A 57,671-nucleotide genomic window follows, 5' to 3' on the forward strand; every position below is an offset into this window, starting at 1 on the left:
CTCCTCGAGCCTGGACCTCGGCCTGACGCTCGGCGTCGTCCTCGACCAGGTACTCGCGGAACTGCACTGCGACGGCGCGGCGGTCTTGCTGAACAACCCGGCCGACCAGACCTTGAGCTATGCGGCCCGCAAGGGGTTCCGGAACCAGGTGAACACCCCGATCTATCTCCGCGCCGGCGAGGGTTTCGCCGGGCGAGCCGCAATCGAGCAATCCTTCGTGGGGATTGCGGACCTGGAAGAGTCGGACGAACGCGAATCCGCCCCCGAGTTCCTCGCGTCGGAGGGCTTCGTGGCCTACCACGCGTTCCCCCTGCTCGCACGCGGCCACGTCCGAGGCGTGCTGGAGGTCTACCACCGCAAGCCCTTCCTGCCCGATCGCGACTGGGTCGATTTCTTCGAGATCCTTGCCGGCCAGACGGCCATCGCCATCGACAACGCATCGCTATTCCGGGCCCTCCAGCGCTCCAACTCGAGCCTGGTCGCCGCCTACGACGCGACCATCGAAGGCTGGGCCCACGCGCTCGACCTCCGCGACAAGGAGACCGAGGGGCACTCGCGGCGCGTCACGGAAATGACGATCCAGCTGGCAAGGGCCATGGGGCTCGACGACGACGAGATCGTCCAGATCCGTCGCGGGGCCTTGCTGCACGACATCGGCAAGCTCGGCATCCCCGACGCCATCCTGCTGAAGCCAGGCCCTCTAGACGACAACGAGCGGGAGATCATGCAGCGTCACCCGGTCTACGCCCACGAGTGGCTCTCGCCCGTCACCTTCTTGCGACCAGCCCTCGATATCCCCTACTGCCACCACGAGAAGTGGGACGGGACGGGCTACCCTCGCGGCATCAAGGGGCACGAGATTCCTCTCTCGGCCCGGATCTTCGCAGCCGTAGACATCTGGGACGCCCTGCGGTCGGATCGACCCTATCGCCCGGCCTGGCCGGAAAGCCGCGTAGTCGAACACATCAAGTCGCTCTCGGGCTCGCACCTCGACCCGCAAGTGGTCAAGGCGTTCCTCCACACCTTCGGGCTCGATAAGCCGAAGGAGCCCGTCATCCTCGTTGAAGGCCTGATCGTGGAAAGCAACGGAGAATCGATCAACCTGGTAAATTGAACGATCGACCGCCATCCTGGATTGTTTCTTTTCCGTCTCATTCCTCTCGAGATCTCACCAGCACTCTTCAACGTCACGTGCGCCACGTTTTCGCAACGAGTACCGCTCGGCACATCAATCGCTGAGAAGTGTCTTGCCTCGTGCGAACATCGGCACCGAAACGAGGAGTGCAGGCATGGACCTCAAGTCATTGGCCCCCACAAAGCAGGCCCTCTCTCTGATCGAAGGCTTCAAGGCCTTCGCATTCAAGGGGAACGTTATCGACCTGGCGGTCGGCGTCATCATCGGCGGGGCGTTCGGCAAGCTTGTCTCGTCGATGGTGGACAACATCCTGATGCCCGTCGTCGGCGTGATCATGCCGGGCCAGAAAGGCTATGAGGGCTGGGTTGCCGTCGTCGGCGACAAGAAGATTCCTTATGGGAAATTCCTGGGAGACACGGTCAACTTCCTCATCGTGGCGATGGCCCTCTACCTCTTCGTGGTCAAGCTCATCGGCTGGATCACGGCCTATCACAAAGAGGAGACGGCCAAGCCGCCGACGAAGGAAGAAGCACTGCTCACCGAGATTCGCGACCTCTTGAAGAGCCAGAAGTCGACGCCCAGTCCCTGATGTTCGTCGACTCTCAGCAAGGCTCGGTTCGAAAGGTGGAGGTCCCGCCTCGACGGGACCTCAAACCATAGATCCGCACGGGCATGGCCTCGCGCGGATCGTCGCGCCTTCATCAGTTGGTGACGCGTTCGGCCTTCTTCCCGAAAGGCCGCTTCATCGAGATAGGAGTGGCGGTGTCCGAGGTGAGGTTCGTCTGGTGGAACTCGGTCAGGCGAGACGGGGGCGGCGGGGCCATGATGGAGACGCGGACGAGGCGGGTGAGGGTGCGGAAGTCGATCGAATCGGAGTCGGACGGCTGCGTGTTCGCATCGCGGACATTCTTCGAGGCGGCGAGCGCAGCTTCTTGTGGAGAGAGCCGGCCGTCGCGGTCGGTGTCGGCGACCTCCATGATCCGGCGCACGATCTGGACGTCGAAGCTCGAATGCGGCGTCCGACGGGCGTGCTGCTGGTACGACGCAGGGGCGATGTTCTTGAACGTGGCGAGATCGCGTGCATACCGCTCCAGCCCGACCCCGATGACGGTGGCGAAGGCCATTGCGAAGATCATGACCCCCGTCAAGACGACCTGCGGATCCGAGACCTTCTTGCTGACGAAGAAGTAGATTTGCGAGAGGACCAAAGCACCTGCCAGGGCGGCAAAAAGGGCCATCACCAAGTGCTGCGGCGACTTGTCAACCAATGACTCATACAGCGAATTCAGAAAAACCGTCATCTCGGGTCTCCGGGTGTTTCCCTGCAGTCGAACGGGCTCGACCCAAATCCTTCGCCACTCCCAAAGAAGCGACGATCGGAACCTCCTCGGGAGGATACTCAAACATGCCCGTTACTTACGCCTCGCGGTCTCTCGCCTGGCGGCGGTTGCGACGATGAGCACGAACTCCCCTAATCTCATCGTATATGGCAGGGCAACCGCGTCGCGCGAGATTGTCGATCATTCTGGACCGGCAAACCTGGTGGGTGTGACCTCCTGCTCGGCCCCTCCATGATTCCCTTCGGAATTCAGCGGCGAGAGTTACCATGCATGCCCTGTCATTTCAAAATCCGCCAGGAATCCTCCCACTACGTTGCCGAAACACGCCTCGATGATGCCTTGACGTGCCGCAAATCCCCCACGACAATTGTCCAAGACGATCGGTGGCCCGCTTCCGTTCGGGCCATTTCAAGTTGCCGGAATCACATCTCTGTCCGGCCATTGATCGCAGATCCGGAGGATTGCCATGACAGATTCGCGTATCCAAGCGGCCGAACCCCGACGGACGTCCTGGCTCGGCGGGGTGAAGCTCTGGCACCTGGGCCTCCTGGTCGCCTACGTCGCGGTCGCCATCCAGCAGGTGCAGGCACAGAGGGTCAGCGACCCTCTCCTGATCGGCCTCGCCGCCGTCGGTTTCCTTGGTTACGCCGTGATCGGCGTCGTCGCCTGGAAGATTGCCTCAGCTTACGCGGATCGAATCGGCGCGGTGCGGGCAACCTCGCTCTACTTCACCTTCATGGCCGGGCTGTTCCTCCTCGCCACGGTGATCTATGTGTGCCTGGAATATGCACACACGCTCAACTATTTCTGAAAGCCTGAGAACGACCGCGGGTGGTGGGGTTTGGATTGAGAACGCGTGCGTCCGAAGTTCCCGGATACAAACGCCGCGGCGGGGCGAGTATAGTGGCTCTCGTTTCCCCGGATCGAACCACCCGAGAGCCCTTGCAAGCGTCATGATTCACGTCATCGCCACCATCGAGTTGCATCCAGGACAACGCGAAAACTTCCTGGCCGAATTCCGCAAGCTCATCCCGCACGTGCATGCGGAAGAGGGATGCCTCGAGTACGGCCCGACCGTCGACGAGGCCACCGACATCGGTGCGCAGGAAGGCCCCCGCGCCGATGTCGTGACGGTGGTGGAGAAGTGGGAGAGCGTCGAACACCTCAAGGCCCACCTCGTCGCCCCGCACATGGAAGCCTATCGCCCGGCCGTGAAGGACATGGTCATCAAGACGGTCCTACAAATTCTCAAGCCTGCATGACATGATAGCCCGGGCGGGTCGCATGGCGTCACCGCGACGCGATACTATGCGATCCGCCCTGGCGTTTCCCGGCACCTTGCCCCGCCCTCCGAACGACTTAAACAACCCCATCAGGCCTCAGCCAAGGACACAACCGGATGCAGACGGTGCGAGTCGGTCTCGTGGGATCGGGTTTCATCACGTCGATCCATTACGAGTCACTCCGGCGAGTGCTCGGCGCGGAGGTCTTTGCGGTGGCCTCGCCGAGCCCCGGCAACGCCCAGCGTTTCGCGAGCGAACGTGGGATCCCACACGCCTTCACCGACGTCCGCGCGATGCTGGAACGCAAGGAAATCGACCTCGTCGTCCTCGGCCTGCCCAACGATCTGCACTGCCACACGGTTATCCAAGCGGCCGAGGCAGGCAAGCACGTCGTGGTCGAGAAGCCGATGGCCCTGAATGTCGCCGAGTGCGACCGCATGATCGCCGCCTGCGATAAGGCCGGGGTCTTCCTCGGCTACGCCGAGGAACTCTGCTTCGCACCCAAATATGTACGCCTCAAACAACTCGTTGATGAAGGGGCCCTCGGCAAGATCCACCTGGTGAAGCAGTCGGAGAAGCACGACGGCCCGCACGCAGGCTGGTTCTACGACACGGGGCGGAGCGGCGGCGGCGTCACGTTCGACATGGGCTGCCATGCGGTCGAGTTTTTCCGCTGGATCCTCGGCAAGGACAAGCGTATCAACAGCGTTTACGCCCAGATGAACACGTACGTCCACGGCGACGAAACGAATGGTGACGACGAGGCACTCCTGATTATGAACTTCGAGGGGGGAGCGGTCGGGCTCGCCGAGGAGAGCTGGACCAAACCCGGGGGCATGGACGATCGGGCCGAGGTCTTCGGGAGCGCCGGGCAGGCCTACGCCGATATCCTCTACGGGAATGCCCTCAGGACGTACTCCCATAACGGCTACGGCTACGCTGTGGAGAAGTCCGGGAGTACGCAAGGGTGGTCGTTCCCGATCTACGAGGAGATGTGGAACTACGGCTTCCCCCAGGAGATGGAGCACTTCGTCGACTGCGTCCGCAACGGGGCTACGCCGACTGAGAATGGGCACGACGGCCGCGCGGTGGTCGAGGTGATCCACGCCCTGTACAAGTCGGCCGGCCTCGGACGAAAGGTCGATCTGCCGTTCAGGAGCGACGCATTACGCCCCATCGACCACTGGCGGCCGTCGTAAAGGCTTGCCGCTCCTCGAAGTCGAGCCTTGCGGAGAGGGTTCCGACGGGTCATCTTGCTTGCCTGGGGACGCGGTCCAGCACTGCGTCCCGCCAGGTCAAGCCCCTGCCCACCTCCTCGGGAACGACTCGCCATGCCGCATCCCCGCGCGTCGCTTTGCCTCGTGCTCCTGACCCTGAGCTTCGCCCCACCGGGTGCCCGGGCCCAGTCCCTCCCGGGCACCCAACCCTGGGAAGACCGGGGCGACCCCGCCAAGGCGATGGTCGACGGGATCCATCGCTTCGCGGATCGCATGATCGCCACGAGCGGCGAACGCCGCAAAACAACGTCGAAGCCGGACTATTCCTCGACGGACGCCTACGAAAAGTCGGTGGCCCCCCGCCGCGAGCAACTCGCTAAAATCCTCGGAGCGGTCGGCCAGCGCGTGACCCCGGCAACTCTCTCCTATGTCTCGAGCCCCGACTCACCGGCGAAGGTTGCCGAGACCGACGACTTCAGCGTCTTCGCCGTGACGTGGTCGGTGTATCCGGGGGTGGAAGCCGAGGGGCTCTGGCTCGAACCCAAAAAGGATGTTCGCGCCAACGTCGTGGCCCTGCCCGACTGCGACACGACCCCCGAGGAGTTCGCCGGCGTCGGTCAGGCCCACCTGCACGAATCCCAGGCCGCCCGCCTGCTCGTCAAGGCCGGTTGCCGCGTGCTGGTCCCGACCTTGCTCGACCGCTCGGATACGTTTTCGGGGAACCCGTCCGTCCGGATGACGAACCTGACGCACCGGGAATGGATCTATCGCCAGTCGTATGAGACCGGCCGGCATATCATCGGATATGAAGTCGACAAGGTCCGCTCCGCCATCGACTGGTTCTCAAGGCCGGGCCGGCCGGACCTGCCCATCGGCCTCGTCGGGTATGGAGAAGGAGGTCTCGTCGCGTTCTACGCCGGGGCCCTCGACACCAGGGCCGACGCCGTGTGGGTCGGCGGTTACTTCGGGCCGAGGGAGTCGGCCTGGTCGGAGCCGATCTACCGCAACGTCTGGAGCCTCTTAACCGAGTTCGGCGACGCCGAGGCCGCACGGCTAATCCTCCCCCGCAAGCTCGTAGTCGAGCCCGCCGCCGTCCCCGACATCAAAGGGCCTCCCCGTGCTCGCGATGGGCGGGCCGACGCCGCCTCGGGACGCCTGACGACCCCGGAGCCCGCCGCAATCGCCGCCGAGTTCGCTCGGCTTCAGGATGGCCTCCCGGCCGAGTTCCGCTCGAAGGCGTCCCTCCTCGAGCCGAAGAGTCCGGCCCCTGGCTTCAATCACGCCGACGAAGGGCGAAAACAATTCCTCCTCGCCTTGCTCCCGACCGGGGATGCGAAAGCCGAAGGCCAGGACACCGCATTGAACACCGAGAAGCCCCTTTTCGATGCCCGGCCTCACTTCGACACCAAGGCGCGGATGAAGCGTCAGGTCCAGCAACTGAGCGACTACACCCAGGCTATTCTCAGGACGTCGGAGCTACGCCGCTACGCATACTGGGCGCCGGCCGATATGAAGTCGCCCGAAGCCTGGGCAAAAAGCACCGAGGCCTATCGCGAGGCCTTTCACGCCGAGTTGATCGGCAAGCTCCCGCCGGCGAGCGAGCCTCTCTCGGCCAAGACCGTCAAGCTCTTCGACACGGAGATGTGGGTTGGCTACGGCGTCCAGCTCCCCGTCTGGCCCGATGTGCCGGCTTCGGGGATCTTGCTGCTCCCCAAGGATTTGCAGCCAGGCGAGAAGCGCCCGGTGGTCGTCTGCCAGCATGGGTTGGAAGGGAGGCCCGAGGACGTGGTCGATCCCAAGATCAAGTCGGTCTACCATTCCTACGCGGCGCAGTTGGCCGACAAAGGGTATGTCGTCTACGCCCCGCAGAATCCGTACATCGGCCACGACCACTTCCGGCTGATCCAACGTAAGCTCAACCCGCTGAAAGCCTCGCTCTTCTCCGTAATCGTCCGTCAGCATGAGCGGACGCTCGAGTGGTTGGCGACGCTCCCCAACGTCGACCCCTCCCGGATCGCCTTCTACGGGCTCTCCTATGGCGGCAAGACCGCGATGCGGGTCCCGGCCATCCTCAAAGGCTACTGCTTGTCGATCTGCTCGGCCGACTTTAACGAGTGGGTCGTGAAGAATACGAACCTCGAGCGGCCGACGAGTTACATGTTCACGATCGAATATGACATGTACGAATTCGGCCTCGCCGAGCGCTTCAATTACGCCGAGATGGCCAACCTGATCGCGCCGAGGCCGTTCCAGGTGGAGCGCGGGCACTCCGACGCCGTCGGCTATGACGAGTGGATCGGCTACGAATATATGAAGGTGAAGCGTACCTTCGACACACTCGGCCTCGCCGATCGCGTCGACATCGCGCTCTTTAACGGGGGGCATCAGATTGAGGGAACCGGCACCTTCCCGTTCCTGGCCAGGCATTTGAACTGGCCCAGGGGTCGCTGACGAACGCGTTTCGAGCCGGGTCGAGAGGCCCGGCTCGCAAGCTAAGGGCGCCGGAAGATGGACACTCCTTGCCCAAACGATCGGGTCGACGTCCAGCATCTGGACGTCGACCGCCGTTTGCTGTTTCCGTTTCGGTTCAAACCTGGGGCTGGGAATCCCAGCGTTTCAGGATCCTGTCGAGGGACTTGACGGCCTCTTCGAGGCGGTGCTTGTCCTCTTCGTAGAGGTCGCCGGTTTCTCCGGGGAGGCGGCGGACGCAGTCGGCCACCTGATCGCGGGCGCCGAGCATCTGCGAGTAGAGGCGGTTGAAGGCATCGCGGTTGGGGCCGGCGGCCAGGACAACGATCTTCTGCTTCACCACCGCGATCCGCTGGTCGCAGCTCTTGAGTACGCCTTCCCAGTGGGGCCGTTCGTGGATATGCACCCGTTGGGGGTACGACGGATTCTTGAGGGGGTTGGCGGGCTGCGTCTTCACTTGGAGGTCGGTGCCCCCAGGGGCTGCGGACTGCGAGTTCGACACGTCGAAACTCCCAACGTTGATGAGGACAAGTCGGTTCCGCTACAATTCTGCCGAAAATGCCCCCCGGACTCCAGAGCATCCTCCGTATTGATCCGCCCATCTCGGGAGAAAGCCTGGCACGATCGGGAAAAGGCCCGTCATCAATGACGGTCCCTGCCTCCTTCCCGCAGGCGTCCAAGGCCGGTCGAGGATTCCGCACTCATGAGATGTTCCCTCGCGCTTGCGACACTCGCAGTCTTCGGCCTACCCGTGCTCACAAAGGCGGCGGATGAAGCCCCCTTGCCGGTTGTCCCCGACGGCTGGAAGATTCGCCTGGCCGCCCAGGCCCCCGAGATTCTCTTCCCCACCGCGATCGTCTCCGGTCCTGATGGAACCTTGTACATCGGCCAGGACCCGATGGACATGCCCGGCCCGCCGACCCAGCCGATCGACTCGATCCTCGCCTGGAAGGACGGCAAGTCGACCGTCTTCGCCGACAAACTCTGGGCCGTCATGGGGCTCGAGTGGGCCGACGGTGTCCTCTACGTCGTCCACGCTCCGTACCTCTCGGCCTTCCGCGACACCAACGGCGACGGCAAGGCCGACGAACGCACCGACCTCATGACGGGCCTCGGCCCCAAGCTGCCGGGCTTCAGCGGGATCAACGACCACGTTCCCTCGGGCCTGCGCCTGGGTATGGACGGATTCCTCTACATCGCCGTCGGCGACAAGGGGATCCCCAAGGGGATTGGCAAGGACGGAAAGACCATCCAACTGTTCGGGGGCGGCGTAATCCGGATCCGACCCGACGGCACGGACCTGGAAGTGGTCTCAACCGGGGAGAGAAACCCGCTCTCCGTCGCCCTGACTGCCCGCGATGATGTTTTCACCTACGGCAACGACGACGACAGCAAGAAATGGCCGAACAGCCTGACGCACCACATCGTCGGAGCCCACTACGGCTATCCCTACGAGTTCCTCACCGCCCCCTGGCGTACCTTGCCCATCACGGCCGGGCAACTCGGCGGCTCGGGGACGCAGAGCGTCTGCTACAACGAGGCGGGCCTCCCCGCGTCTTACGTGGGGAACCTCTTCACGTGCGACTGGGGACTCTCCACGGTCTTCCGCTATGAGATCGCCAAGGAAGGGGCGACCTTCCGCGTCGTCAAGAAATCCGAGTTCATCACCAAGGGGGAACTCAAGGACTTCCGCCCCTTCTCCATCGCCGTCTCCAACGACGGAGCAGGCTTCTGGCTCGTCGACTGGGCCTTCAACGGCTGGCTCGCCAATGGCCCCAAGACCGGCCGACTGTATCAACTGACGTATGAAGGGTCGGACAAGCCAAGCCTTGCGAATCAGCCTGCGAAAGATGCCCCCTCTCGCCTGAAGGCCCTCGACCACCCTGCCCTGTCGGTGCGATCCGAAGCCCAGCGAGCCCTATCCCGTGAGGGCAAGGCTCAACTCGGCGCACTCGAGAGCCGGCTCAAGCAGTCGGAACCGGGCAACGGTCGGATCCACGCCCTCTGGGCCCTGGACGCCACGGAGCTGCCCGAGGCCCGAAAGGCGATCCGCAATGCCCTGACCGACGCCTATCCTGACGTCCGGCTCCAGGCGGCACGAAGCGTCGGGATCCGCAGGGACCGCGAGGCCGCGGCGACTCTGTCGAACCTCCTGAAAGACGAGGACGCCGCCGTGAGGCGCGAGGCCGCCATCGCCGTCGGGCGTCTTGGACTGCCGGGCGCCAGGCCTCAGCTCATCGCCTCGCTCGGCGATCCCGACCCCTTTGTTGCCTGGTCGATACGCAAGGCGATCCGGACGCTCCAGGCCTGGGATGAGTCGGCACTCGCGGCGGCCCTCGACGACCCCAGCCGTCGCGAGTCTGCCCTCTCGCTGATGGATGAGGCCTGGTCGATGCCCGTGGTGAAAGCCCTCGGCCGGTCTCTCGGCCAACTCGATTCGGCGGAGACCCGTACTCGCGTCGCAACCGTCCTCTCCGGCCTCTATCGCCAGTATCCCGAGTGGACCGGAGCCTGGTTCGGCACGAACCCGTTGGCCGGTGAGTTCCCCCAGAAAACGCGTGATTGGAACCCGGAAGCCATGGCCGCCGTGCTGGCGGGGCTCGAGCAAGCCGCGTCTGATCGCGATGCCGGCGTCCGCCTTGCCGCGGTCAAGGGCTTGAAGGGTGTCGGCAAGGCCGCGGCCCCTGCCTTGCGGAATCGGCTGACGCGCGAGGCTGATGAGGGCGTTCTGACGGCGGTCGTCCAGGCTATCGGTTCGCTCAATGACATCGATTCGATCCCGGCCCTCGCCAGTCTCGCCCAAGATTCCAAAAAAGCAGAGCCGGTCCGAGTGGCCGCGGTGGATGGGCTGTCGGCCCTGGGGACGCCACCCGCTCTGCGAGCCAGACTCTCCCTCGTCTACGCGCAGCAGACCCCGGCTTCGCTGGTGGCCAGGGCCTTGCCCTCGCTCGGTCGCTCCGGGATCCTCCCAGCGAACGACCTGGCCGACTTCCTCAACAAGCCAGAACCCGCTGTTCGGGCGGCGGCACTCCTTGCGCTCGATCCGAAGCAGCGGATCCCCGAGGAGGTGAAGACGGCCGTGGCCGATCGGCTCAACGACGCATCCCCCGCCGTCCGCAGCGCCGCCATCGAGATGACGGCGCAGCTCAAAATCCAGGAGGCCGTGCCGAAGCTCCTGGCGGTTGCCAACGAAGAGGCCTTCCGCACCGAGGCGACGCTCGCGCTCTGCACGTTCGCCGATCCCCAGGCGTTGCCCGTCTACCTCGCCGCGATCCAGGATCGGAACCCGGCCCTCCGCCAGCAGGGGGAAAAAGCCTTGTTGACGATCCGCGACTTCGTGAGGCCCGACCTCGAGAAAGAGGCCACATCCCAGCGCCTCAGCGGCCCGGCCGCGGTCGCCCTGGAGCGCGTCCTCACTCGGTTCCGCCCACTCACCGACTGGAGAGTCGTCGGGCCATTCGCGAGAACGACTCCGCGCGTCTTCGTCGGGGAGCGTACCATCGACTTCGATCGGACCTACAACGGCGTCGAAGGCCGCGCGATCCGCTGGACGCCCCGCGCGGGTGATCCCAAGACGGGGCGCGTCGTCCTCGACGACTTCAAGGAAGGCTCAGGCGACAAGGGGGGCTTCGGCTACGACAAGAACGGGACGCCCGACCTCTGCTCGTTCGGCTACATCGAGATCGACTCGGCCGAGGATCGCCCCGCCTTGCTGCTCGTCGGATCGAGCGGGACGATCACGCTGACCCTGAACGAGGCGAGCATCCACACCTATCGCAATTTCGCGGGCCGGCCCTACTCGCCCGAGTCGGACCTCGTCCGGGTGATGCTCAAGAAGGGGAAGAACCGCTTGCTGGCCACCTCGCGTCAGGGGATCGGCCTCTGGTCGTTCAGCGTGCAGGTCTCGGATCCCCTAGCCCCGACGCTCATGGCCAAGGGGGCCGACTCGGTCACGGAGAAGCTCCGAAACTACGCGCTCGGCCATGAAGGGGACCCGCGCAACGGCGAGTCCCTCTTCTTCGACCCCAAGGGGATCTCCTGCGGCAAATGCCACGCGGCGGGGGGCCGTGGGACCGCCAACGTCGGCCCCGACCTCACCGGTCTCGCGCTCAAATATGATAAGGCCGAGTTGATCCGCTCGGTCCTCGAACCCTCGTCCCGTATCGCGACCGGGTATCAACCCGTGCTCGTGGCCCTGACGGATGGGAAGGTCGTGACGGGCCTGATCCGCTCCGAAACGGAGTCGCACCTGGAACTCGTCGACGCCGAGGCCAGGCTGACGAAGGTCCCCAAGGAAGACATCGAAGACCGGCGCGTGACCGACGTCTCCCTGATGCCCGGCGGCCTCGTGGATACCCTGTCGGTCGTCGAGTTCGCCGACCTCGTCGCCTACCTGCAGTCGTTGAAGGCGGCGACGGTCCCGAAATAGGCTGGCATGTTCGGGCGATCATGCCAGCGATTCGCATGATCGCCCGGCGGGCCGAGGCTCAGGAAGTCCGCGCCTTCATTCTCTCGACGAAGGCGCGGTAGTCCTCGGGTGTGTCGATGCCGATGCTAGGCTCGTCGACGATCCCGACGGCGATGCGATGCCCCGCCTCGAGGACGCGGAGTTGCTCGAGCTTCTCTCTCTGCTCGAGCGGCGACTGCGGCATCGACGCGTATTGCAGCAAGAAGTCCCTGCGATACGCATAGAGCCCCAGATGTAAATACGCGACGATCTCATCGGAGCCGACCGCGGGCAGGCCATCGCGATGGCAGGGGATCGGGCTCCTCGAGAAGTAGAGGGCGTGCCCCGCCGTTGCGCGCACGACCTTGACGCAGGCCGGGTCGCGATAGACGGACTCGGTGCGGATCGGCGTGGCGAGGGTCGACATCGAGGCCGAAGGGTCGTCCTCGAGCATGGAGACGACGAGGTCGAGGGCTTCGCCCTGGATCTCGGGCTCGTCCCCCTGCAGGTTCACGATGATCCTGGCATCGGGATACGCCGCGGCGACCTCGGCCACGCGGTCGGTGCCGCTGGGGTGGTCGGCACGCGTCATCGCATATTCACCGCCGAATGCTTCGATGGCTTTACCGATGCGGATATCATCGGTCGCGACGATGATGCGGCTGATGCGTTTTGAGGTGCGGGCGGCCTCGACCACGTGCTGGATCAGGGGTCGGCCGGTTTCGGCTAGGAGGGGTTTGCCGGGCAGTCGGGTTGATCCGAATCGCGCCGGGATCACAGCGAGGATTTCCATGTTTCGTCGAAAACTCCCCCTCGAGTTCGTCCGATACAAGGGGCACTGAGCGAAGGTCGCCTCCCACCGAACCCCTACAAGGAAGTCCACTATAGCCGAGTCCGTTGCGGACGCAACGCCAAGGCTGAGCGGCGATGGAGTCCGGGAAAAGGCGTCAAAACAACAATATCCGTAGATGTGTCGTCGTGGCCTGGTACACGCGACCCGGCGGCCTCCCGGAGGGAGGGCGTCGAGCCTTCGTCGGACCATGTCGTCTGGCCCCCGCAGGATGCGGTCTCGGACGGATCTGCTCGGCCCATGGATGGCGGCGAGTCCCCTCGTCGCGTACGCGGGCCGAATTGTGGGCAGGGCGGCAGGAATCGACCTTATCGGTTGCTCCCCCCGTCAGCGGGCACGGGAACCACGCGGCATGAACGCCGCCACGCGTTCCCCGAATTCGCCATTATCAACTATTGCTTGCGCTCTGTCCGTATCGAAGTCGTTGATTTTGACTTCGACGGCCGCGTTCCGCGCCGGGTGTCCCGAGGACCCCGCACGGTCTGCGCCAAGGAAGGGGGGCGTTCACAACCGAATCGCTGGGGCGACCATATCCAATGGCATGGCGGTCGTCCGGGGAGGTTGAATTCATGGGGTGGAACCGACAGACCCGCCACGCGGCCAAGGCTCAGCGTCGGCCGAACATCGAGAGCCTCGAGACCCGTACGCTGTTATCGGCGAGTCCTCAGTTCCTCCAGAATCAACAGGCGCAGCACGCTCACCTCCAGGAAATACGCCAGGCCCACTTCGCCCAGTTGCACAACCGGGTCGTCGCCCATCACGAACTCGGCCTCGCCCACGGGCACGGCCAGGCCACCGGCGCGTCGAGCACCCCCGTCCCCCGGCTCAACGTCGCCCACCCCGCCGACACCTCCTCCTCGCCCTCCTCGAGCAGCGACCCGACGAGCCTCGATGGGGCCTCGGCCGTGCGATCCACATATGGCGTCGACGGTAAGGGGATGACGGTCGCCGTCATCGACACCGGCGTCAACTACAATAACTCCGCGCTCGGCGGCGGCTTCGGGGCCGGCCACAAGGTCAGCGTCGGCTATGACTTCGCCGACGGCAATGGCGACCCGATGGCCACGACCTCGCAGCACGGCACGGCCGTCGCCGGGATCATCGCCTCGAGCGACCCGACGCACCCGGGCATCGCCCCCGGCGCAGACATCGCGGCCCTTCGCGTGATCGACAACAACAACGAAGGGGACTTCGACAAGATCGCCGATGCCCTCCAGTGGGTCATCGATAATCACACGAAGTATAATATTACCGCGGTCAACATCTCCTTGTCCGACGGCAATAACTACGCCCAGAACTGGTTCGCCCAGGACAACGGCGTGGGCGAGCAGATCACGAACCTGATCAACCAACTCGACACGTTGAAGATCCCCGTCGTCGCGGCCGCGGGCAACAGCTTCAACGGGCAGCAGGGCGAAGGCTTCGTCGCGATCGTCCCCAGCACGATCAGCGTGACAGCCACGAACTCGGCGGGCACGGCCCTCGCCTCCGACGCCCAGCGACTCGGGGCGAGCATCGGCGGGGTCTCGGCCACGGACATCGCGGCCCCCGGCCAGGGTATCGTCGGCCCCTCCAGCGGTAACAGTTTCTCGTCGGGCGACGGGACGAGCTTCGCCGCGCCGCAGGTCACTGGTGCAATCGTCCTGCTCCAGCAGATCTATGAGCAGCGGTTCGGCACCCTGCCGACGGTCGACCAGCTCGAATCGTGGCTCCAGGACGGCTCGACCCCCGTCAGCGACTCCACTACTTCAGAGATTTTCGGCCGCCTCGACATCGCCAAGTCGGCCAGCCTCATCCCGGGTGCGTCCACGCCGACCCCGACGCCCACACCCACGCCGACCCAAACGCCGACTCCGACTCCGACGCCTACACCCACTCCAACGCCGACTCCGACGCCTACACCCACTCCAACGCCGACTCCGACGCCTACACCCACGCCGACTCAAACGCCCACGCCTACGCCGACGCCGACTCAAACGCCCACGCCTACACCCACTCCGACGCCTACACCCACTCCGACGCCTACACCCACTCCGACGCCTACACCTACACCCACTCCGACGCCTACACCTACACCCACTCCGACGCCTACACCAACGCCGACTCCGACGCCTACACCTACACCCACGACGGGCACCGACAATGCCGGCAAGGGCAGCACGGTCGGGACGAACCGGACGACGTTGTTCATCAACGGGGCCAAGGTCAATCAAACTGCCGCGAGCAAGCTCGCCGAGATCTGGGATAAGGCTTTCGATCAGGTCACGAGCACCTCGACGGGCTCGGGTGATTCCTCCACCCAGCCGGCGACCAACGCGTGGGCCCAGGCGGGCGGGACGCTCCGACTCTGGGGCGGTGGCACAGCGACGAACTCGCTGGGCACCACCCAGACGGCGGGAACCCTCAAGCCTCTCGCCCAGATCAAGGAAGCGATCCGCCAGGGGAACGCCTTCGCCGGCCCGCATCGCTTCGGAGCGTTTGTGTCCAAGCACCACCCTCGTTAAAATCGCTGGTAAGTGAGGTCCTCGCGCCGCGAGGACTTCGAATCCAATTCGACCCCACCGCCTCGCATCAGGTCGAGGCGGTGGGGTCTTCTCGCGTTGGTGGAGGTTTGGCGTGGCGACGACCGTAAAGACCGCGCTCGTGACGGGTGCCGGCAGCGGGATTGGGCGAGGGATCGCGGTGGCCCTGGATCAGCTCGGCATCCGGCTCGCCCTGGCGGGACGAGACCCCGAGAAGCTCGAGGGGACCAAAGCCCTCCTCACGCAGGCGAACGGCCCCGCCCGGTTGACCCCCTGCGACGTGGCCGACCGCACCCAGGTGAACGCCGCCGTCGAGGGCATCCTCAAGGAGTTCGGCCAGCTCGACATCCTCATCTGCAACGCCGGGACGAACGTCCGGAACCGGAAACTCGAGGTCCTCACGCCCGAAGACTGGGACCTCATGATCGCCACCAACCTCACCGGGGCGTTCAACCTCGTCCACGCCGTGCTGCCCTCGATGCGGGTGCGCGAGGACGGCCTGATCATCCAGATCGCCTCGCTCTCCGGCAAGCGGGCAAGCGTCCTCGGTGGTACGGGCTACTCCGCCTCCAAGTTCGGCCAGGCCGCCCTCGGCATCTGCCTGGCCCGCGAGGAAGGTGCTCACGGCATCCGCTCCACCGTAATCTACCCCGGCGAGGTCAACACGCCGATCCTTGACGCCAGGCCGGTCCCCGTCGGCACCGAGCGCCGCGAGGTCATCCTCCAGCCGGCGGACGTCGCCGCCGCCGTGAAGTTCCTCGTCGAGTTGCACCCCCGCGCCAACGTGCCCGAGCTGATCATCAAGCCGACCGTCGACGACTTCGCCTGAGCCTGTCTCTTTGCTCACATGCTTCAATGACCGAGGCCGGATGGGGGGCGAATTTCCCCCCATCCGGCCTCGGATGTTTTCCGCTCACTCCCCGTCGATCAGGCCTCAGCCATTCATCTGGCCGGCTTCGATGTCGCCGGTGGCGAACTGGTTGAACTCGACATACTGGATATGTCGATACAGCTTGCTCTCGTTCTGGAGTTGGCGAGGCTGGCCGATCGACTCGATGCGTCCGTTGTGCAGCACGATGATCTGGTTGCACGAGCGGATCGTCGAGAGCCGGTGCGGCAGGATGATCAGCGTCCGATCCTGGGAGAGCCGGGTGACCGAGTCATCGATGAGGTGCTTGGTGTCATCATCGAGCGGGGTGTTCGGCTCCTCGATCACGACGATCGAGGGGTCGTGAAGGTGCGCCCGCGCCAAGGCGATCCGGTACATCTCGTCCGGCTCCAGGTAATGCCCGAGCGGCCCGATAATCGTGTCGTAGCCGTGGGGCAGGTCCTGAATGAAGTTGTGAGCATGCGCCAGTTTGGCCGCGGCGATGATCTTCGGCAGCGGATAACTCGCGTCGCCGAGGCCGATGTTCATCGCGACCGAGTCGGTGAAGACCAAGTCCGACTGGAGCACGATCGCCACCTGGGCCCGGATCGACTCGAGCGTCACGTCGCGGAGGTCGAGGCCGTCGATCCGCACGCGACCGACCTTCGGGTCGATCAGGCGAGGGATCAGGCAGAGCAAGGCGTGCTTCGCGTCCTCGTCCAGGCTCATGACCGCCGTCCTGGATCCGACGGGGAATTCGGCGGTGACGTTCTCGAGCAGGACTCGACCCGAGCGGCTCTCGAGCGTCACGTTCTCGAGCGTGATCCGATCCTTGAGCGGCGGCAGGAAGTGGGCCCCGCCATGCTGATGCAGTTCGGGCTTGCGCTCGAGGAACTCAAAGATGCCGTCCGCCGAGCGATTCGCCTGTCGCAAGGCTCGTCGCATCCTGACCCATTCGAGGGCCGGGTAGGCCAGTCCGGCGAGAGACGCGACCAGGATCAGGGCCGAGGCCGGGGCCACACGATGCGAGACCGCCACCGCATAGCCCAGGAGGCTCAATGCCAGGATCGCCGAGACGCCGTAGAGCAGGCCGATCGACGGGTTGAACCACCCCTCGGCCTTGATGCGGCGGGCGTCGGCCTCGCGGTAGCGTTCGAGATGCTCGTCGAAGCGCTGCTTGTCGATGTTCTCCATGCCGAAGACCCGCACCAGGCGGAGCAGGTTGAGGTCTTCGTGGAGCAGGCAGAGCTGCACCGCGGAGTCGCGGACGGCGGCGTCGGTCACGAGCCGGGCATCCTTGTTCATCACCCGGCCAGCCAGCCAGATCAGGGCGCCGAGCGATGCGACGAAGATGGTCAGGATCGGCGAGATGAACAGGGCGATCGCGATCAGACCAAGGCCGAGAACCGGGCCCCTCATCTTATCGCCGAGCTCCACGAAGATGGCGTCGCGGACGTCGTTGACCTCCCGGGTCATGAGGTTGACGACCGGCCCCGTCCCTTCGGTCGGCAAGGCGGAGTGGCCGAGGCGATACATCTGCCGGTGGATCTGACGACGCAAGGTCGTCGCCACGTCGCACGACGCTTCCGCGAGGATCGAGCGGCGGTACTGTGCGACGAAGCAGATGGCGAGCAGCAGGGCCGAGGCCAGGGCCAGCAGGCTCGTCAGGGCACCGACGTTATTCGTGAGAGTGGGTACCGCCTTGAGGACCGGCAAGAGCAGCCGGGCACCCATGCGGTGGGGAGGATAGGAACTCCAACGATTGCCGGCGACGAGCGAGAAGAGCCCGCTGTCGTCAAACACCGCCACATCCTGGACGACGCCGGTCTCGCGACCCTTCACCCAGCTCGGGTAGGTCGCGAGATCTCGGGTCGGAACGCGGGCCACACCCTGCGAGGCGAGCAGGGATAGCAACAGCCCTATCACGGCGAGGAGTGCCAGAATCAAGAGCGAATGCACCACGCCGAGTGCATTCGCCCTGAATACCCACCGCCGTTCCGCACTCAGAAGCTTACGAGCGCGAAGATACGCGTCCGCTTGCATGTTAGCCATCCCAACGAAGCGGTTGATCGGGCGCGAACCTTGTACCGAGCCGGAGACCCGCGCATCACCCACCGCGAAGCGGGAAGGCACGGATCAGGCCAGGTCGCGGTCCTCGAACAAGAGGAACGCGAACAGAAGCGCTGCTCCACTGTACAACACGCAATAGCCCAATGCCGGAATTACATAACCGGTCCAAGGGATCATGGCACCCGTGGAAATCGCCGGCCCGGCATTGAAGAATTCTAGCGAGGGCAAGACCCAGGCGAAGAGCTTCGCCATGAAGCTCACCAATTCGTTGACGTCCCCTTTAGCCGTCGCCTCGACCAGGACCGGGCTCAGGTGGCCCAGGAAGAAGATGGCGATGCAGACGACCAGGTTGACGAGCATCGGCAGCCGGGTCGAGATCGCCACGCTGATGCTGGCGAGGACCGTGACCTCGAGGAACCCGAGCACCAGGCCGGGCAAGACCTGCTTCACCTGCTCGATCTGCATGGCCATCTCGGCGGCACCGCCGGCCGATTCCCGGAGGTCGTAGCCATACTTGTACCAGACCCCCAGTTCGAAGAGCGTGCCCAGGAGCAGGAAGAGGACGAAGACGCCCAGCTCGATGCCCAGGAACTTGCCGACGATGAACTGGCGGCGATTGATCGGCTTCGACAGCAGGGTGATCGCCGTCTTGCCTTCGATCTCCTCGGCAACCGTCGAGCTGGCGGTCAGCAGGGCCAGCAGCAAGGCGGCGAAGGAGATGGTCGTCAGCCCTGTGTCCTTGTACATTTTGATGTCTTCACCAAAGGTGAAGTAGGACACGAAAATCGAGCAGACGAGCGAGGCTCCGGCGATGAACGACAGCACGAAGAAGGCCGGCTGTCGGATTGCTTCTTTGGCCGTCGCGAGAGCGATGGTCAACGCTTTCATGATGTCGATCACTCGGAATGAGGTACGGAAGAGGACAGGTCGTGATGCTTGCGTCGCGGGAGATTCCGACGGGCGACGTCCCTCAACAAGGAAGTGCCCATCGACTCGATATCGGTCAGTATCGGATGGAGAATCCCTCGTACGGCGGGTCGCCGACCGGTTCTTGCTCCACCGAGACGTCGTGGATTTTGTCGCCGAGTTCGCCTCGGATCGCGTCGAGGAACGACTTCAAGGCGTCGGGCGGGCCATCGACGACGAGTTCGACCCGGCCATCGCTCATGTTGCGGACGTAGCCGGCGACGTCGAAGCCCTGCGACAGTCGTTCGCTCGTATAACGAAAACCTACCCCCTGCACCCTCCCGGAGTAGTAAACCCTTCGGCGTTCCTTAGACATGAGGGACGACTCAAAGCCTACTGCGAGAAGTCAGTTCGATTCGTCGAAGGATCGGCGGTAGGGACTATCCGCCTGCTTGGGGCAAGATCCTCACTCCAGTATCTTAACGGGCTCTCCGGTCCCAAGGCAACCCTGGCGGACGAGCGGAAACAGGAAACTTGACCTTTGCGCGGGCGACTACCAACACGAAGGGCGGTCGCCTCCAGAAATGGAGGCGACCGCCCTCGATTCTCGCGTCAGATTCGGCCGAATCGGCTCAAAGGCCGTTCAACTCGACCCGGTGGACGACGCCGCCGGCCGCCTGGATTGAGGCGGAAGCTGACCTCGCGGGGCCGATGCCCATCCCCTTGAAGGAGACGTCGGGAGCTCCCGAGGAGTTGCCCGTCTTCAGCACGACGTTCGCGATGCTGAACGGCAGGCGGTTCTCGATCCTGAGCGTGGTGCCGTTCGCACCCTTCTTAGTGACCTTCACGCCGACGAAGGCCGAGGCAACCGCCTGGTCAACCGCCCGGGCCAGGCCGGGGCCATCGAGAACGGTGACGGCCGAGCCTTCTTCGAAGTTGGTCCGCCCGAGGGCTGCCCAGCCTTCGGGGGTCGCGTGGCTGACGACGATCCGGCCCTTCGTCTCGCCGGGCTTGCTGTCGCTCAGCGTGATCTTGAGGGCCATCGCCGGGCCCTGGACGTCCTGCGGGATCTGGCCGTCCTCAAGGACGCGGACGGGCAGGCCGAGGATGTGCAGGCCGTTCAGCGACTCCGCCAGACGGCCGGCCTCGGCCGAGAGCTTGCCCTCGCCGGCGACGGAGACGAGGAGGCGCGATTCCTTGAGGTACGAGCCGTCAAGTATCTCGGAGTCGCCCGAGGCGTCGAGCGCCTGGACGAACCGGGAGGCGAGGGCCACTTCATGGACGTTCATGACCTTCGGGCTGGCCTGACCGGTCATCTGCTCGAAAGAAACGCCGTTGAAGACGCTCCAGACGGCGGCCTGGGCGACGCCCTGGCTCGTACCGAGGGTCGCGAGCGATCGCAGAGCCTTGCGGGCGCGGGGATCGTTGGTGTACTGGTCGACGTCGACGACGTGGAAGCTGTCGCGGAGCGTCGGCGTGGGGGCGCCGAAATTCAGGCAGACGCCCGGGACGATCAGCTCGATCCTCTGGCCGGCCGGGACGGTCACGGCGCCTTCACCGGCGACGTCGGCGGCGACGGCGACCGAGTGGAAGCCGGCCGAGTTGCTCGCCTCGGCGCGGAACTCGCCAAAGCTACCCGGCTGGTTCGTGACCGTGCCGAGGCCCATGCTCTGGAAGCCACGGCCACCACCCTGGGCGGTCGCCGAGGCGACGAGGCCGGGGGGGATCACGACCTTCAATCGCTTGGTCGAGGTGTTCTTCAGGCCGAGACGCACCCGATCCTGGCCGTTGCCGCGGGCCTCGATCACGAGGTCGCCAGCCTGGCTCGCCTTGAGGATATCAACGGTCTCGGTGACCGCGTCCGCGGTCGGGGCGGGCGCATCGGGTTCCGCCACCGCGTGGGCCGCGAACATCGAAGAGGCTAACAGGCCGGCGGCCGACCATGCCCGAGCCCGCCAAAGGTGTCGCCGTAGCATTGCGTTGGACCTTTCTGGACGGGGCCGCAACCGGAGGTTGGCTCGTTCGCCCCCTCCTTGGCCCGATATTCCTTCGGATTCACTTTTCTGAACATGCCCCGGATGACGGGATCCCTGAGGCGACAGACGCCCCGAGATCTCCGCTTATTCGCGCGGGTCTCCACCTATTCTTCGGCAAGTCGCCACAACACCATCGGTCGAATTGCAGATTTGGGTAAAAGGGCGAGGCTCCCAATCGAAAGCCTCGATGGAATCGGAATCCCGGGATCAGCCCGAGAATCGTTCCGTTTCGCACTACGCCTTCGATCCAATCCATCCAACCTTGCGAGGGTCGACGAGCTTTATTTGACGATTTCGCTAACGCGAATCGACCACATGCTTAGGGGCGAGAATCGAGATGGGGATTGCGTCGATCCGCCTGACGATCGGCCGGTTCGGCGGTACGACATGTTCCCCTCCTACCTCCAAGTTCAAGATCCCCCTGCGTCGAATCGTCGTTCCGTCGCTGAGTCGGCTCGAGCCCTCGACCCGCAACCAGCCGATGTCCGGCCGGGCTCTCGGATCGACCCGAAGCATCAACTTCGCTCGATTCGGCACGGATGCCTTCGATTTCTCGACCGAACTCCCCCGACCTGTCCGACCGGGCCGAATCGTGATCGCCTCCGCCACGACTCCCGACGGAAGCCCCTTGACCTCGAGCCTCACGGGACCGAGTCGCCCCTCGGTCCGCACGACCACGTCCAAGGAATAGCTCTCCGAAGGGCGAACGTTGATCGCCTCAGTCGGTCGTGCCTGATTGACTCGTTCGGCCGGTTGTAACTCGACCGAGAAGTCGCCCCGAGGCTCACCCGCGTCGAGCCGGTATCCGTATTCGGGGCCCCCCTCGCCATAGCGGTCGCGCACCTCGATCAAGACGTCTCCATCCTCGATCGCTTCAAAATCCAGGAGGCTATCGGCCCTCGGCGGTTCTCCCCCCCTCGGCGAATCCAGTTCGCCGGGCGGGAGGTCGTCATTCTCCGCCAGCACTCTACCTTGCTCATCTTTGAGGGTTAGCACCGAGTCGAGCCACGATCCGAGACCTTCGGCCGTGACGCGGATCCGAACCCGTTCTCCTCGCTTCAACGCAAGGAGATACGAGTCGACCTCCTCAGCACGCATGATTCGTCCATTCAACGTCGAGCCGATCTGAAGGCGACGATCCGTACCTTCGTTGACTTCCGGAGCATCGCCGATGACGATCCGCTGGGGAAAATGAAGGAAATCGCGGGATGCTCTGATCGGTTCGGGCGAGAAAATCTCGCCTTCATCCCTGGGAATCAAGATGTGCGCAACGACTGGGCGCTCCAGGATCCCGCCGGAGAGCGTCAGATCCAGTGGTTTCCCGCGTTGACCACCGAGGGGGAAGACTGCCGTTGCGAACGGACGGCGACTGACTCTGAGGAGGTAGCTCGCCCAGGGGCCGCCTCGATAGAGGAGGTCGCGGACCTGAACCACGTAGTTCCCATCGGCCGGGAGTGTGAAGACTCGCCGACAATCCCCGTCACAACCTCGAGTTTCGGCCCCCTGGTCGAGGGAGTTCCTCGTTTCCGTGAAAATGGTCAACATCGGCGAAATCGGGATTCCGAGTCGACGCGATTCGACCTCGAAAATCAGCCGATCTCCTGCCTTTCCATTCCACGTGTAGTGATCGAGATCTCCTTGCGTCAAGGTCCCTGCAACCGTCGTTTCGACTTCGATCGGAGTCGCCCCCTTCAGGTCGTCGTTGGGCTCGCGCTCGAGACCGACGGGCAGTTCGTCGCACGAGATCCTTAAGGCGTTGGACCAGCCTGATTTCCCTTCCGCCCGGAGCTCGCGATACCCAGGGGCGACTTGTGGGTTTATCCAAAGGGTGAGGATGCGCGCACCGTCGGGTCGAGCGTGATCTCCTCGGATTTCCGCCCCATCGCCGGAGAGGTGGAAGGTCCCTAGCTGGTCGAGGTGGTCTCCGATGACGACGACCTCCGTTTCCCTGCCTACGACGACCGCGGGGGGAAAGGCCCGGCCGAGCCAGGGGGATTCCACCTCGACAGCCCCCTGCCCCGAGGCAAACGCGGCACACCCTAGCCCGAGCGATAGAATGATCCAGAGATTAGCGATCATCCCGTGAGATCGCGGGCCGATTTGCCTCCTTCCAGACCATGTGGGATTCTTCGGCATGATATAATCCCAAGGGATCCTTCACTGACGCCTGCGGAACCGTGCAACCCATTCCCGCACAATGGGCCGAGGTAGGCCATCCCATCCGATAAAGTCGCGGAAAGATGGCCCTACGGTCGGGGTCGCGCCTGACATGGTCTCGTGCTCTAGGCCCCCATCATACGTGGAAATCCTTGCTGGAGGATCCGTCCCCGCGGCGCAGAAGTCAGGGCGATCCGACGGCCTCTGAAAAATCCTGCCGTTTCGAGCAAGATTGATCGAATGACGCGATGGGTTCCATCGTCGTTTATCTAGAAAGTCGCAAGCAGGTTCGTCGTCCGGGTCACGAGTCGGCTCTCTTGCCCTCGATTTGGTCGAGATTTTTCCGATTTGGCAGTGGTGGTGTGACAAAGTCCCCCCGACTTTTTGGCAATTGTCGCCAATGTCAACAGATGCCCTGCGCAGCGTTCACGCTTTGCAATACTCTCCGTCGCTTGTTCTCGAGCCACCCTCCAGGCTACTGTGGTGAGCCTCGCCGAATGGTCTCAGAAAGGGGGTTCCTTATGTCTGCGTTCGTTCGCATGCTGAGTTCGTCGACTTGCGTCGCGACCATATTGATCGCCGTTCATGCGGGAAATCAGGCCAGGGCCGAAACTCCCGCGAAAGCCGGACAGCCGAAGGATACCAGGGCTGCCGCGGAGAAGACGACCAAGGACGTTGCAACCGACTCCGACATCCCCACGATCAGCGTAATCGAAGGTCTCAAGACCCGGCAGCTCGCCGTCGAAGCCGAAGGCACCGGCGACGGCCGCATCACGCTCTCGGTCACGAACCGCACCAGCAAGCGTCTCCGCGTCGTCCTTCCCCCGGGCCTCGTCGCTGCTGGTGCCACCGGTCAGTTCGGTGGCATGGGCGGCATGGGTGGCATGGGTGGCATGGGCGGTGGCATGGGTGGTATGGGCGGTGGTATGGGTGGCATGGGCGGTGGCATGGGTGGTATGGGCGGCGGCATGGGCGGTATGGGCGGCGGTATGGGTGGTATGGGCGGCGGTATGGGCGGTGGTGGTATGCAGGGTGGCGGGACCATGCCCGCCTCCATGGGCATGATGATGCTCGGCCGCCTCATCATGAACCTTGTGGGTGACCGCGATAGCTGGGATCAATCCTCCCTCATGCAGGGCATGATGGGCATGGGCGGTGGCATGGGCGGTATGGGCGGCATGGGCGGTGGCATGGGCGGTATGGGCGGCATGGGCGGTGGCATGGGCGGTGGTTTCCGCTCGGTTTCCCCCACGAGCCTGCCGACCACAACCCTCAAGGCCAAGCAGACCCGTCACCTCCCCACGAACGTCGCAAGCCTGAATGGTCCGAACGCCGAAGACAAGGTTTCGATGCCCGCCAAGGGCGAGAAGCTGCGTGTTGGCGACATCGCCCAGATCACGAAGGATGAGCGGACTCAGACCGCTCTTCGTCGCCTCGCCGCTGACAAGGCGCCCCAGGCGATCACCCAGCTCGTCCTCTGGAACGTCGCCTCGGGCATGGACTGGGCGGAAATCACCCGCCTCTCCCAGGCCTGGGCGAACGGTCATGAGATGGCCCTGGCCCAGCAGTTCGTCAAGCAACTCGATGAGGCGGAGTCGGCCAAAGTCGCCGGCGAGACGGGCATCCTCTACTGGGACGTCGCCGCGAAGGGCGCTTCTGATGAGGCCCTCGTCGCCGAGGTTCGCAAGGTCCTGGAGAAGAACGGCATGATCGGCCTGACCCTCAAGCAGGGCATCCCCGCCCAGCCCGAAGGCCCCGCCGTCGCCCTCCGGATCGAGTTCACCGACCGCAAGGTCGACGTGAAGGTCTCCACGACCGACGCCGAAGGCAAGGCCTGGGTCGAAACCGGCGCCTTCCCGCTCAAGCGTTCCGCCGAAGCGAAGGCCGTGAAGGTTGCCGAGGCCAAGAGCGTCGTCGACTCCGTCGCGGCCGGCCTGGTCGCCCAGCTCGTCCAGGTTGAACTCGCCAAGGGCCCGAAGGTCAACGGCAAGCTGACCTACCGCCTCAAGATTGAGAACTCCTCGCCGCTGGTCCTCAACGGCCTGGCCCTGATCGGCCCCGAAGGCTCGGACAAGGAGACCCCGAAGGAATTTGGTGGCCTCTGCATCCCTCCCCACCGCGCCTGGTCGCTCCCCGCGACCGCCGACACGGTGAAGACCCTTCACCTGAAGGAAGGCGTCCGCGTCACGGCCGCCGACCTGAGCGGTCTTTGATCGGAAAGCTGGCGGCTTGCGAATCAGCCTGAAGTGAAGAACCCCGAGGCCCGGTTTCGGCTCCTGCTCGAAACCGGGCCTTCTTCCTTTGGTTAGGGGCTCAGGCCGTCGGGATTGCGTCCGATTCCCCGAGCGAGTGCCGTTCGATCCCCTCCGACCGCAGGACGTGCTTGCGGATCTTGCCGGTCACCGTCTTCGGCAAATGCTCGACGAGGTGGATGTACTGCGGCACCTTGAAGTGGGCGATCTGCCCCCGGCAGAAGTCGCGCAATCGTTTCTCGGTTAGCATCGAGCCCGGACGCGGGACGACCCAGGCCGAGACGACCTCGCCGTACTTGGCGTCGGGCAAGCCGAGAACCGCCACTTCGGAGACGTCGGGATGATGGTGGAAGAACTCCTCCACCTCCGGCGGATAGATGTTCTCGCCACCACGGATGATCAGTTCTTTGGACCGACCCACGATCCGATAGTTCCCGTCCTCCCGACAACGGGCCAGGTCTCCCGTGGCGAGCCATCCCTCTCCATCTAATACGCGGGCGGTCGCCTCAGGGGCGTTGTAATACCCGACCATCACGTCGTGCCCCCTCACGCAGAGCTCGCCGGCCTCGCCCGGCGCGACCGCTTCGCGCGTCAGGGGATGGACGATACGCACTTCGAGCCCTGGCAGCGGCTTGCCGACGGTCCCCACGCGGACCTCGATCGAGTCGTCGACCGAGGTCTGCGTGATGATCGGCGAGGCCTCCGTCTGCCCGTAGCCGATCGTGATCTGGCTCGCCCCCAGGACCGAAATGACAGACTCCATCAAGGGGAGCGGACAGGGGCTCCCCGCCATGATACCGGTGCGGAGACTCGAGAGATCGCGCTTCGGCCTGTCCGGGTGGTCGAGTTCGGCCACGAACATCGTGGGGACGCCGTAAATCGACGTACATCGCTCCCCCTCGATCGCGGCGAGCGTGGCGCCCGGATCGAAGCTCGGAGCCGGCACCACGATCGCCGACCTGTAGACTGAACAGACGAGGGTCCCCAGCACGCAACCGAAGCAGTGATAGAACGGGACGGGGACGCAGACGCGATCCTCGGGCCCATAACGCAGCCGGAGCCCCACGTAGTACGCATTCATCAGGACATTCCGGTGCGTCAGCATGGCCCCCTTGGGCAGCCCGGTCGTCCCCGAGGTGAACTGGATGTTGTAGACGTCGCCGGGTCGGATCGCCGACTCCCGTCTGACGAGCGCCTCATCGACACTCCCCTGCTCCAAATCCCGCCAAGAAATCCAGCCCCCGCCGGGATGGTCGCCGATGGCCACGAGCCGACGCAGCCTCGGCAATTTGGACGAGACCGAGTCGACCGAATCGCGAGCCAACTCCGGGCAAAGAGTCTCGACCATCTGCACGAAGTCCGAGCCCTTGAAAGGCGCCCCGACGATCAGCGTGCCGACATCCGCCGCGAACAATGCCTGCTCGAGTTCGTGGAGCCGATAAGCCGGGTTGACGTTCACCAGGACCGCCCCGATCCTGGCGACGGCGAACTGCGTCACGACCCACTCGGGGGCATTCATCGACCAGATGCCCACGTGCTCGCCTGGCGCGACGCCCCGCTCGATCAGCCTGGACGCCACGACGTCGACCCTGCGGTCGAGCTCTCGCCAGGACCAGCGTACCCCCAACGTCGGGAAGATGAGGCCATCGTGGTCGTGAAACCTCGCGGCCGTCTCGCGCAATACCCGGCCAACCGAGAACGCCTCAACCCAGGGGATGTCGAGACCGGCAGGTTCGGACATGGAGATCTCCTGAGAGTTGACAATCCCCGAAGGCAGAGCCGTCCCAGTTCTCCGAACGACATACCAACACAGCGTTGAATGCAAAATCCATGAAGGTTGCAAATTCAACTTATCTCGATTTTCCCCATTTATGAATCCTCCTACTCATTCATCGAAGTTCCGGTTTCCCAATCGGGTGGTCGTCTTTCGAGGAAAGCTCGCATCCCTTCCTCGGCCTCGCTCGAGACCCGTACGGCCGCGGTGATGGCGGCGGCTCCGCGCAGATCCTTCGGCCGGCCGCTCGCCTCGTCGATGAGCCGCTTGGTGCTCTCGACGGCGATCGGAGCCGAGGCGACCAGCGATTTTCCCAGGGCGATTGCCCTCGCCAGCAGCTCCTCCTCCGGGACGACCTGATTGATCAGCCCCCAGGACTCGGCGACCTCGGCCGCGATCGGGTTCCCTCCGATCAACAGCGATCGTGCCCGGCGTTCGCCGATCTGACGTATCAGGTCGTGCATGACGATGGCCGCGACGAGGCCGCGACGGACTTCCGGATAGCCCAGCCTCGCCCCTTCAGCCATCAGTACGAAGTCGCAGGCCACGGCGAGGCCTGCGCCGCCGGCGAACGCGTCGCCGTTGAGCGCGGCGATCGTCGGCTTGGGAAGTTGATGCACTTGTGCTATCAAGTCGGCAATCGCTTGCACGTCGGCGATGGCCTTGCGTTCGTCCTCCGAGGCATCCAGCGTCGCGACGGCATCCTTCAGGTCCATCCCCGAACAGAAGGCCGGCCCATCGCCCGTCAGCACGACGGACCTGATCGCCAAATCCGATCCGACGCGCGACAGCTCGTCGCTCAACTCCCCCATCAGCCCCTGGGAGAGCGCATTCCGCCGCTCCGGCCGATTCAGGGTCACGATCGCGACCGGCCCTCGATCCTCCCGGCGAATCCAGCGACCACTCATGTCGACTCCTTGATTTCTTCGGGTCGCGGCAGCTTCAGCTCCAGGAGCGCCACGCCGAGCGCCTTGCCTTGCGTGTCGAGCCGGAGCGAGCGGCTGGCCCCGCCCGCCAGGGCTGACTCGATGACGAAGTTCAGGGCGTGGATATTGGGCAGCTCGTATCTCCGGACCTGGCCGATCGCCAGCGGTTGCAGATAGGCGGCCACCCTGGCTTCCGTGAGTTCCCTCAAGAGCCATGCATAAATTGAATCATCATTCGCGACAATTCCGATGTTTGCCCGGTTCCCCTTGTCGCCGCTCCGGGCGTGGACGAAGTCGCCGAGCCGGACGATGCCATGTTCGGGGCGGATTTTGTCGGCCATTCTCATGCCCCCCTCAGCCATTCCGAGGCCGCCCGGACTTCGCACGTCGAAGTCACCAGGCTCCTGGGCACGAGCGCCGGCCAGTAGCCGAAGGCAGGCCGGGGTGATGGCCGACCACTCGCATAGCCGGCGATCCCCGGAGGCCCCGACGTCACGAGCGGGGCGAATTCACGACAGAACCGATCGACGGCGGCTCGCCTCGGGTCGCGAACGGAGACTCGGAGGACGACCTCGAGATTCTCGCGATTCCCCGGCAAAACTCCCGCCACCACGTCCCCTGCCCCGAGGCATTCGACCAGCGACGCTTCAAGTTCGATGCCAGCACGTCGGACCCGCTCCAGGATCATCTTGCCGGCGGCCCTCGCCTTGGCCTCGGCACTTCGCCCCGCCACGGCCAGCAAACCGCTCGCTGTCCAGCCGTCCCGATAAACCGCCGCGAGCTTGAGCGAATCGCCGGGCGCCCGCCCTGACGTCCCGCTGACCTCGACGCGATTCGGGCCGATACCATCCAGGCGAAGCGTCGTCAGGTCGACGTCCACGTCGGGAGTACGGTAACGCGAGGGATCGTCGATCTCATAAACGATCTGCTCGGCGACAGTCCCCTCGGAAACGAGCCCACCGGAGCCCTCGGCCTTCGTGATGATGCTGGAGCCGTCCTCGCGAACCTCGGCGATCGGGTAGCCAATCCCGGCGAGGTCTTCGAGCCGATCCCACTCGTGCCAGAGCCCCCCCGAGGCCTGGGCCCCGCATTCGATGATGTGCCCGGCCGCCGATGCGCCCGCGAGGCGATCCCAGTCGTCCCAGGCCCAGCCGAACTCGGCCATCGCCGGCCCCAAAGTCAGCGAGGCGTCGGCGACTCGTCCCGTCACCACGACGCGGGCATCGGACTTGAGGCAATCGGAGATGGGGCTCGCCCCTAGATAGACATTCGCGCTGACGAGCCGGGGGACGATCGGATCAATCGGTTCGCCGGTCTCCATGTGCGAGAGGGCAAGGCCCTGGGCCAACCAGGCGGGAATCGAGCCGAGCACGTCGTCGCCGGTCACGACCCCGAGTTTGGTTCCCCCCTGCCCTCGCGTTTTCAGGATCGACGCGCACGCCCGGACGCACGACCGGGGATTCAGGCCCCCGGCGTTCGTCACCAGGCGCAGCCCTGTTTGCTCGGAGAGGATCGGCGTCAAACGTTCGAGCAGGTCGGGAAAGTCGCCGACGTATCCCGCCTGCGGATCCTTCGAGCGGAGATGGCTGAGGATCGCGAGCGTCAGTTCGGCCAGATATTCCAGGGTCAGGACGTCGAGCCGGCCGTCGCGCGCGAGCAAGAACGGGGCGTCGAGGTTGTCCCCCCAGAAGCCCGCCCCGTTGCCCACTCGCAGGGAACGCTGGCTCATATTCCGATGTCCCCCTGATTCGTTGCCCCTACTTATCGCAATCGCCCGTTATGTTCCACCTTCAAACCTGGAAGACCCCGATCGGAAACCCGGTCGTCCCCTGCGGCCGCGTCGCGATCTCGAGCGCCTGACTCAGAACGCTGCGAGTCTGGGCCGGGTCGATGATCGCGTCGATCCAGCCTCGTGCGGCGGCGTAGCGGATATCGGTCTCGTGCTCGTAACGACCACGAAGCTCGTCCGCCATCTGCTTGAGTTCGTCGCCATCGACGGACTTCCCCTGGCGTTTCAAGGTGGCGACCTGCACGTCGAGCATGGTGCGGGCGGCCTGGTGCGCCCCCATCACGGCGTAGCGGGCGCCTGGCCATGCGAAGAGGAAGCGGGGGTCGAAGGCCTTGCCGCAGAGGGCATAATGCCCAGCACCGAACGAGTGGCCGACGATCAGCGTCAGCTTGGGCACGACGCTGTTGCTCACGGCGTTCACGAGCTTGGCACCCCGGCGAATGATCCCGGAATGCTCGGCATCTCGCCCCACGTCGAAGCCATTCACGTCCTGGATGAACAGCAGCGGGATCCGGCTCTGGTTGCAGTCGAGCACGAACCTTGCCGCTTTATCCGCGCTGTCCGCGTAAATGACCCCGCCGAACTGATAGGGACCTCGGCCTTCGGGACGGAAGCGGAGCCTCTGATTGGCGACAATCCCCAGGGCCCGCCCTCCCAGTCGGGCGAAGCCGCAGCAGAGGGTCTTGCCGTACTCGGCGCGATACTCGTCGAATCGCCCGCCATCGACGATGGCCTCAATCAGGTGCCGAACATCATACTGTGATGATGGATCGCTGCGTACGAGCGAGAAGAGTTCGTCCGTGCTGCGAGAGGGCTCCTCGACTGTCCCTCCTTGCGGCTTCGAGACCAGCGCCTCCGGCAACATCCCGATCAGACGCCGGAGTTGGGCGAGGCATGAATCCTCATCCGGCTCATGAAAATCCACGGTCCCGCTGATCGCCGAGTGGACCGAAGCCCCGCCGAGGTCCTCATGCGAGATATCCTGCCCGATCGCCGCCTTGACCAGCGCAGGGCCCGCGAGGTAGAGACCCGACCCCTCGGTCATCAGCACGGTGTCGCAGAGGACCGGGAGATAGGCACCGCCTGCGACGCAGTTGCCCATGATCGCGGCGAACTGCGGGATCCCCTGCGCCGAGAGAACGGCATTGTTGCGGAAGATCCGCCCGAAGTCGTCGTCGTCAGGGAAGACCTCGTCCTGGAGCGGCAGGAAGACCCCCGCCGAATCCACGAGGTAGATCAACGGAAGCCGGTTCTGCCCGGCGATCTCCTGGGCTCGCAGGACCTTCTTGATGGTCATCGGGAAGAAGGAGCCGGCCTTCACCGTGGCGTCGTTGGCCACGATCATGACGGGCCGGCCTTCGACCTCGCCGATCGCCGTGACCACCCCCGCGCCCGGGGCTCCTCCCCATTCCACGTACATCTGGAAGCCGGCCCAGAGGCCAAGCTCCAGGACCCTGGAATTCGGATCCACGAGGGCGTCGATACGTTCCCGGGCCGTCTTGCGCCCCTTGGCGTGCTGACGTTCGATGGCCTCGGCCCCGCCCCCCTTGCGGATCTGGTCCTCCTCGGCCTGGATCCGCCGGGTGGCCTCACGCAGGTCGGGATCGGTCTCTCGTCGCGAGTCGAGGCGAGTCTCGGCGGCTGTCATCGGCCTGTTTCCACCTCGTAGGACTCGGTTGGAAATGCCAGGATCGACTTCGTTCGATCAAACCCGCTCCACGATCATGGCGACGGCATTCCCGCCGCCCAGGCAGAGCGAGGCGATCCCCAGCCGCTTCCCCCGACGTTCGAGGGCGTGCAGGAGCGTCACGAGCACCCGGGCGCCACTCGCTCCGATCGGATGCCCCAGCGCGATCGCCCCTCCATGCACATTCACGCGGGCCGGGTCGATCTCGAGCCCCTTCACGCAGCCGAGCAGTTGCGACGCGAACGCCTCATTGATCTCGAAAAGGTCAATGTCGCCGACGCCGAGCCCTGCCTTCTTCAGAACAACACGGATTGCGCCGATGGGGGCGAGGAAGAGGTCGCGAGCCTCCAGGCCGGAGACCGCCGTGGCGACGATCCGGGCCATCGGCTTCGCACCGATCGACTCCGCCTTCTCTTGCGACGCGACGACGACCATCGCGGCCCCGTCGCTGAGCGTCGACGAGTTGCCGGCCGTCACCACGCCACCGGGTCGGAACGCCGGTCCGAGTCGCGCGAGGGCCTCCACCGTCGTCTCGGGCCTGGGCCCCTCATCGGCCTCGACCTTCTGCACAGACCCTTTCTTCCCCTCGATGGCAATGGGGACGACCTCGGCGAGGAAGGCGCCGGCCTCTTGCGCCTCGACCGCCCGACGCTGGCTCTCATGGGCCAGGGCATCCAGGTCGTTGCGAGTCAAGCCGCAGAGCTCGGCCGTGCGTTCAGCCGCCTCGCCCATCGGCCAGCCCTCGACGGAGCAGGTGAGCCCGTCGTTGAGCATCGAGTCAATCAGACTCCGGTCGCCGACCTTCCACCCCCCCCTTCCCCCGCGAAGGAGGTGGGGGGCGTTGCTCATGCTCTCCATGCCCCCCGCGAGTAGCAGTTCCGCATCCCCCGCTCGAATGGCCGTCGCCGCGAGCATGACCGCCCGGAGGCCGGAGCCGCAGACCATGTTGACCGTCAGTGCGCCTGTCGACGCAGGCAGGCCCGACCGCAAGGCGACCTGTCGCGCAGGCGCCTGACCCAGGCCGGCAGAGAGGACGTTACCGACGATCGCCTCGTCGAATTGCGTGTGGTCGGCCCCCGACCTGGCGATGGCCTCTTGTGCCGCTGCCACCCCCAGGTCAATCGCCGTACGCGACGCCAATCCGCCGAGGTAACGGCCGATAGGAGTTCGGCAAGCCGACAGTATCACCGGCTCCGGGCTGGGCATGGAAGCTCCCGGTGTCCTGGATCAGGATGGATCTGAGATCGGATAGGTCTCGCACCTATTCGAATTCTAGAGCCAGCCCCTGATGCGGTCAACGACTCGCACGCCATTGCTCGGTGGAATGCCGATGACGCAAACCTGACGTCGCATGGCCCGCTCGCGCACCATCAGGCCCCGCGTTGCGACAGCCACGCGATGACATCGGCCGCACTCCAATCCGATAACGAGGAGATTCGTGCCTCAGGCCTCGCGGGCAATCAGAGCATCGCGTGCGCAGCCTGCGGCTCCGATGAAGCCTGCATCACCGCCGAGTTCGGCGAAGGCGATCTTCGTCTTGTCAGCCAGGGTGGCGAAGCTGAGCTTGCGGACATGCTCGCGGATGGCATTGAGGAAGGGCTCGCCGGCCGCGATCATGCCGCCGCCGAACAGGACGATGTCAGGGTCGATCGTGTGCATGAGGGTGGACGCGCCGACGGCGAGGTAACGAGCCGTCTCGCTCATCAGGCGGACCGCCAGGGGATCGCCCGCGTACGCGGCGTCGGAGATGGCGTGGCTCGTGAGCGAGCCCTGGGCGTGGAGGTCGCGGAGGGACGAGGCTTCGCCCAACTCCAGGGCCTCGACCGCGCGCTTGACCAGCGAGGTCGCAGAAGCATAGGCCTCGAGGTGGCCCGAGATGCCGCAGGAACAAGGGCGGCCGCCATCCATCTGGACGATCATGTGGCCGCACTCGGCGCCGTGGCCGTGTCTGCCGGCGATGATCCGTCCTTGGTCCACGATCCCGCAGCCGATGCCCGTCCCCAGCGTGAACAGGACGAGGCTCTGGACGTCTCGTCCAGCCCCTGCCCAGAACTCGCCATAAGCGGCGGCGTTGGCGTCGTTTTGCAGGACGGTCGGGTGACCCAGGAGGTCCTGCAGACGCTGGCGAATCGGCAGGTTAGCCCAGCCCGGGAGGTTGGAGGGAAGGTAGATCGAGCCGTTCTCGAAATCGATGGTCCCCGGCGAACCCAGGCCCACGGCCGCGATCTGATCCCACGAGAGTCCGCTCGCCGAAACGGCCTGACGGCCCGCCTCGGCGAGATTCTTGACCCCTTCCTCGGGGCCTCGACCTGCCAGGGTCTGGAGGCTGATCTTCGAAAGCACCCGGCCCTTGTCGTCGACGACGCCACTCTTGATGTTCGTGCCGCCGAGGTCGATTCCGAGATAAAAGGGAGCCTGGGGAGCTTCTGCGATCATGCGATCCTCGGCGTTTCTGGTCCCGAAGGTGGGGGAACATTCGAAACGCCAATAACTTAGCTCCCCGAAGACACCGGGGTCAATCCGGCAGCGAGAGGAGCTTGGGCCGGGTGTGCGTCAGCCTGGGAGCGAGGGCCGCGGGGACGCGCTTCTTGCGGGCCAGCACGAAGATCGTGTGTGTGTCGCGGAAGGGGGAGAGCAGGATCGAGAGGGCCTTCAGGAACGGGTAGAAGACCACGGTCAGCGGGTCGATCTTCGAGCGGAAGAGCGTGTGCTGGATCCAGATCACCAGCGAGGAGCCGAGCGTGCCGAAACGGAGCCGATCGATCGGTTCAAAGCCGTTCTGCTCGAGGACCGCTTCGAGCTGATCGAACGTGTATCCGTTGCGGACGTGCCAGCCGTCCTCAACCGGCGTGACGCGGATGCGCGAGGCGTTACGCTGCCAGTCACGGTCCGGGGTCGAGATGTAAACGAAGCCGTCCTCGTCGAGCAAGTCGTGGATCTGCCGGAACGTGGCCGGGGCATCCATGATGTGCTCGATCACGTCGAAGAGGAGGACCTGATCGTACTGGCGCCGTTGCTCGGGGTCGGCGGCGAGTTCGTCGAGACGGGCGACGCGGAACTCCATCTGCTCATCGGAGTAGCCGAGGAAGTCGCGCATCTCTTCGCAGTTCTGCTTCTCCCACTCGTGGATCGTGATCCCCAGGCACTTGGCGTTGCGGAGCGCGGCCTGGTGGGTGAAGAATGCGTTGCCGCAGCCGCAATCGAGCGTGCGGACGGGCTTCTCGGCAGTTCCCGTGCGGAACATTTTGACGGCGGCCGACTTATCGCGACTCACCCAGTTCGTGCCGGGGAAGAGAAGATACTTGAGGAGAAGGCGGGCACGCGAGGGGACGTTGGCGGTGTAGGCGCGGAGCACGTAGGTCCTCCTTAACTCAAAGAGCCCCAGAGCAAGGCAGCCGTGGGGCAAGGTGCAATCCTTGGCACAGCCCACATTAGTCGGCCATTATTGACATCGCAAGACCGATTCTCGAGGCGACACGCTTCATTCAAGCCATCCCCACGACTCTCGATACATGATGCGAACGGGTGCAAGGATCGCATCGGGTCGCAAGCCCCTGGAGAACAAGGGATCTCGCCCCCTGCCATTTAGCCTGTTGACGGAGACGACGATCAGGAACGCGACCCGAAATAAAAACCCACGATCGCAGCCAGGACGTGCTCGGGGCCATATCGCCCGATCTCGAAGTGGGCCTGCCGCTGGATCTCGGCGAAGGTCGCGGGCAGGAAAGGTCGGAGTTGGTCGCAGATCAGGACCGCCAGGAATACCGTCGCCAGCAGGGAGATGAGGGCACGCGTGTCCTCGAACCAGCGAGGGAGGACCTTCCCTCGGCCATTCCACCAAGACGCGAACTTTTGGAGCACTACACCCAGCAGGAACCCGAAGACCAGGAGCAGCGTCACGACTCCCGGATTCTTGCCCGGAGATGCGATCCGACCCTGACGAAACAGGGCGAAGGCGACCGCCACGAAACCGCCCATGATCAGGAGCCGCACTGTCCCCTTCGGCAGGTAGAGGGGAGGAGGCCCCGGGGCCTCGCCGGGTTCAGTCCGGCTCCGGACGGCGAAGTAGTGGCCGAGGATGATGAAGAGGAGATCCCGTAGCGAGTCGGGCACCTCAAGGTCCGGCCTGAGCAGCAGGTGGGCCCAGAGCGTGGCGAAGATCAGGATCGCCATCACCGCGCGGATGCTCCCGGCCGGCAGGCCGAACGCGTGGATCCGGCGCCAGTCCGTCTGCGGCGAAGGCACGGTCGGGGTGTCGGGCATCGGGGGGATCCTGATGTGCCGAAAACTCGCGAAATCCGGTTCTGGCAAGCTCACGACGCGGCGACGGTAGCAGAAACGCAACGGGCAGGCAACAATTCGCGGGTCGTCGAACGAAGGGTTCCTCGGGCCTGTCGTCTATAATTATAAGGACACGACTCGGCGATCAGAGTTGCGCATCCACTCTCCCATGCCAACCCGGAGGAAAGGCATTCCGCATGTCGCAAACCTCGCATCGCGACGCCATCGCCAGGCCGCAGACAATGACGTCGCGGCGCCAGTTCCTGCTCGCCACGATCGGCGGCGCGATCACCGCCGGATTCGCGAGGGCCGCCGATCCCGGGGTGCCCGCGAGCACCTTCGATAAAGAGCTCGAGGCCGTCCAGGCTCGCCTGGCCGCCGCGGGGATCAAGGGGGCCCGGTCGAGCACGTACGAGTTCTATGAAGGCATCGGCAATTCATCCGACCGCCACCGCGACGACGCCCTCAAGATCTGCTATGACCTGTCGACTGTTTATATCAAGCACTTTCAGGATCGACGGTTCCGCGTCGAGGCCCCGAAGCGCAAGTTAATCGTCGTGTCCCTCAAGGACCGCAAGTCCTACGAGGCCTTCTCGGAGAACGCCCCAGGCGCCGAGGTTGGCGGGCACTACGATCTCGAGACGAACGCCCTGGTCGTCTTCGACTTCCGCCAGGACAAGGAGAAGCGGGCGACGTCCGCCCAGCGCATCAACACCTTCACCCTGGTCCACGAATCACTCCACCAGTTGATGTACAACACCGGACTGCTTTCGAGACAGGCCGACGTCCCCGTCGCCATCAGCGAAGGATTGGCGGCTTACGGCGAACTCTGGCAATCGTCGGCGAAGCGTGCCCCCTTCGGCCGGGTCAACATGAGCCGGCTGCAGGTGTTGAAGGACTTGAGGTCGAATCAGAAAGACGCCCCGACCGTCGAGTCGCTCCTCACCAAGGACGACCTCTTTGGCGACGAGGACAGCTCGCAGGCGGCCTATGCGCAGAGCTGGCTCCTGGTGCACTACTTCATGCGACCTGATCATGTGGACAAGTTCCGAGCCTATCTGATCGCGGTCAACACCAGGACCGACGCCTCGCATCGGCTCGAGGACGCCAAGACCCACCTGGGCGACCTCAACAAGCTCGACGCGAGTCTGCGACGTTACCAGACCCAGCAATCGCGCTGAGCCTGGCCGCTGCCCCAATGGTGTGAGTGCAATAAGAAACCCGCGAGTTGGCTCGATGCTTCGAGCCAACTCGCGGGTAATTTGTAGGAGTCTGGCGGTATTGTGTGATCAACCCAGCACGGGGTTCAGGCCCATATTCTTGCGCATCTCGGCCCGCTGCTTCTCGTAGTTCATGAGCAGCTTTCGGTCTCGGAAGTGCTGCCGCTCTTTCTTCGCCTGGGCGGCCAGCACGAGCCGACGCATGGCACCGCTCGTGAGTTCGCCGCGATCCTTGTAGCGTCTGCGAAGCCGGGCCGCGGGCTTCTCGCCGAAGGCCTCGATGATTTCGTCCTCGAGCGAGACGAAGAACTGGCAGTAGCCCTTGTCACCTTGCCGGGCACTGCGGCCGGCGAGTTGGCGATCGATCCGGCGCGACTCGTGCCGCTCGGTCCCGATGACGTGGAGCCCGCCGACCTCGTTCATCCCCTCGCCGAGCTTGATGTCGGTACCGCGGCCGGCCATGTTCGTGGCCACCGTCACCTTGCCGGGCTGGCCGGCCTGGGCGACGATCTGGGCCTCGATCTCGTGGTTCTTGGCGTTGAGGACCTGGTGCTCGATGTTCGCGGCCGTGAGCAGGGCGCTCAGCTTCTCCGACTTCTCGATCGAACGCGTTCCGACGAGCACCGCGACCTGCTTGTGGTTCCATTCGACGATCTGGTCGGCCACCGCCTGGAACTTCTCGTTCTCGGTTGAGAAGATCCTGTCGGGGACCCAGAGCCGACGCCCCTTGCGATTCGTCGGCACCTTGAAGACGTTGACCTTGTAGATCCGGCGCAGCTCGGCGGCGTCGGTCGACGCCGTACCAGTCATGCCGGCGAGCTTCTTGTATCTGAGGAAGAAGTCCTGCACCGTGACGCGGGCTGCGGTGATCGTCTCGAGTGTCACCTCGAGCCGTTCCTTGGCCTGGATCGCCTGGTGCAAGCCGTCCTGCCACTGCCGACCGGGCATCATACGGCCGGTGAACTCGTCGACGATCACGATCTCGCCGTTCACGACGACGTAGTCACGGTCGCGTAGATAGGCGATCTGGGCTCGCAGGGCTCGCTCAACATACTCATAGAGCCCGTCGACGGTGAGGGCGACGAAGGAGGAGTGGCCTGCGACGGCCTGCACCTTGCGGCGTCCTGCGGCGTTCAACTCCGCCTTGCGCTCGGCGGGGTCGTACTTGAAATCCTTCGTGCGGACGAGCGTGGCCGCGAGTTGGTCGGCACCGTAATAGGCGGCGGCCTCTTCCTGGGTCGGCTGATTGTTGGCACCGATGATCAACGGGGTCCTCGCCTCGTCGATCAAGATACTATCGGCCTCGTCGACCACGGCGAAGTGGTGGGTGCGCTGGACGGGCGTCTCGCCTTCGTGGTGGCTGCCGCGTCCGAGGAAGGCCTGCTCGAACGACTTGCGGTGGGTGTCGCCGAGTTGGAGTCGCTTGAGTTCGTCGCGGAGGAAGTCGAAGCCGAATTCCTTGCTCGTGCCATAGGTGATGTCGCAAGCATACGCCGCGCGTCGTTCGTGGTCCTGGGTCGTCGTCTGGATGCAGCCGACGGTCATTCCCAGGGCCCGGTAGACGTTCGCCATCCACTCGGCGTCGCGGTGGGCGAGATAGTCGTTGACGGTGATGACGTGGACGCCCTTGCCTTGCAGGGCATTCAGATAAGTGGGCAAGGTGGCGACGAGGGTCTTACCTTCTCCGGTCTCCATCTCGGCGATGCAGCGGTTGTGGATCGCCGCCCCGCCGACGAGCTGGACGTCGTAGTGGCGCTGCTTGATCGTCCGCTTGGCGGCCTCGCGAACGAGGGCGAAGGCCTCGACGAGCATGCCGTTGAGCGAGTCCCCTTGCCTGGCCTTGAGTTGGAGGACCCGACTCCGCGCGCGCAGCTCGGCGTCGGATTCCTTCTCGAGCGTCGACTCCAAGGCGTTCACCTGGGCGGCGAGGACGGCATATCGACTCAAGCGGCCCGTATGCGTGGGCCCGGCTAGGCTCTGCACCCTGTTGATCCACTTCGGCCCGAGTCGGCTGGCCATGGTCCTAAATCCTCCCCGCGGAACATCATTGCGGATGTGTCGGCAATGGGGCCGTCGCGGCCCGGTTCGATGGAACGGCCAGGAGTCCACCATCCAGTGGAGACACCTTCCGCCCTAACTGGACAGCCGCGAGGGGATTTCTCCCGAGGCGTCGCGCCACTTCGCGTCGGATTTCAATTCGGGCCGTAACCAATGCCGGTCTTGGAGAAGTAGAGATACTCGCCAGGGCGGATATCCCTCGGGCCGTGCTCCTTGATCCACTTAACAACCTTCTCCCACTTCTCTTTGGCGCTCGGCTTACCAACCGACTCCTGTCCAGGGGCCTCGACCCAGGCAACCCAGAGATTCATCTCATTGCGGATGGCCAACTTATTTTGTTCGCCTTGGGGAGCGACGAGCGCGAACCGTTGTTTACCCGTCAAATCCCGTCCCTTGCCCTGGACCTCCCTGATGAACGCCGCGAGCTTCGCCGCGGCGACGATCCGCTCGTCGGGTTCGTCCAGTTCCCCGCCGCCACGGCTCCGCTTCCAGTTCAGACCGGGCTGGCGACTCTTCGGCCCTTCGCCGAAGCCGACGAGGATCATCAAGGGGACGTCGAGGTTCGTGTCGTCGATCTCGGATCGAGGGAGTAGCACCCCGTCTTCATCGATGATGATGTGGGTCCCGTCGGGGAGCTTGGCTAAGGCGACGGGGTTCCGCATGTTCAGCTTGATGACCAGCTTGTTGGGATGCTCCTGTCGAACTCCAACCACTCCTTTGGCCCAGCAGTTGAGAGTCAGTTCCTTGCTTAGAGCCGCGGGGTCGAGGCTGAGCGCGGATTGGGTCGTGCCGGAGTCGAGCCCGATCTTGGCGCGCTCGAGGAACGCCTTGGTGCCCCCCTTGTACCAGGGAGGCAGCGGAGGCTCGAATTGGACCGACTCTGCCTTGATCTGATAGGTCGGCTGGCCCTGGAGCCAGTCGGTCGCGGAATGGATGAGCCGCATCCCTATGATCACCATGAAGATGACCGCGCTGATCACGGCGAAGACGGCCAGGCCGATGCGCGACGGGGCGATCCGTCGGACGTGCTTCGGGGTCACAAACCGACCGAATCTACGCGCGTTCAGCGGGTCGGTTGCATCGCGGGGCGGACCCTCGGACATGGGAATCCGAGGGGGTTCGCGGTGCTCCATGACCAAGACTCCTGCGCGTTCCGTCCCAACAAGGCCTTACCATTGAAACGGACAATGGTCCTCGGTCGATCCCTCCGACCACCATCGGTCGTCTACCAAATCTGGATCTGGAGCTCGAGTTCATAGCCGAACTGTTGCCAGACGCGCTGGCGAATCTGGTCGATGAGCTGCAAGACGTCGTTCGCCGAGGCTCCCGGATGTGCCACGATGAAATTCGCGTGCCGATCCGAGACCTCCGCCCCGCCGACCTTCGCTCCCTTCAGGCCGGCCTGTTCGATCAGCATCCCGGCGGACAGGTCGGGGGACGGGTTCTTGAAGATGCAACCGGACGACTGGTGCCCGTAGGGCTGATTCTCCTTCTTCACGATCCAGATGCGCCTCATCCGGCGCACGACAGCCTCGGGGTCGGCCTTCTCCAGCTCGAACTCGGCCGAGAGGATCACCGGCTCGTCGAGGTTCGAGGCGCGGTCGGCGAAGCTCAGGTCGTCGCGTTCGCGGACCTGGACCTCGTCCGAGGCATCGATGACGGTCGCCCGCAAGACGAGCTGGCCGATTGCCCCCTGGCGGTCGCCGGCATTGCCCCGGAGCGCCCCACCGACCGTACCCGGGATCCCGGTGAGGAACTCGAGGCCCCCAAGACCCGCGCGTGCCGTCTGGGAGATCAGGGCGGTGAGCGGCACCGCAGCCCCGGCCTCGACGACGTTATCGCGCACGGCGACGTCGGAGAACGCGGGGCTTTCCAGGTGGATCACCAGGGCCTTGACCCCTTCGTCGCGGATCAGGACGTTGGATCCGCCGCTCAGGATCTTGAACGGGATCTCTTCCGAACGGCAGCGGCGCAAGAGGCCTAGCAGTTCCTCGAGCGTCCCCGGTCGCGCCATGTACGAGGCGGGTCCGCCCAAGCGAAACCAAACGTGAGGGGCCAAGGGCTCGTCAGCCTTGACGATCGCGCGAAAGTCGTCGAATGAATGCATCGGCTATCGTTCCCACTTCGCCGGCCCCGAGGGTCACCAGCACATCGCCCGGTTCGAGGTGCTGGTCCAGGTACCGGATCGCCCCCTCAAAGCTTTCGACTCGATCTGCGTGCACACCCGATACGGCCAGGTCGCTCACCAGGCACTCCAAGAGGCCCCGGCACGTTTCGGTTCCATTACCATCCATGAGCAAGACATGGTCTGCCGCGGAGAGTGCCTTAACGTAACGGCAAATCTCTTCCGGCGACCAATCGGCCTCGTCGGCCCATAAGACCACGCGGAGACGACGCGACCCGAACACCTGCCGGCCGACTGTCAAAGTCTGGCCGATCTCCTCCGGGTCCCGTCCTTCATCGTCTACCAGGGTAACACCTCGGTAGCTTCCGCGGGACTCGAAATCACGCGAGACGCCCGTAAACTCTTCCAGGGCTTCGCGGATGGAGGACGTCGGTACCCCGAGCCGCACGCAAGTTGCCACCGCCACGATGGCGGAGAGTACATTACGCCGACCGGGAACTTGCAAGCCCACTTCGAGCGCAAATTGCCCGTGATGGAAGGTGCGGAACCGATAACGGCCCCGCTCCTCCCGCAAGTCGGTCCCCCACCAGGAGCTGCCTCTGGCTAGCGAGAACGACTCCACGGTCGGCTCGAGGGCCCGAACCGCGGATGTCAGGATCTCGTCGGGCCCTTCGCAGAGGATGAGGCCATTCGCCGGCACTGTCGACGCGAAGCGGCGCAACGCGTGGATTCGGGCGAGCGGGTCGGCCACATCCGCAGGGACGAGCGTGCTCAGGAGGACGGCAATTCGCGGGCCGCAAGGCCCCAGATCCCCATCCTCTTCCATCGCCTCGAAGACGAAATGCTTGCCGGATCCCAGCCGAGCCCAGCCGCCGAGCTGCGGCGCCGGCGTCCCGACAAGTACGGTAGGGTCGAGTCCGGCATGGGTCAAGACCCAACCGATCATCGCCGAAGCGACGCTGGCGTCTCGCCTTCCGGCGATCACCATGCCCTCCCTGCCGTCCATCCACTGGCTGAGCCAACCTCGGGGAGACCCTTCCTTCAGCCCGTGCCGCCTGGCTCGCAGGCGGTCGGGATGGATCCGAGCGGTCCCCGACCCGACGAAGACGTAGTCCGATTCGTGGACATAAGGCGCGGGCGTGTGGCCGGAATGGATCTGGATCCCCATCGTTCGGAGGCGTTCGAGCGAAGGATTGTCGGTCGTGTCCGTGCCGGTCACCTTGGCGCCGCTCTGGACGAGCATCTGGGCCAAGGCCGTCATCCCTCGCTCCGCGATGCCCACGAAGTGAGCATGCATCGGAACGAATGCCGCATGGGTTTCCCCCCATCGCAACCAACCCATCGGCGATCGCCCCCGGTCCGTCCCTGTAGCGGCGAGCAGGCACCGTCCGACTCCGGCCCGGCAACCCCTGCTTCCTCTTCAGGGCTTACTATCGGCACGACCGGCATAATGCTCACAATCTTTCCGGGGGATCTCTCTACTATTCCTCGGCGTATGGTAGCCGTGCGACTTTCCGAGGTCAAGGATTTAATGATCTTTTGTCCACCGAGACTCGAACTGCGCACTCGCGAGTCGACGGCCTGATGTCGCGGAAATTATGATAGAAACCCGGGCGCCCTTGGCGGACAATCTCCGGCCGTTGGATCGCCCGGGAGCCGGGCGCGCGTTTCGATTCCTCATTCTCTCGTACCAAACGCATCTTGACCCGGACTCCGGCACATTCTCCCTCATTCGATTCGAATCATCGCGGAGGCCGTCGCATGCCGATCGTTTGCCCCTACTGTCAGAACCCACTCGGAGTGAAAGGGGCGAAGCCGGGTCGTTACGCCACCAAGTGCCCGAAGTGCACTCGCAAGTTCCAGCTCACGGTGCCGGAAGATCCCACGCAGGAGCCAGTTGCCTCCCCCCTCAAGTCGGAGACGATGGCCGCGACGGTGGCCGGGACCCAGTCGGGAGCGACACAGCCGGCGACCGAGATGGCCCCGAAGCCAAACCCACTCTTGAGCCCAACCCTGCCGGGGGGCACCGACATCCCCACTTCGGCCTGGGAGTCGAAGCCGAACCCGACCATCGCCGGCGCGAGGCCGACAGTCACCCCCGGGAGTCAACTCCCGACGGACCAGGGCTTCGAGGTCGATTCGGAGCCATCTTCGCATTCGTCCATGACGTCGAGCCCTCCCGGTGCCAGGCCGACGCAACTCGGGGGCTATCAGATCCTCGAAGAACTCGGACGAGGCGGCATGGGCGCCGTCTATCTCGCCAGGCAGCTCTCCCTGGATCGCAACGTCGCGCTCAAGGTGATGAAGCCGGAGTGGGCAAGCAGCCCGACCTTCGTCTCGAGGTTCACGCGCGAGGCCTACGCCGCGGCACAGCTCGTCCACCACAACATCGTCCAGATCTACGATTTCGGGCAGGACCGCGGGACGAACTACTTCAGCATGGAGTTCGTCCAGGGCGAGACCCTGGCCAGCGTGGTTAAGTCGCAGAAGAAGCTCGACCCCGAGGTCGCCGTCGGCTACATCCTCCAGGCCGCGAGAGGACTCCAGTACGCCCACGCGCAGAGCATGATCCATCGGGACGTGAAGCCCGACAATCTGCTCTTGAATGACCAGGGGATCGTCAAGGTCGCGGACCTCGGCCTTGTGAAGACCCCGGCATTCGCCGAGGCGGAGATCGCCCGCGAGCTCGACACCTCCGGGGTCGTGGCCCCGGGAACGGTCCCGCTCTCGGTCAGCAGCGGCCAGATCACGATGGCCAACGTCGCGATGGGGACCCCAGCCTACATGGCCCCCGAGCAGGGGGTCGACGCGGCGGCTGTCGACGCCCGCGCGGACATCTATTCGCTCGGCTGCACGCTCTACGACCTCGTCACCGGTCGGCCCCCCTTCGAGGGCAAATCCGCCTATGAACTGATCACCAAGCATCAATCCGAGCCGATCACCCCCCCCGAGATGATCGTCAAGCGAGTGCCCAAGGCCCTCTCCGAGATCATCCTCAAGATGGTCGCCAAGCGACCAGAGGATCGTTATGCGAATCTCGGCCAGGTGATCAAGGCGCTCGAAGCGTTCCTCGGCATCTCGAGCACCGGGCCGTTCTCCCCTCGCGAGGAGCATGCGAACCTACTCGGCGAGTGCGTCGAGATCTTCAACAACGCGCCTACGGCCAAGATCCGCTCGAAGGCCCTGCTCGGGGCGGGCATCGCCTGCGGAGTGATCGTCCTCTTGAGCCTGCTTGCGAAGCAGTTCATCCTCGCCGGAGGTTTCCTGGGGCTGGGGTTCATGACCGGCCTGGCGTACTTCCTGATCGCCGGATTCGCGGGCAAGACATACCTCTTCACGAAGGTCCGCGAAGTGATCTTCGGGAACTCGCTCGTGGATTGGTTGATGATGCTGGCGACCCTGGTCTTGGGGGTCACCGTGCTTGTGGTGCTCAAGCTGGTCTGGGCCTGGGTCGCGTTCGGGATCGTGGCGGTCCTCATCGCGACTGGCATCCACTCCGCGCTCGATCGCAAGGTCGAGGCCGAGCGTTCCGAAGCCCTCGACCGAACCGAGGAAATGCTCCGCTCGATGAGGTTGCACGGGCTCGAAGAGCAGACCCTCCGGCAGTTCGTCTGCAAGTACAGCGGCGAGCAGTGGGAGGAGTTCTACGAGACGCTCTTCGGCTACGAGGCCAAGATCACAGCCCGGGATCTCTGGGGACGCGGCGACCGGGGACGCCTCCGCAAGAAGTACGCCGCCTGGCGCGATCCGATCATCCAGTGGATCGACTCCAAGCAGCAATCCCGCCGCGCCGAGCGAGAGAAACGCCTGCTCCAGAAGATCGAGGAGAAGGGCCTCGAGGCCCAAGGCGTGAACCTGATGACCGCCCGTCGTCGCGCTCACCGCGCGGCCGAGGCCATGGTCACGATGGCCGCCGAGATCAAGGAAGCCTCACGCCAGCCCGCCGCGCTCAAGGTCGAGAAGCCCTCGATCGGTCAGGCCTTGAGGCACGCGGCTGAGAAACCGGAGGACGTTCTCGTCGATCGCGAGCCAGGCCTTCACAAGTCCGCGAGTGATAGGCCCCTCGGGATCATCCTTGGGCCCAAGCCGCGATTCCTGGCCGGAGTCGTGCTCGCGGGGGCTTGCCTACTCTGGATGCACCAGAACGAACTGCTCACACAGGAAAATGCGAAGGCGCTAAGTAAGGGGGTTCAGGACATTGCCTCGCAAAGCAAAGAACTCGCCACCAAGGCCGTCAACACAAAGGATCTCGATGTCTTGAAAGGAGTCAAGACGCCTATTATTGAGGTCAAGGTCGACCGTAACCAGACGGTTCCGTTGAAGGCTCCTTTCCTACCCAAGAACATCGCGGGCCAATTCTTCAATTGGTTCAATCCTGGCGTAGCTGGCTTCATCTTGATTCTCTCCTCGTTCTTCCGAGGAGTCAGGATGAGCTACTTCGCCATCCCGGCCGCTCTGGTCGCCTTCGCCGGCCCGGCCCTCGGCATCCCTGGACTCAACTATGACATTAGCATGTTAGCAGGAACCGGAATCGGCATCGCTGGTTGGTTCCTTGGCAGGAGCCGCTGACTTTCGATGGTTGTCCCCACTCCAATGTGAAAGGCCCTGGCCATCTTGAAAGGCGAGGGCCTTTCTCATTGGTGGTTCGCTATGAAACTCTGATCTTCACTTCGCGCCGAAGAGGGCCGTCTCGCAAGTCGGAGCGTTAAACATCAACTCGTGATCGTGGCCAATGCCTGGGGCCTCGACGAGCTTCCAGCCGAAACTCCAGCCCTTCGAGGCGGCCAGGGCCTTGGCCCGATTGAAGGCGTTGGTCCCTCGCTCGTGACGCGATTGCCCCTGGAGGTCGGCCTCGCGGCTGGTGTCGAGATCCTCATCGCGCACCGTGTCCTTCTCGCCCAGGTAGATTGTCAAAGGACGAGCGAGATAGGCGCGAAGGGTTTCTTCATTGGCGAGTTCCCCGGGCAACTTGCCGAAGCCATAAGGATACGGCAGTTCGTTCGTGGGGAAGAGGTCAGAACCGGGGTTCGCCGCGACGATCCGACTGGCCTCCGTGGGCACGAACGCCGTGAGGCGCACGAGGAACTGGCCCCCGCCCGAGTGGCCGATGAGGTAATAGGGCATGGTCGGTCGCCCCTCGATCGCCCTCAGCTTGTCGGCCAGCCTGGGGACGTAGCTCCAGGTCCATTCTTGCCGAGGGACGAGCTTGCCGTTGCGGAAGAGCCCCCCTTGCTGATACTTGCCCGAGCCGAACTGGGCCGAGTCGAACAGGGGGGCGGCGACGATCATCCCGAATCGATCCCCCATCGCCCGGGCATGGTCGCGGTAGTCCTGCGCGTTGCGGTTCATGCCGTGGAAGACCATCAGCATCGGGCCATCCTGATACTTGGCCGGCTTATACGTGAAGACGTCGATCTTGGCGGTCCCGAAGTCGATCTCGACCTTGGCATCCCCCCGGGGGATGCCCGCCTGACCGATGATGAGGGTCGCGAACAGGACGAACGACATGGTGCAAATTACCTCGACTCAGAATCCTTCGACCCGAAATGCCGGCGGACGAACTCGAGCGATTCCTCGATCCGCTCGACCCCGAGGATGAGCAGGTCGCCGGCTTGCAACTCGGCGAGGGCCGTCTCGATGGCGATGAGCTCCTCCTCGACCTCCCGGAGCCGCCGGGGACGTGAGCGCCCTTCGAGCCCCTGACGCAGGAGGGCGTTCAGCTCACCGTCCTTGCGGTCCTGGTTCCCCTTGTCCTTGTAGAGGAGGATCTCATCGAAGCCGTCGCCGAGGAGTTCCCCCTGGCGGATCACGTCGGCGTCGCGCCGATTGCAGCCGGCGAAGACGATGACCCGGCGCTTGTGCGGGAACCGCTCGGCCGCCTCGATGAGGGCTTCGAGCGCCATGGAGTTGTGCGGGAAATCGACCACGACCGTCGCATCACCCACCTGCCAGACATTGAACCGTGCCGGCATCTCGCCGGGGTCGCCGCCGAACGACGCCAGGCCGTCGCGCAGGTCGTCCTTCGAGAGCCCGAGTGCCCAAGCCCCGCCGGCCGCAGCCAGGACGTTCTCGACCTGGAAGACCGCGCGGCCGCCGTGTGTCAGAGGAACGTCGGCGAGGGGGATCAAGAGAGTTTCCGCGGTATCCTCGATCAGCACGATTGAGCCGTCCCGAATCGTGATGGCTCGTCCCCCCTGGGCCCGATACGCCTCGATCAACCGATTCTCAGGCTTGCGAGAGAACCAAAGGATGTTACCCGGGCAGGCCTCCGCCATCGCCGAGACCAGTGGATCGTCGGCGTTGAGCACGGCGAAGCCCGTGGGGGAGACGGCCTCGACGACGGTCCGCTTCACTCGCGCCAGCGCTTCGAGCGTGTCGACGCCGCGGAGTTCGAGGTGGTCCCCTTCGCCAAGGTTCGTGACAACGCTCACGTCGCACTGGTCGAACGCCAGGCCCTCGCGGATGATCCCCCCCTGGGCCGTCTCGAGGACCGCGACCTCTACGATCGGGTTCAGGAAGACGGTGTGGGCACTCTGGGGGCCGCTGCAATCGCCGGTCTCGATACGACGCCCGTCGATGTAGATGCCGTCGGTCGAGCTCATGCCGACGACCTTGCCCAGCCGCTTGAAGAGGTGGGCAATAATGCGAGAGGTGGTCGTCTTGCCGCTGGTCCCGGTGACGACGATGGTCGGGATCCGGCCATTCTCCCCGTGGGGGAAAAGGGCGGCGACGATCGCTTCGCCCACGGGCCGAGGCGGGTCATTCCAGGGCTTGAGATGTTGACGAAGCCAGGGATTCGCGTTGACCTCGACGATCACCCCCTTCTGCTCTTCGAGGGGGCGGCTGATGTCCTCGACGACGACATCGAGCCCCGCGAGATCCAGCCCGATGACCTGGGTCGCGTCGACGGCCCGCGCGGCGACCTCCGGATGCACCAGGTCGGTGACATCCACATTATCGCCGCCGTCTTTCATGTGCGAGTTTCGACGGATCAGGACGCGAGTGCCCGCCGGCGGAATGGAATCCGTCGCGTACCCGTCTTCGGAGAGGACCTTGATCGACGCCTCATCGAGCTCGATCTTGCGGAGCGGGGAGTTCGGCGACGTCCCTCTCCTCGGATCCTTGTTGACCTCGGCGACGAGTTGGGCCACCGTGCGTTGGCCGTCGCCGATGACGTGGGCGGAGTCCCGCCTTGCCGCGGCGACGACCCGGTCTCCCACCACGAGCAGTCGGTGGTGAGCCCCGGGAGCATGCTGCTCGACCATGACATCCGAGCTGACATCCCGGGCCAGCGCATAGGCAGCCAGCACCTGCTCGCGCGACGTCAGGTTGAGCGAGATGCCGTCGCCGTGATCGGCATCGCGAGGCTTCACGACCACCGCGCCACCGAGTTCGACCGCAGCGGCCCAGGCGTCCTCAGCATCGGTCACCGGTCGACCATCGGGTACGGGAACTCCGACCGATCGAAGCAAGTCCTTGGTCAGATCCTTGTCGTCGGAGATCGATTCGGCCACCGCGGGAGTCCGGTCCGTCGCAGCCGTCTGGAACCGACGCTGTCGGACGCCATGCCCGAGCTGGATCAGGCTGTCGGCGTTGAGCCGACGGACCGGGATGCCCCTCAGCTTTGCCGCCGCGACGACAGGAGCCGTGTTTGGGCCGATGCCGTGTACCTTGGTCAGCGCTTTGAGTCGTTCAACCTCGGCATCGACGTCGAACTCTCCCCCCTGCCCCGCGGAGGTGTCGAAAAGACGGATCGCCGACTGGAGAGCAGCCTGCGCGACTTGCTCGACCTGATACTGGACCGCCAGCCTGGCCACTCCGACCTCGGGCTCCCAGCGGGTCTTGAGAACCTCGACCTCGGCGCCGGCGCGGGTTTGCAACTCCAGGATCAGAATCCCGAGGAACTCGACGGCGTTCGGGGCGGAGGCGAGCCGCGTTTCGAGGGCGGAGGTCCGGCCGTTGACCGACTCCTGCGACTGAGACAGGATCGCCATCAGGCGCTTGGTGATCTCTTCCTTGTCCCTGGCGAACGGCTTCTCAATTTCGGCCGGGTCGAGCCAGACTTCCAGCAGAGGCACCCTGGCCCAGACGTTGGGTCCGCGCAGCAGCAAAACTTTCCGAACTGTCATCCCCGCTCCCTGATCGAAGAGGAAAGCCGTTCCAGCGACTCCAACCTCATCGTATCAGATGTCCCAACGCGGAAAAACCTTGGGACGAGCTCCAGCCTGTCGTGCTTTAAACCTCAGCGGCCAAGTGCATCCAGGAAAGCTCGGTAATATCGAGAAGGCTCGATCTCGGCCTTTTCGGGCGAGGAATGCATCATGGCCCCGAAACGTAGCCGAAGCTCTTCTCCGGCCTTCACGACGACGGAGCTCTTGCTCCCCTGCTTCATGGCCTCGCGCCCGAATGGGTTGGCGACGAAGACCCCGTAATCGCGGTTATGCCACCAGGCCCTTCGGAAGTTGGTCGGGGCCGCCATGAGCGTGATTCCGCTACGACGCCCTTCCGAGTCGCCCGAGTAGTCGCACCAGTCGGCGGGCTGGCCCCAGGTGATCGCGGCCGTCTTCTTGCCTTGGCTGCTAAGGATCTGGCCGCCATTCTTCTCGATCAACGGCGTGGCCAGGCGAGCCCCGAAACCCATCTCCTCCTGATCGCCGAAGCGGAGTTCGCCATCCGCGGGACTGAAGCGGGCATCCCAGATGAGGAGCCAGCCGTCAAGTTTGTGGGCGATCCGGATCTGATTGACGAGGCTGCCGAGCACCTTGCCTTCGGCCGACTTCAAGCGGCACTCGTTGGCGAAGCAGATTTGACCATCGTTCGTCGATGGTTCTTCGACAAACCGGACATGCTCGATGCGTCCCTGATTCCGCCAGAAGTCCGCCCCGTTGATGTCGCCGAAGCCGAGCCAGAGGCCGGGGTGCATCTTGTCGTGATCCACGGCATCGCGACCCGGGATCGGCGGATGGTTTCGCGTGATCGGCATGTCGTCGAGAGCCCGCAGATTGGCGAAATAGGGGCGCAGGATCGTCGGGTCGTCGAAGATGAAAGATCCGATGGGCTTCCCCGCAAAGATGAAATCGAGTTGGCCCGCCTTGCGTGCGACGCCGAAACCCGATTCTGACCTTGCTTTATTCGCCTGGGCGTGTGATCCGAGGATTCCCGTCGCCAGCGCGGCGATCAAAAGCGACCGACGCGTGCGAAGTCCCATGTTTCGGGATGATCTCATGATTTCGTGCCTTCAATCTGCGGAGTTCTCGGAGTCTAGCGCGAGAGCCCGCCGCTTGGCTCAAGTGGTTCGACCTGGGTCGCCGGCCTGGAGGTTCTTGGCTGCGTTCAGGGCGGCACGCTCGGGCCGATCCTTGTAGAACGGGTCGAGGGGATAGCAGCCGGAGACGATTCCATTGCGGGGTGCTGTGGTGCAATCGCTGAAGGTCCGGCAGATGCGTTTCCTCGCCAGGACTCGACCGGCCAGCACGTCCGCGGGCAGGTCGGGATAGGAAAGGACCATCCGGCCGAGCCCGACGAAGTCGGCCCCGCCGCCGCGGACGACGCTCTGGGCGACGTTCGGCAGCCAATCCTGCAGGTAAGAATATCCCGATCCGACGACGATCATCTTCGGCCGCTCGGCCTTGATCTGGGCCGTCGCCTCGATCTGGCGGGCGACACCGACGAGCGGATCCTCGGGGGGCTGATAGCCGTCGGACGGGGGGAAGGTCGCCGGCCGCTGGATGTGGGGGTTGTAATAAGGGCTCCCCGCCGTCGTGCAGACCAGCCGAATGCCGAGCCCTTCGATGAGGTCGAGGAAGGCCAACGGCTCGCTCAGGTCAATGCCGAGGCCGCTGCCATCGCCCCCGAACGCATAGGGATACTCGCCAGCTGACGCGGCAGGCACGCCGACGGCATCGTCGCCCGGCCGGAAAGGGACGAAGTCGAAGACGCTGAGCCGGACCCCGACTTCCAGGCCGGGGGCCTCGGCCCTGATGCCGGCGACGATCTCGCGGAGGAACCGAGTCCGGTTCTCGAGGCTCCCGCCAAACCGCCCGGGGCGGTCGACCGCCGAGAGGAATTCGTGGCCGAGGTAGCCATGGCAGTGTTTCACATCGACGAAGGCGAAGCCCGCCTTTGCGGCAAGCCGAGCCGCCTTGATGAAGTCGGCGATCAAACGCTCGACGTCGTCGTCCGTCATCAGGGCCGAGTCGTCCTTGACCCCGAATCTCGCGTCAAGCAGCGGATGGCGGTAGAGGACCTTCGGCTCCAACTGCTTGCTCTTCGGGCGGCAGAACCGTCCCGAGTGGGTGAGTTGGAGCCCGACCAGCAGGTCGTCAGTCGTGCTGAAGTGCTGCCGATGCATCTCCTGTAATAGTTCGTTCAAGGCGACGATGTCCGGCAGAGTCTCCTCGTTGAGCACGAGTTGCTGCGGGTTCGCCCGGCCTTCGAAGCGGACCGCGACGGCCTCGCCACCCCAGATGAGCTTGGCGCCACTCAAGCCGAAGTTCTGCCATCGCCGCCGGGTCAATTCGGAGGGCCGGCCATCGTCGGTGCCGTCCCAGCCTTCCATCGGGAGGATGCAGAAGCGGTTGCCTATGATGCCTCGATCGCGTTGGAATACCCGGCCCAACGGCGAGGTCGGCCCCGATTCCACGACGTCATCGAACGGGAGCGAGATCCCCAAGTCTTGCACGTAGCCGCAGAAATCGGCCTTCGTCTTGAGGCTGGCGACGCGAGGATACGACATCGTCCGTTCACTCCTTGAACCCGAGTCCGAGTTGTCGTCCGATGTCGCGCAGGAGGGCGAGGTCGCTCTCCGGCCGAAGAGGGCTGGCGGGGTGCGTGCGATCGGTGGAGGTCCAGCCGCGAAGGTGCAGGAACATTGCCGCGCTGTGTTTGTAGGCGGGCACCGGGTTCCGGAAGGCCAGGAATCCGAGATACTGGAGCACGTCGTTCAGCTCGTGGAAGCTGGGATCCCCGGACTCCCACATCCGATCTCGCTTCGCGAAGAGGTCGGGGGCGAAGGTGCTCAGGCCGAGGAGATAGTCGCTGCCGTACATGACCATGTCGATCGCGAGGTCGTTGCCCGTGAAGACATGGAAATCGGGCCGGACCTCATCCCGGAGCTTGATTCGCTGCCATTCCAACTCGCGACGCAACGATGAGTGCTTGGCCCCGATGCAACGCCCGACGCCGAGCAACCCCCGATAGGCCTCCAGCGAATAGATCCGGCCGAACGGTGCGAACATCGAGCCGAGCTCGAAGGCGATGAATCGATCGCAACCTTCGGCGAGCTTCGCGTGGGCCGCGACGACGTCGTCATCGTTGAGTCCGGTCAGTCCGTACGAAGGGAAGATGACCGGGATCCCTCCCCGAGACTGGATCGGCTCGATCCTTGACGCATAGGCGTCGCGATCGAAGCGGTCCCCCGGCGAGTCGCCAACGAAGGCCCCCGCCACGAACGGGCGTCCGCCGAGCACGTCCCTCGTTTGATCCAGGACGCGGCTCCTGGTCTCGTCGTCGAGCAGGTTGATGTACCCGGTGTCCATGTTGACCGCCGGGGTCAGCCCCGCGTCGGCTGTACGAAGGACGTGCGCCCGGAAGGACTCCCAGTCGACGCTCCCATGCGAGGCGAACGGCAGGAGAATGGCCGACATCCCCGTGATCTTTCGGCGAGGTACGACCATGGCCACCGGGTCGAGTGGCTCGTGCATGCTCAACAATCTCCTTCGCTCGTCCCGCGAATCCGAACGCCGGCGAAACTCCAACATCGCGCGCCGGGGTATCCCTGGCAGTCCGACGAGATCCCGACCCGGGCGCCGATGCCCGGGTCCAGACCCGAGCCGACGAGGCGGGGCCTCTTCCGGAGTGTCCTAACTTACATCCTCCGCGTCGAAAAGGAAAAGCCCCCGCATCGCCGCGAAGTGCGGGGCCGTTCGCCTGAGTCCTCGAACGTTTGGCCTCGGGACACATTAGGATGGGAGCGGATTTTCAACATGAATGACTATTCCGCCAGGCCTGATTTGCGACGTGCTTCGGCCAGAGACGACGATGGCGGGCTTGAAGATCTTAGAACGAGAGGAGTCGGAGTTGCGACTCCTCATGACGATTAAATATTCATTCCAGATCTACACTCACAATTCCACGAATTGGTTCATGCAACCATCATGAAGGCCTTTCATTTTCCCGAGAATATTCGTGGAACAGCGGCAAAGTACCCGAGAAAACGCGAACCGAAGTTTAATCAAGCGAACCCTAAACATTTAGAAGGTGTTCGAAGTGAGTGAATCATCAATTCCGAATTTTACTGTTTCACTTCATGTGTTATCGTGCCAGAGTATATGAGGGTGTGGCCTTGGGCCTCGGAACAGCGAGATGGGATCATTGGAAGTCATCTAGTCCTCGAACGGGAGCAAGACGATGATTGACTTGGCTTGCCCGAGTTGTGGTCGCGGTGGCACGATTCCCAAGGAGAAGGTGAATACGCGACTCGTCTGCAGGAAGTGCCACGTCGTCTTTCACATGACAAACGGCGGCCGGACGCTCTTCGGCGAACCCCAGGCCGAGCCGGTCGAGATGGATTCGAAAACATCCCATCGCATTTCGAAGATCGCGTCCCATCCGGGGACGATCCCCGACTTCCGGGGACCTCTCCGCCGGATCGCGCCGGAGAAAGTCGGGATCGCCGCCACGCTGGTCGTGGCCGTGGGTATCGCCATCTTGGTGCTGAATCGACCAGGGCAGACGGTGGCCGATAGCTCGTCGCTCCTGGTGAAGAAACTCGTGGACGACGATCTCACCTACCTCAAGAAGATCGCCACCGAGGATACGGTGGACGACGTCGTGCGATGGTTCGACGTCGTCCACCCCTTGCTCGTGAAGGCGCGCGAGCGTTGGAAGACGAAGTCGACGGATATCCGAGTGGCGGTGATGGAGGAGACGTCGAAGAACGGCTCGTCCCAGACATTCGTCTATCCGCTGGCCGGGGCCGCGCGCGACTCGTCCATCAAGACCGCGGCCGAGGCCGACCCGACCTTGATGGCCCCCGTCGACGTGATCCTGCACTGGACGAAGGACAAGCATGGGAAATGGCGTCTCGACGGCCAGCAGACGTTCCAGTCGCTGCGCCAGACGAGCGTTGCCGCCACGTTGCCCTGAGTTGTTCACCAGTCCCTTCGACTCGCCCGGGGACCGGTCTCGACGTTCCGAGGCCTCCCTGGGCGAGGTCGGGGTTCAACCCCAAGGCCCCTCAACCACGACTCGATTCGCGGCGGAGTGATCCGCCGCCTCTAGCACGCGCACGACCTCTCGCCCTTGCTCGGCCGTCACGATCAGCGGGACACGTTCGAGCAGATGCTCGGCGATGTTGGCATAATAGCCATCCCAATGGCCTCGGACCGTATCGATCCGACTCTCGCGTGAGTTCCCCTGCTCGTCCTCGGCATTCACCACAGCCTGGTGTTCGGACGGCTCGGACGCCCGGTCGATGTCGCCCGTGCGCAGGGCGTCCTCCTGGGGGTCGATGCCATCTTTTTGGAAGCCGCCGCGGCTGCCCAGCACCCACCAGCGTGGATGGGTCGCACGGGCGATGCGGCTGGTCTCGATTCGGAAGACGACCTCGTCGAACTCCATGACGATCTGGCCATGGCCCCCGGTGTCGACCCCCGGCCAGAGCGCCGGGGTCAGCCAGGCCTTGAGCCGTCGACAGGGTCCGAATCCGAGCATGAGCGCCTGGTCGACCAGATGCGCGCCCCAGTCGTGGAGGATGCTCCCTGCCGAGGCTGCTTGGCCTCGCCAGGTCCTCGGCGGCGCGTACCGGCAGACCGAGCTCTCGACCACCATCGCACGCCCGATCGCACCTCGAGCCAACACGTCCCGGAGCGTCAGGTAGTCCCAATCCCAGCGCCTGTTGTGGAAGACGGAGAGCATCTTGCCCGAGGCGTCCCGGGCGGCGATCATCCGGTCGGCCGCTTCGGTCCCGAGTGCCATCACCTTGTCGACGACACAATCCTTGCCGGCCTCGAGCGTCCGCACCGCGAGGTCGGCGTGGGTGTCGTGGGGGGTCGCGATCACCACGAGCTGGACCGAGTCGTCTGATAGGGCCTCGGCGATGTCGGCATATCCTCGGACGTTCCAATCGGCCTCGGCCGACGCGCGGACCTGCGGGTCACGGGCGACAATCCCGGCGAGTTTTAGATCCGCCTGCCGTGCGATCAAGGGGCAATGAAATGCCCTGCCGGCCAGCCCGTAACCCACGACAACCGTACGGATCATCATAGACTCCTATTAGAGTAGGTCCGAGCCGAGCGACCAAGGGTCAGGCGCCCGCCCCGGTTGCGGCTACGGCCGCAACGACTTACGCGGAAGCAGGTGCAATTGCATTCGTATGACGGCTGCCTGATTCATCGTGATTCGAAAGAATTCAGGGATGGTCACGCGAACCCGAAATTTGGTATCTACGTAAGAATATTAAGAGAGGAGACGACGACGTCGGAGAAACAGCCAGACTCCCATTTCAACCTCAATGATGGAGGGCTCGCACATGACCCCCCTTCACCGCGACGAACCGAAGATCCTCGGCCCGCTCCCCGGGCCGCACGCCTCTGAATGGTTGGAACGGGATCACAGGGTGATGTCCCCCTCGTACACGCGCGCCTATCCCCTGGTGGTGAAGCGTGCCAGGGGGGCCATGATCGAGGATCTGGACGGCAACCGCTTCCTCGACCTCACCGCCGGCATCGCCGTGACCAACGCCGGACATTGCCACCCCAAAGTCACCGAGGCGATTCGTAAGCAGGCCGGTCGGCTGGTCCACATGTCGGGCACGGACTTCTACTATACGCCGCAGGTCCGCCTCGCCGAGCGCCTGGCGAAGATCGCACCAGGCGACGGGCCGAAGCGGGTCTTCTTCACCAACAGCGGTGCCGAGGCCATCGAGGCCGCCCTGAAGCTCGCGCGTCGGCACACGGGACGCCTCCGGGCGATGGCGTTCCTCAACGCCTTCCACGGCCGGACCTACGGCGCGATGTCCTTGAGCGGCTCCAAGCCCTTGCAGCGCAGGGGCTTCGCGCCCCTCGTGCCGGAAATCCACCACGCTCGGTTTGGCGATTTGGAGAGCGTGAAGGCCCTGCTCCGCACGATCTGCCCGGCCGAGGAGTTGGCGGCGATCTTCGTCGAGCCGATCCAGGGTGAAGGGGGCTATCTCGTCCCTCCCAAGGACTTCCTGCCAGGCTTGCGTCAGCTCTGCGATGAGCACGGGATCTTGCTGGTCCTCGACGAGGTCCAGTCGGGCATCGGCCGAACCGGCAAGATGTTCGCATCGGAGCATTGGGGCGTGGCCGGCGACATCGTCTGCCTGGCCAAGGGGATTGCCAACGGCCTGCCCCTCGGGGCGATCATCGCCAAGGCCGAGGTCATGGACTGGCCCAGCGGCAGCCACGCCTCGACCTTCGGCGGGAATCCCGTCGCCTGCGCCGCCGCACTCGCGACACTCGACCTCGTCGAGCGCCGTTATCGCGCCAACGCCGTGAGGCGCGGACAACAACTGCGCGAAGGGCTCGAGGCGATCGCCTCCGGGCACCCCGCGATCCGCGAGGTCCGAGGCCTGGGCCTGATGATCGGCGCCGAGATTCAGAGCGACGGGGCCCCCGATCCGGATCTACGAAACCAGGTCATCGAGGAGGCCTTCAGGCTGGGCCTGCTGCTCCTCCCCTGCGGGCCGAGCACCGTGCGGTTCTCCCCGCCGCTCTGCCTGACGAAGCGTCAGGTGATGATCGGCCTCGGCCTGTTCGAAGCGGCTCTCACCGCCGCTTGCGCCCATGCTCCCGTCGCGCCTGGGGCTTGAGTGCAAGCGGTATGGGATCGGTCGTTGGATGGCCCCGGAGCTTTCCTCCGCGGGCCGTCCAGCCTTCCTTGCGCTCGGTATGGCTCGGGTAGAATTAAAGCTCGAGCCTTGAGGGATTCCCTCGTCGGCGTTCCGTCCATTATCAACGCTTGCGGAGAGTGGGTCATGTCGGTCTCGACGCTTGACGATAAGGTCTCGCAATTCAACTGGAGGCGTTGGCCCGAGACGGAACGCTTCGTCGATGATCTGATCGAGGGCGGGCTGAAGGGTAACGCGTTCGCAGCCAACCTCGCGCGTCGGATGCAGGTCGAGACGAGCACCCGATTCAAGGACTGGGTCGACCACCTCGTGCTGAGTCGACGGAGTGGGCTCGAGGCCCAGCTCGAGGAATTCGGCTACGAGCGCCGGCAGCCGCTCGTGGCTGACG

The 57,671-nt window shown here is 64.4% G+C and carries 42 protein-coding genes (2 of these 42 cut by a window edge); 15 read left to right on the forward strand and 27 right to left on the reverse strand.

Annotated elements, in window-relative coordinates:
* Together ACOYYX_RS17425 and mscL are read left to right on the forward strand one after the other, a co-directional pair.
* Positions 1–1,114: the 3' portion of an HD domain-containing phosphohydrolase gene (locus tag ACOYYX_RS17425; protein WP_422931183.1), read on the forward strand. Its footprint begins 1,349 nt before the window's first position; the window shows 1,114 of its 2,463 coding nt (coding positions 1,350–2,463); its start codon lies beyond the left edge, outside the window; its stop codon occupies positions 1,112–1,114.
* A gap of 175 nt (positions 1,115–1,289) precedes the next feature.
* Positions 1,290–1,724 (forward strand): large conductance mechanosensitive channel protein MscL, encoded by a 435-nt coding sequence (gene mscL, locus ACOYYX_RS17430; protein WP_422931184.1) that lies wholly within the window; start codon positions 1,290–1,292, stop codon positions 1,722–1,724.
* A gap of 112 nt (positions 1,725–1,836) precedes the next feature.
* Here mscL and ACOYYX_RS17435 read toward each other — a convergent pair whose 3' ends face one another.
* Positions 1,837–2,436, reverse strand: a complete 600-nt coding sequence (locus ACOYYX_RS17435; protein ID WP_422931185.1) for a hypothetical protein — start codon at positions 2,434–2,436, stop codon at positions 1,837–1,839.
* Positions 2,437–2,941: 505 nt separating this feature from the next.
* Here ACOYYX_RS17435 and ACOYYX_RS17440 point away from each other — a divergent pair.
* The 4 genes from ACOYYX_RS17440 (at position 2,942) to ACOYYX_RS17455 (ending at position 7,426) form a co-directional block, all read left to right on the forward strand.
* Entirely contained in the window at positions 2,942–3,286 is a 345-nt protein-coding gene (locus ACOYYX_RS17440; RefSeq protein WP_422931186.1) for a hypothetical protein, read from the forward strand.
* 142 nt (positions 3,287–3,428) lie between these two features.
* The gene (locus ACOYYX_RS17445) at positions 3,429–3,737 is read left to right on the forward strand and encodes a putative quinol monooxygenase (RefSeq protein WP_422931187.1); all 309 of its coding nucleotides are present in this window, start codon (positions 3,429–3,431) and stop codon (positions 3,735–3,737) included.
* A gap of 137 nt (positions 3,738–3,874) precedes the next feature.
* The gene (locus tag ACOYYX_RS17450) at positions 3,875–4,957 is read left to right on the forward strand and encodes a Gfo/Idh/MocA family protein (RefSeq protein WP_422931188.1); all 1,083 of its coding nucleotides are present in this window, start codon (positions 3,875–3,877) and stop codon (positions 4,955–4,957) included.
* Between the two features lie 132 nt (positions 4,958–5,089).
* Positions 5,090–7,426 carry a dienelactone hydrolase family protein gene (locus ACOYYX_RS17455; RefSeq protein ID WP_422931189.1) on the forward strand — a complete coding sequence of 779 codons (2,337 nt, stop codon included), beginning with the start codon at positions 5,090–5,092 and terminating at the stop codon, positions 7,424–7,426.
* A 136-nt stretch (positions 7,427–7,562) separates the two neighbouring features.
* Here the strand turns inward: ACOYYX_RS17455 and ACOYYX_RS17460 are convergent, their stop codons facing one another.
* Positions 7,563–7,946, reverse strand: coding sequence for a hypothetical protein (locus ACOYYX_RS17460; protein WP_422931190.1), 384 nt, complete (start codon positions 7,944–7,946; stop codon positions 7,563–7,565).
* 201 nt (positions 7,947–8,147) lie between these two features.
* Here ACOYYX_RS17460 and ACOYYX_RS17465 point away from each other — a divergent pair, with 201 nt between their 5' ends.
* Positions 8,148–11,873, forward strand: a complete 3,726-nt coding sequence (locus tag ACOYYX_RS17465) for a HEAT repeat domain-containing protein (protein WP_422931191.1) — start codon at positions 8,148–8,150, stop codon at positions 11,871–11,873.
* A 58-nt stretch (positions 11,874–11,931) separates the two neighbouring features.
* On the opposite strand, the gene kdsB is transcribed toward ACOYYX_RS17465, so the two are convergent.
* On the reverse strand, positions 11,932–12,684 hold the full coding sequence (gene kdsB, locus ACOYYX_RS17470; protein ID WP_422931192.1) for a 3-deoxy-manno-octulosonate cytidylyltransferase: 753 nt from the start codon (positions 12,682–12,684) through the stop codon (positions 11,932–11,934).
* A gap of 626 nt (positions 12,685–13,310) precedes the next feature.
* Between kdsB and ACOYYX_RS17475 the strand changes: the two genes are divergently transcribed.
* Together ACOYYX_RS17475 and ACOYYX_RS17480 are read left to right on the forward strand one after the other, a co-directional pair.
* On the forward strand, positions 13,311–15,245 hold the full coding sequence (locus tag ACOYYX_RS17475; RefSeq protein ID WP_422931193.1) for a S8 family peptidase: 1,935 nt from the start codon (positions 13,311–13,313) through the stop codon (positions 15,243–15,245).
* 112 nt (positions 15,246–15,357) lie between these two features.
* Positions 15,358–16,092 (forward strand): SDR family oxidoreductase, encoded by a 735-nt coding sequence (locus ACOYYX_RS17480; protein ID WP_422931194.1) that lies wholly within the window; start codon positions 15,358–15,360, stop codon positions 16,090–16,092.
* Positions 16,093–16,197: 105 nt separating this feature from the next.
* On the opposite strand, the gene ACOYYX_RS17485 is transcribed toward ACOYYX_RS17480, so the two are convergent.
* The 5 genes from ACOYYX_RS17485 to ACOYYX_RS17505 form a co-directional block, all read right to left on the reverse strand.
* On the reverse strand, positions 16,198–18,174 hold the full coding sequence (locus tag ACOYYX_RS17485; protein ID WP_422931195.1) for an ABC transporter ATP-binding protein: 1,977 nt from the start codon (positions 18,172–18,174) through the stop codon (positions 16,198–16,200).
* A gap of 93 nt (positions 18,175–18,267) precedes the next feature.
* Complete coding sequence (locus ACOYYX_RS17490; RefSeq protein ID WP_422931196.1) at positions 18,268–19,089, reverse strand: ABC transporter permease subunit; 822 nt, start codon at positions 19,087–19,089, stop codon at positions 18,268–18,270.
* A gap of 115 nt (positions 19,090–19,204) precedes the next feature.
* Complete coding sequence (locus ACOYYX_RS17495) at positions 19,205–19,483, reverse strand: acylphosphatase (protein WP_422931197.1); 279 nt, start codon at positions 19,481–19,483, stop codon at positions 19,205–19,207.
* A gap of 256 nt (positions 19,484–19,739) precedes the next feature.
* Complete coding sequence (locus ACOYYX_RS17500) at positions 19,740–21,002, reverse strand: hypothetical protein (RefSeq protein ID WP_422931198.1); 1,263 nt, start codon at positions 21,000–21,002, stop codon at positions 19,740–19,742.
* A 438-nt stretch (positions 21,003–21,440) separates the two neighbouring features.
* Entirely contained in the window at positions 21,441–22,241 is an 801-nt protein-coding gene (locus ACOYYX_RS17505; protein ID WP_422931199.1) for a hypothetical protein, read from the reverse strand.
* A 1,580-nt stretch (positions 22,242–23,821) separates the two neighbouring features.
* Between ACOYYX_RS17505 and ACOYYX_RS17510 the strand changes: the two genes are divergently transcribed.
* The gene (locus ACOYYX_RS17510) at positions 23,822–25,513 is read left to right on the forward strand and encodes a hypothetical protein (protein WP_422931200.1); all 1,692 of its coding nucleotides are present in this window, start codon (positions 23,822–23,824) and stop codon (positions 25,511–25,513) included.
* Positions 25,514–25,613: 100 nt separating this feature from the next.
* Here ACOYYX_RS17510 and ACOYYX_RS17515 read toward each other — a convergent pair whose 3' ends face one another.
* The 9 genes from ACOYYX_RS17515 to ACOYYX_RS17555 all read right to left on the reverse strand — a co-directional run bounded on the left by ACOYYX_RS17515 (position 25,614) and on the right by ACOYYX_RS17555 (position 35,991).
* Positions 25,614–27,293 carry an AMP-binding protein gene (locus ACOYYX_RS17515; protein ID WP_422931201.1) on the reverse strand — a complete coding sequence of 560 codons (1,680 nt, stop codon included), beginning with the start codon at positions 27,291–27,293 and terminating at the stop codon, positions 25,614–25,616.
* 140 nt (positions 27,294–27,433) lie between these two features.
* Entirely contained in the window at positions 27,434–28,234 is an 801-nt protein-coding gene (locus ACOYYX_RS17520; RefSeq protein WP_422931202.1) for an enoyl-CoA hydratase/isomerase family protein, read from the reverse strand.
* The gene (locus ACOYYX_RS17525) at positions 28,231–28,593 is read right to left on the reverse strand and encodes an AtuA-related protein (RefSeq protein ID WP_422931203.1); all 363 of its coding nucleotides are present in this window, start codon (positions 28,591–28,593) and stop codon (positions 28,231–28,233) included. Before ACOYYX_RS17525 ends, ACOYYX_RS17520 begins: the two co-directional genes overlap by 4 nt.
* Positions 28,594–28,595: 2 nt before the next feature.
* Positions 28,596–29,981: an acyclic terpene utilization AtuA family protein gene (locus tag ACOYYX_RS17530; protein WP_422931204.1), complete on the reverse strand. Its 1,386-nt coding sequence runs from the start codon at positions 29,979–29,981 to the stop codon at positions 28,596–28,598.
* Between the two features lie 61 nt (positions 29,982–30,042).
* Positions 30,043–31,689 (reverse strand): acyl-CoA carboxylase subunit beta, encoded by a 1,647-nt coding sequence (locus ACOYYX_RS17535; protein WP_422931205.1) that lies wholly within the window; start codon positions 31,687–31,689, stop codon positions 30,043–30,045.
* 57 nt (positions 31,690–31,746) lie between these two features.
* Positions 31,747–32,934: a thiolase family protein gene (locus tag ACOYYX_RS17540; RefSeq protein ID WP_422931206.1), complete on the reverse strand. Its 1,188-nt coding sequence runs from the start codon at positions 32,932–32,934 to the stop codon at positions 31,747–31,749.
* A gap of 237 nt (positions 32,935–33,171) precedes the next feature.
* Positions 33,172–34,164: an ROK family protein gene (locus ACOYYX_RS17545; RefSeq protein WP_422931207.1), complete on the reverse strand. Its 993-nt coding sequence runs from the start codon at positions 34,162–34,164 to the stop codon at positions 33,172–33,174.
* Positions 34,165–34,243: 79 nt separating this feature from the next.
* Complete coding sequence (locus ACOYYX_RS17550) at positions 34,244–35,083, reverse strand: class I SAM-dependent methyltransferase (protein WP_422931208.1); 840 nt, start codon at positions 35,081–35,083, stop codon at positions 34,244–34,246.
* Positions 35,084–35,337: 254 nt separating this feature from the next.
* A complete protein-coding gene (locus ACOYYX_RS17555; protein ID WP_422931209.1) occupies positions 35,338–35,991 on the reverse strand; it encodes a hypothetical protein in 654 nt (217 codons plus the stop codon).
* A 215-nt stretch (positions 35,992–36,206) separates the two neighbouring features.
* Between ACOYYX_RS17555 and ACOYYX_RS17560 the strand changes: the two genes are divergently transcribed.
* Positions 36,207–37,190, forward strand: a complete 984-nt coding sequence (locus ACOYYX_RS17560; protein WP_422931210.1) for a DUF1570 domain-containing protein — start codon at positions 36,207–36,209, stop codon at positions 37,188–37,190.
* Between the two features lie 108 nt (positions 37,191–37,298).
* On the opposite strand, the gene ACOYYX_RS17565 is transcribed toward ACOYYX_RS17560, so the two are convergent.
* The 4 genes from ACOYYX_RS17565 to ACOYYX_RS17580 form a co-directional block, all read right to left on the reverse strand.
* Entirely contained in the window at positions 37,299–39,248 is a 1,950-nt protein-coding gene (locus tag ACOYYX_RS17565; RefSeq protein ID WP_422931211.1) for a DEAD/DEAH box helicase, read from the reverse strand.
* Positions 39,249–39,421: 173 nt separating this feature from the next.
* The gene (locus tag ACOYYX_RS17570) at positions 39,422–40,420 is read right to left on the reverse strand and encodes a hypothetical protein (protein WP_422931212.1); all 999 of its coding nucleotides are present in this window, start codon (positions 40,418–40,420) and stop codon (positions 39,422–39,424) included.
* A 92-nt stretch (positions 40,421–40,512) separates the two neighbouring features.
* On the reverse strand, positions 40,513–41,394 hold the full coding sequence (murB, locus tag ACOYYX_RS17575; protein ID WP_422931213.1) for a UDP-N-acetylmuramate dehydrogenase: 882 nt from the start codon (positions 41,392–41,394) through the stop codon (positions 40,513–40,515).
* Positions 41,354–42,673 carry a glutamate ligase domain-containing protein gene (locus tag ACOYYX_RS17580; protein WP_422931214.1) on the reverse strand — a complete coding sequence of 440 codons (1,320 nt, stop codon included), beginning with the start codon at positions 42,671–42,673 and terminating at the stop codon, positions 41,354–41,356. The genes murB and ACOYYX_RS17580 overlap by 41 nt, the downstream gene beginning before the upstream one ends.
* Before the next feature lie 500 nt (positions 42,674–43,173).
* Between ACOYYX_RS17580 and ACOYYX_RS17585 the strand changes: the two genes are divergently transcribed.
* Positions 43,174–45,981 carry a serine/threonine protein kinase gene (locus ACOYYX_RS17585; protein ID WP_422931215.1) on the forward strand — a complete coding sequence of 936 codons (2,808 nt, stop codon included), beginning with the start codon at positions 43,174–43,176 and terminating at the stop codon, positions 45,979–45,981.
* Between the two features lie 96 nt (positions 45,982–46,077).
* Here ACOYYX_RS17585 and ACOYYX_RS17590 read toward each other — a convergent pair whose 3' ends face one another.
* From ACOYYX_RS17590 to ACOYYX_RS17610, 5 genes are all read right to left on the reverse strand, one after another.
* A complete protein-coding gene (locus ACOYYX_RS17590) occupies positions 46,078–46,920 on the reverse strand; it encodes a hypothetical protein (protein WP_422931216.1) in 843 nt (280 codons plus the stop codon).
* A gap of 8 nt (positions 46,921–46,928) precedes the next feature.
* Positions 46,929–49,541 carry a cyanophycin synthetase gene (gene cphA, locus ACOYYX_RS17595; protein ID WP_422931217.1) on the reverse strand — a complete coding sequence of 871 codons (2,613 nt, stop codon included), beginning with the start codon at positions 49,539–49,541 and terminating at the stop codon, positions 46,929–46,931.
* Positions 49,542–49,654: 113 nt separating this feature from the next.
* Positions 49,655–50,638: a DUF6807 family protein gene (locus ACOYYX_RS17600; protein ID WP_422931218.1), complete on the reverse strand. Its 984-nt coding sequence runs from the start codon at positions 50,636–50,638 to the stop codon at positions 49,655–49,657.
* A 60-nt stretch (positions 50,639–50,698) separates the two neighbouring features.
* On the reverse strand, positions 50,699–52,147 hold the full coding sequence (locus ACOYYX_RS17605; protein WP_422931219.1) for an NADH:flavin oxidoreductase: 1,449 nt from the start codon (positions 52,145–52,147) through the stop codon (positions 50,699–50,701).
* Positions 52,148–52,154: 7 nt separating this feature from the next.
* Positions 52,155–53,114, reverse strand: a complete 960-nt coding sequence (locus tag ACOYYX_RS17610; RefSeq protein WP_422931220.1) for a dihydrodipicolinate synthase family protein — start codon at positions 53,112–53,114, stop codon at positions 52,155–52,157.
* A gap of 763 nt (positions 53,115–53,877) precedes the next feature.
* On the opposite strand from ACOYYX_RS17610, the gene ACOYYX_RS17615 reads away from it, so the two are divergent.
* A complete protein-coding gene (locus tag ACOYYX_RS17615) occupies positions 53,878–54,558 on the forward strand; it encodes a hypothetical protein (protein WP_422931221.1) in 681 nt (226 codons plus the stop codon).
* Between the two features lie 75 nt (positions 54,559–54,633).
* On the opposite strand, the gene ACOYYX_RS17620 is transcribed toward ACOYYX_RS17615, so the two are convergent.
* On the reverse strand, positions 54,634–55,674 hold the full coding sequence (locus ACOYYX_RS17620; protein ID WP_422931222.1) for a Gfo/Idh/MocA family oxidoreductase: 1,041 nt from the start codon (positions 55,672–55,674) through the stop codon (positions 54,634–54,636).
* 268 nt (positions 55,675–55,942) lie between these two features.
* Here ACOYYX_RS17620 and ACOYYX_RS17625 point away from each other — a divergent pair, with 268 nt between their 5' ends.
* Both ACOYYX_RS17625 and ACOYYX_RS17630 read left to right on the forward strand, forming a co-directional pair.
* Positions 55,943–57,244, forward strand: coding sequence for an acetyl ornithine aminotransferase family protein (locus ACOYYX_RS17625; protein WP_422931223.1), 1,302 nt, complete (start codon positions 55,943–55,945; stop codon positions 57,242–57,244).
* A gap of 165 nt (positions 57,245–57,409) precedes the next feature.
* Positions 57,410–57,671: the 5' portion of a hypothetical protein gene (locus ACOYYX_RS17630; protein ID WP_422931224.1), read on the forward strand. 1,148 nt of this gene lie beyond the right edge of the window; only the first 262 of its 1,410 coding nucleotides appear in the window; its start codon is at positions 57,410–57,412; its stop codon lies beyond the right edge, outside the window.

The sequence above is a fragment of the Singulisphaera chitinilytica genome, assembly GCF_049331405.1.
In the GTDB taxonomy this organism is placed as follows: domain Bacteria; phylum Planctomycetota; class Planctomycetia; order Isosphaerales; family Isosphaeraceae; genus PoT.

Coding starts and splice junctions, on each gene's coding strand:
- ACOYYX_RS17445 (WP_422931187.1), top strand. CDS start 3,429: ATGATTCACGTCATCGCCACCATCGAGTTGCATCCAGGACAACGCGAA.
- ACOYYX_RS17610 (WP_422931220.1), bottom strand. CDS start 53,114: ATGCACGAGCCACTCGACCCGGTGGCCATGGTCGTACCTCGCCGAAAG.
- ACOYYX_RS17505 (WP_422931199.1), bottom strand. CDS start 22,241: ATGCGTGCTGAGGAGGTCGACTCGTATCTCCTTGCGTTGAAGCGAGGA.
- kdsB (WP_422931192.1), bottom strand. CDS start 12,684: ATGGAAATCCTCGCTGTGATCCCGGCGCGATTCGGATCAACCCGACTG.
- ACOYYX_RS17495 (WP_422931197.1), bottom strand. CDS start 19,483: ATGTCTAAGGAACGCCGAAGGGTTTACTACTCCGGGAGGGTGCAGGGG.
- ACOYYX_RS17490 (WP_422931196.1), bottom strand. CDS start 19,089: ATGAAAGCGTTGACCATCGCTCTCGCGACGGCCAAAGAAGCAATCCGA.
- ACOYYX_RS17540 (WP_422931206.1), bottom strand. CDS start 32,934: ATGCCCAGCCCGGAGCCGGTGATACTGTCGGCTTGCCGAACTCCTATC.
- ACOYYX_RS17535 (WP_422931205.1), bottom strand. CDS start 31,689: ATGACAGCCGCCGAGACTCGCCTCGACTCGCGACGAGAGACCGATCCC.
- ACOYYX_RS17565 (WP_422931211.1), bottom strand. CDS start 39,248: ATGGCCAGCCGACTCGGGCCGAAGTGGATCAACAGGGTGCAGAGCCTA.
- ACOYYX_RS17530 (WP_422931204.1), bottom strand. CDS start 29,981: ATGAGCCAGCGTTCCCTGCGAGTGGGCAACGGGGCGGGCTTCTGGGGG.
- ACOYYX_RS17440 (WP_422931186.1), top strand. CDS start 2,942: ATGACAGATTCGCGTATCCAAGCGGCCGAACCCCGACGGACGTCCTGG.
- ACOYYX_RS17475 (WP_422931193.1), top strand. CDS start 13,311: ATGGGGTGGAACCGACAGACCCGCCACGCGGCCAAGGCTCAGCGTCGG.
- murB (WP_422931213.1), bottom strand. CDS start 41,394: ATGCATTCATTCGACGACTTTCGCGCGATCGTCAAGGCTGACGAGCCC.
- ACOYYX_RS17455 (WP_422931189.1), top strand. CDS start 5,090: ATGCCGCATCCCCGCGCGTCGCTTTGCCTCGTGCTCCTGACCCTGAGC.
- ACOYYX_RS17585 (WP_422931215.1), top strand. CDS start 43,174: ATGCCGATCGTTTGCCCCTACTGTCAGAACCCACTCGGAGTGAAAGGG.
- mscL (WP_422931184.1), top strand. CDS start 1,290: ATGGACCTCAAGTCATTGGCCCCCACAAAGCAGGCCCTCTCTCTGATC.
- ACOYYX_RS17560 (WP_422931210.1), top strand. CDS start 36,207: ATGTCGCAAACCTCGCATCGCGACGCCATCGCCAGGCCGCAGACAATG.
- ACOYYX_RS17525 (WP_422931203.1), bottom strand. CDS start 28,593: ATGGCCGACAAAATCCGCCCCGAACATGGCATCGTCCGGCTCGGCGAC.
- cphA (WP_422931217.1), bottom strand. CDS start 49,541: ATGACAGTTCGGAAAGTTTTGCTGCTGCGCGGACCCAACGTCTGGGCC.
- ACOYYX_RS17625 (WP_422931223.1), top strand. CDS start 55,943: ATGACCCCCCTTCACCGCGACGAACCGAAGATCCTCGGCCCGCTCCCC.
- ACOYYX_RS17600 (WP_422931218.1), bottom strand. CDS start 50,638: ATGAGATCATCCCGAAACATGGGACTTCGCACGCGTCGGTCGCTTTTG.
- ACOYYX_RS17510 (WP_422931200.1), top strand. CDS start 23,822: ATGTCTGCGTTCGTTCGCATGCTGAGTTCGTCGACTTGCGTCGCGACC.
- ACOYYX_RS17545 (WP_422931207.1), bottom strand. CDS start 34,164: ATGATCGCAGAAGCTCCCCAGGCTCCCTTTTATCTCGGAATCGACCTC.
- ACOYYX_RS17580 (WP_422931214.1), bottom strand. CDS start 42,673: ATGACGGCCTTGGCCCAGATGCTCGTCCAGAGCGGCGCCAAGGTGACC.
- ACOYYX_RS17465 (WP_422931191.1), top strand. CDS start 8,148: ATGAGATGTTCCCTCGCGCTTGCGACACTCGCAGTCTTCGGCCTACCC.
- ACOYYX_RS17620 (WP_422931222.1), bottom strand. CDS start 55,674: ATGATCCGTACGGTTGTCGTGGGTTACGGGCTGGCCGGCAGGGCATTT.
- ACOYYX_RS17435 (WP_422931185.1), bottom strand. CDS start 2,436: ATGACGGTTTTTCTGAATTCGCTGTATGAGTCATTGGTTGACAAGTCG.
- ACOYYX_RS17520 (WP_422931202.1), bottom strand. CDS start 28,234: ATGAGTGGTCGCTGGATTCGCCGGGAGGATCGAGGGCCGGTCGCGATC.
- ACOYYX_RS17605 (WP_422931219.1), bottom strand. CDS start 52,147: ATGTCGTATCCTCGCGTCGCCAGCCTCAAGACGAAGGCCGATTTCTGC.
- ACOYYX_RS17450 (WP_422931188.1), top strand. CDS start 3,875: ATGCAGACGGTGCGAGTCGGTCTCGTGGGATCGGGTTTCATCACGTCG.
- ACOYYX_RS17515 (WP_422931201.1), bottom strand. CDS start 27,293: ATGTCCGAACCTGCCGGTCTCGACATCCCCTGGGTTGAGGCGTTCTCG.
- ACOYYX_RS17485 (WP_422931195.1), bottom strand. CDS start 18,174: ATGCAAGCGGACGCGTATCTTCGCGCTCGTAAGCTTCTGAGTGCGGAA.
- ACOYYX_RS17590 (WP_422931216.1), bottom strand. CDS start 46,920: ATGTCGTTCGTCCTGTTCGCGACCCTCATCATCGGTCAGGCGGGCATC.
- ACOYYX_RS17555 (WP_422931209.1), bottom strand. CDS start 35,991: ATGCCCGACACCCCGACCGTGCCTTCGCCGCAGACGGACTGGCGCCGG.
- ACOYYX_RS17570 (WP_422931212.1), bottom strand. CDS start 40,420: ATGGAGCACCGCGAACCCCCTCGGATTCCCATGTCCGAGGGTCCGCCC.